Source organism: Massilia agrisoli (assembly GCF_020831365.1).
Taxonomy (GTDB): domain Bacteria; phylum Pseudomonadota; class Gammaproteobacteria; order Burkholderiales; family Burkholderiaceae_D; genus Telluria_A; species Telluria_A agrisoli.
Genome location: NZ_JAJHPV010000014.1, coordinates 228,934 through 285,109, shown reverse-complemented (window position 1 = coordinate 285,109; position 56,176 = coordinate 228,934). Strand labels below are relative to the sequence as shown.

Sequence of the window (56,176 nt, the reverse complement as noted above, 5' to 3'; positions counted from 1 at the left end):
CCTGGGGCGCTGTGTGGACGAAACCATTCGGCAATACGAATTGCGGTTTGGCTGTGCCCACGCCATCGGTGAATGCCGTAGCGGGCGCTTTGGTATCGCTCAGGCCCGCCTTGGGCGCCCCGCCCGCGCCGGCCACCGACGAAAGTTTTACCTCTTTCGCAAAAATACCCTGGTAGTTTTTCGTCTGCGCCCCCGATTTGCTGCGCGCTGTGATGGTGACCGTGAACGGCTGCCTTGAATAAGCAGCGCTTCCGACATCGCTGGGACAGTTCATACGGCTGAGGCAGCCCAGCGCTCCCACGACGGTGGTCTCAAAATGGTGAGGAATGAATCGGCCCGCTTTGGCAGCGGTCGCGAGCATGCCGGTGACTGGTACGTTCAGGTATGCATTTCCCTCAATGCCGGGGGTGAGCGAAATAACCCCCACCTCTTGCCACGCAAAGGTGCCGTTCGCATAGCCGTTTTCAAGCGTAAAAGGTCCCCCTTCCAGCGCCGGCATGCTGGTGCCCAGGGTCATGGAGACAAGCGGAACCGACAGCTTCGGCTTTGTGCCCTCCTCGTTTCCGAAGTTCGGCGTGACCGCGCCGGCGGCGGCCAATGAGGCTACTGTGACCGTGAAGTCTTCGCCGGAACGCATCACGAAGGCATCGGTGTCAGTCAGGCCCGCCGGGACGGCATCGCCATTTTTCCTTCGGACTTGCGTGATCTTCAGCTCATAGGGAATGGACACGAATTCCGACGACGTCGCCACCGACGAACTGCCAGCCGGGCGAAGGGCAAGCACGAGCTTGCCGACATCGGCATACGTCAATTCGACTTCGGCTGAGTAATTTTCAAAGGTGATCTTTGTCGACGATTGCGAATCCTGCCACGCACCATCCTTATCGGCACACGGCTTGAGCGAAACCGCCCCTACCTTCGCGATGACGCCCGCTGTTTTTGTCGGGTTAATGCACTTCAGTGCGAAAAACATGTCTTCGGTCGCGTTTGCAGGCAGGACAGGTACATCGTTACTGTCCACGCCCGTGATGTAGAGCTTTCGTGGAACACCTGCGAGCAAGGGCTGCAACTTCGTCGAGCACTGAGTCCCCTCACCCAACTTTACATCTTCGCTGCACGCTTTATCGGTGAAGACATAACGCGATTCCCCCGCAACGGCCGTACCTTCGTCGCTAGCCGCGTTGTTTGCGGGCTGCGGATCGTACATCTTGCCCGACACGCTGGCGCTGACCATAATCTTCCCTGACCCGGTCACTTTTGCGGTGATGGTCAGTACCGGAAGCGCCTGCCCTGCGGGCAAGGTGCCCTGGTGGCTGCACGTGACTTGTTGGGCAACTGCACTGCAAGTCCATCCGTCCCCGGATCCCGATACGAAGCTGAGTTCGGCCGGCAAGGTGCTGCTGACGACGGTAGGACCGGTCGCGGTGCTGGGGCCTTGGCTCGATACGACCACCGTCATCGCGGTGTCGCGCCCGGTGATCATCTTGTCTTCCAGGTCGAGCGAGATCGACAAATCGGACAAGGGCACGTTTGGCAGGGCGACCACTTCGGCACTGAGCAGCACCAGGTCCTGTCCGGATTCATAACGGGTCGATGCGGTCGTCTGGCCGGACTTGATGACTGGATACCCCACCGTGTAGGCGTCGAAGTCGATACCGAACGATTTGTCGTCGCCATTGATATTGCTCTTCGCATTAAACTGATTGCCGCTTGGATTGCGCGAATCCGTCATTTCGTAGCCGTTGAACTTGAGGTTTTCTCCGGAACCATCGAGCGTCACATCGCCTTCCCAGGTGATATGGCCAACGCGGCCGGTGGCTGCGCCGATCGGATCGGGTACCCGGAAGCCGCTCAGGTTCAGGGTGAAGCCGCTGTAGCGCATGTACTGGAAGCCTTCATACAGGTTCAGCATGCGGAACGGCTGACTCTTGTCCGCGTAAATCACCAATAGGGAGAAGCCGCCCAATACCCCTTCCACCGCGCAATAGGGCGAGTCGTAGTCGACAGTCAGCCCGCGGAATGCATAGACGGCATTACGCTTGAGCTTGACCTGCGCAGTCACGTCGGCCGCGCCAGAAAAATAGTTGTAGTTATTGCCGATCGTGGTCGAATAGTAGCGCCGGTCGGCCGGCGCGCTGATCGCGCCGCCATCCATGGTGACGTTGAAGTCCGGGTTGTAGCCCGATCCCGCCCAATACAGTTGCGCACTAAGAATTTCCGCCTCAGCGGGAATGCCTGTCAACGCGGCATAACGATCTACCGTCGGGCTATACACCCGGCACGGCTGGTTGTTGCCCTTATCCCGGATGGTCTCCTGGGTGCCAACAAAGTTGACGTTCCCCACGTGACTCTGGAGCAAGCGAATGGGAGTATCCGCGCGCGCCGCCTGGCAGGCCAGGACGAGCAGCAGCATGAAGACAAACTGAGCAGCGGCAAGGTTCAATCGCGCCATCAGAACGTTGCCTCCATCACGCGCTGGACATAGTCGCCGCTGTTGGTGGGGTTGGGGCAGGCGCCTGATTCGCCAGGCGCGTTGCATGCAACCGCAGTGACCTTGCGCTGGTCGAGCGCCTCGGTGTCACCGCCGGCGGTGTCCGGTCCGTCCATCAAGGTGCACGTGACGGTCACGGTGAAGCCATCGAGCGAGGTGCCCGCTCCAATGGCGAACGAGCTGGTGCTGTTGCACAAGTCCGGGCGGGCGTGCTTGAAAACGCCCCACTCCAGTCCCGCGCGCGCCGCCTGGTAGGCGCGCGATCCCTGCACATCCAGTGCGGAGCTGGCTTGTTGGGTGGTGAATACCGTGACCATGGCAACGGCCAGCGCGGCAATTACCACGAGCAGGAAGATCGCGGTAATCAGGCCGACGCCGCGGCTGCGCGCCGCGCGTGGCAGTGGAGAGCGTTGGTGGCGGGTCATGGCGTATTGTCCACGTGGACCTGATGCACCAGCTTGATGATGCCAGCGTCGCCTGGCGACTCCAGTTCAAGCGTGATGATGACCAGCGCGCCACGGCTGTTTGCGTCCGTTGAGTAATCGAACTTGCAGCTCTTTACACTGTTGGCGAGCGGGATGGCAGGCGGGTTCGTCGCAGGCTTGCCTTTGACGATATCGTAGTTCCACTGCCGGCCGAGGGTGCGGCTCCCAGCGGGACAGGAGTAAGTGACGGGCTGGCCGACAACATGGAAGCGTGCGCCGGGCGACGGCATTGGCGGGTCCTGCTTCGCAAACGGATTATCGGTGAGCTCGATTTGGTACAGCCCCTTGCCGGCATCGATGGCCGTGAACTTCTCCACTGTCGCCCTGTTGCCTCCAGTGTAAGCGTCGGCCGGTTCAATACCCAGGTTGTAGACCACGACGTAGTCTCCCTTGACGATAGCGTTCTTGTTATCGGGCGGGTGCCCGATCATCGTGAAGGTCCGGTTGGCAGGGTTGACGAAATCAAGCACTGGCTGGCCCGCCAGGTCGTCATCCGGCGTCAGGTAGCGGCCGCCCGCCTTGGTCATGAAAAACGATACCGCGGTGCCGTTCTCGCTCACAACGATGCTGTTTGGAAGCGCAAGACGCAGGTCGCGCGCCATGCGCCGCAGGGACAGGTCGGCCAGGTCGGTCAGTTCGGCGCGCGCCACACTGTCATGGTAGCCCTGGACCGGCATGCGGATGAACACCGCCACCACCGCGCCCAGCACGCCGATGATGACGATCACCATCACCGCCTCGATCAAGGTGAAGCCTGCCTGCCGTGCCTGGTGAACAGCGCGGGCGGTCATGGGAAGGTCGGCGCGTAGCGCGTACGGTAAGTATCAAGGGCCAGCGTCTGGTCGTCGTAGCTGACTTCGACGGTAATGCGCAGCACGGCGCTGTCATTTGCCGCGCTGCCGACGCCATTGAGGGCCACGGGCCGGATCGTTACCTGGGCCGAATAGCCTGAAACGTCCATTTCATTGCCGTTGATGTCGGCCAGCTTGCCGGCGGCGTTGTTGAAAGCCGCCTTGGCCACGCCCGGTTCATCGACATAATCATTGACGTTGTCGTAGGGCCGGCCGCCCACTGGCTCGCCATCAGTGCCCTGCCCGAACGATTCCTTGATGTCGCAATCGGCGGCGCTTGTGGCCTCGGCGGTCTTTGGGTCGGTCGGGTCGCAGTAGGTAAAGCCGGCCAGCCGGACCTCCTCGATCAGTCCTTCGGCGATCATCAGCGCCTGCTTCTGGCGCACCGGGTCGGCGCTGCCCTTCGTGGTGAAGTTCAGCACTTGAAGCAGCCCGGCCAGCGCGGCGCCGATGATCACGATGAACATGATCAGTTCGATCAGGGTGACGCCGCGCTGGCGCGAGGCCTTAATGGACATAGCCGGTCTCCGCCTCGACCGTCACGACGCGCAACTTCCCGTCGCCGCCAATCCTCACCAGGACCCGCTGGAAATTCGCCAGCTCGCCAGCAACGCTCGCCGCATGCGGTTTGCCCAGCGCATCAAACGCGAACAGGGCCGCCGGCCCGGACGTCGTTTGGGTAACCCCGTCCTGGGGCGCCTCGCACAGCCAGGTGGTGGAGTTGTCGCAATGCTTCAGGGTGGTGGCAGATCCGCTGTTGGCGCCTGCAGGCGCCGTGATGCGGGACGCGGCCTTGCAGTCAGCGTCGAAACATAACTGCGTTCGGTCAGTGCTGATCCGGACGAAAACAGGCCGGTTCTGAGCCACTGCCAGCTTCTGGCCGTAGCGCAGCATCGCGCGGGTCTGGTCGGTGAAGCTGTCCGCGTCGAAGCTCGTCCTGTCGAAGTAACGCGAAGCGGCAATCGCGCCGAGCACGCCGATGATGAACAGGACCGCAATCAGCTCGACCATCGTCACGCCGCGCTGGGAACGCCAGACGTGACTGTGGCCGGTCACGATCTTCGGTACGCGAGAATCGTCGCCAGCCACAGGCAGTGTTGCTTGAGAATAATTATTCGCAGTCGGTAGCGGTCGCGGTAACCGTGTACACAGGCGCGTCGGCCTTCGCTGCGGGCGCCTTGTACTTGACGAAGCACTTCAGGCCCGATGGGGAACCTTTCAGGCTCATTGGGATGATCATGATTTCGTCGGCGGCAGTCGATACATGGCTCGACGTGTTGGCCGAGCTAGGGCCGATGACCAGGTAGTCTTCGCTCAGGCCCGCGGCTTTCGCCAGTTCGGCGTTCGCTTGTGGATAGCCATTACCCACCGTGGTGTAGGTAATGGTCGCGCCCTCGACCGGCAGCGTGGTCAGCGCGGTTCCCGTGCTGTTGACCAGGTATTTACCCTTGGCCATTGCTGCCGTCGCGCTCAGCGCGCCCTTGGCTGCCTGCAGGCTCGCCAAGCGAGCATCGCCACCCAGGCTGGAGAATTTCGGCAGCGCCGTCGCGGCCAGGATACCGAGGATAACGATCACAACGATCAGTTCAATCAGCGTGAAACCTGCTTGGGCATTGTTCTTCATGTTCGACTTGTTCATTCAAACTCTCCAGTGCGTGCTTGAGGATGCTGTATGGCATCCATTTCTTGTTTAGTTAACGACGTTCTTTTCCGATACTTGATCCAGGACGACGCCTTTAGTCACAGCTGGCAGCCCAGGAGTCTTGCCCTGTTGCAAGGTCAAGTCGATGAATTTTACCTTGAATCTAAGCAATGTTAGTTCCCCGTACCCGAAACTTTTTTCTGGCGGTGCTATATAGACCAGCTCTTTTTTCCCGCGGTCGAAGTACCAGCTATCAGACGGAAGCAAATTTACCTCTGGGGAATAGTATTCCCCTAGATAATTGCTGGGCACCTCGACGAGCCAGGACATTGGGTTTTCTTCAATTATTGTCAGCAACTCGTGTTCCCTTTTCGCAACAGAAAATTGGGCACTTTTGACGCTCAACGCCGTATGCAGGGTACCGATGAGGCGCTGCACAGCAAGCTGCCGGGCATCTTGTTGATACGAATGCAAGCGAACCAATAGCAACGACATTAGCACTGCAACAATAATTGTCGCCACGGCCAGCTCGAACAAGGTAAAACCCTGGCCCCGCGCGAACGTCCTGGCCGGCCGCGCGAGCTTCCTCATTTCTTTAACGCCGCGCTGCCCAGGTCCCAGATCGGCAGGAAAATACCGAGCGCCAGCACCAGCACCATCACCCCCAGGAAGGTGATCAGGATCGGCTCGATTTGCGCGGACAGGGTCTTGAGCTCGTAGTCCACCTCGCGCTCGTACAGCTCCGCGATTTCGTCCATCAAATCGTCCAGCGAACCGGATTCCTCGCCCACCGCGATCATCTGCAGCACGATTGGCGTGAAGACCCCGGCCGTGACCGAGGTTCGCAAAATCGACTCCCCCCGCTCGACGCCATCGCGCATCTGCTCGATGCGCGCGCACAGGTAGGCGTTATCGACCGTTTGCGAGACTACGGTCAGCGCGTGCACGATCGGCACCCCGCTTTTGGACGACAGCGCGAAGCTGCGCGCGAATCGGGCCATCGTTCCTTTCATGATGATCTTGCCGGCGATGGGAATCTTCAGCTTGTGCCTGTCCCACGTGTAGCGGCCTGCCGGCGTGGCAATCCACGCGCGCACGCCAGCCACCGCACCGGCCACCACCACCAGCATCACCATCCAGTAATCGAGCATGAACTGCGAGGTGCCCATCAGGACACGGGTCATCAGAGGCAGTTCCGCGTGCATGCTGGCGAATACCTTGGCGAACTGCGGAATGACGAACACATTCACCACCACCATGGCGATGACCATCGCGATGATCACGAAGGTGGGATAGCGCGTGGCCGTCTTGACCCGGTTGCGCATGTCGCGGTCGAACTCAAGGTGGTCGAACAGGCGCAGGAACACGTCTTCCAGGCGGCCGGTCATCTCCCCCACCTTCACCATCGACAGGTAGAAGTTGTTGAATACCTCGGGGTGGCGGCGCATCGCGGCCGACAGCTCGCGGCCCGAATCGAGCGATTCGCGCAGGTCCTTGATCACGCGGGAGAAAGACCTGCTCGTTGCAGACTCCTGCAAGCCGGCTAGCCCGCGCATGATCGGCACGCCCGATTTGAGCAGGGTGTAGAGCTGGCGGCTGAACAGCTGCACGTCCATCGACGTGACCTTCTTTTCGGTCAGCTTGTCCCACAGTGTCTGGTCGGAGGCGCTGGCCGCGGTCTTGTTGGTCAGCGTGATCTCGATCGGCGTCACGCCGGTGCCGAACAGCTGGTCGGCCACCGAGCCGCTGTCTGCACCCTCCAGCACGCCCTGCATTAACTCGCCGCGCGCGTTGCGGCCCTTGTAGGCGAAGAACGGCATCAGTCCTCCAGCTGGTTACTGATGCGCATGGCTTCAGACACCGTGGTGCGGCCCTGCACCGCCAGCTGCACCGCGTGGCGGCGCAAGGTGGCGCCGGCCATTTCCTGGTGTGCGGCCTTCAGGAAGTGCGCCGGGTCCGGGTGATTGGACGCGTCGACCACCGCCTGCGTCATCTCCAGCAGTTCATAGACGCCGGTCCGGCCGCGGTAGCCCATGCCGTTGCAGTGCGAGCAGCCCTTGCCGTGGAAGAAGCGCGCCTTGTCGACGTGCTCGCGCAGTTCGTGGCGCAACCATTCATGTTCGGTCGGCGTCGGCTGGTGCGGCGCAGTGCAGCTTTCGCAGATCACCCGCACCAGGCGCTGGGCCAGCACCGCTTGCAGCGAGCTGCCGACCATATAGCGCGGCACCCCCATGTCCATCAGGCGCAGCGGCGTGCTAGCCGCATCGTTGGTGTGCAGCGTCGACAGCACCAGGTGGCCGGTCATCGCGGCGCGCAGGCCGATCTGGGCTGTCTCCTGGTCGCGCATCTCGCCGACCAGCACAATGTCCGGGTCCTGGCGCAGTGCGGAACGCAGCACGCGCGCGAAGGACAGCTCGATCTTCTCGTTCACCTGAACCTGGTTGATGCCCGGCAGCCGGTATTCGACCGGGTCTTCGACGGTGATCAGCTTCTTTTCCAGCGAATTGAGCTCGGCCAGCGCGCTATACAGGGTGGTGGTCTTGCCGCTACCGGTCGGGCCGGTGACCAGCACCAGGCCGTTCGGCCGCTGCACGATGGCGCGGAAGCGCTCCACCAGCTTTGGCGGCATGCCGATCGCGTCCAGGCGCAAGGTGGTGCCGCCCTGGTTCAGCAGGCGCATCACCACCGATTCGCCGTACTGGGTCGGCATCGTCGAAATACGCACGTCGATCCGCTGCTGCTTGACCTTGATGGCGAAGCGGCCGTCCTGCGGCAGGCGCTTTTCGGAGATGTCGAGGTCCGACATCAGCTTCAGGCGCAGCGCCAGCGGCGTGGCGATCTTGATATCGGCCTCGGTCTGCAGGTGCAGCACGCCGTCGATGCGGAAGCGGATCTGCAGGCGCGATTCCTGCGGCTCGATATGGATGTCGGAGGCACGCACCTGGGTGGCGTCGTCGAACACCGATTGCAGCAGCTTGACGATCGGTGCTTCTTCCAGCCCGGGGTTGGCGGCCAGTGCGCCAAAGTCGACGAAGCTGTCGCCCAGGTCCTGTTCCAGCTCGCGCGCAGCTTCCGTAATGTCGTCGGTGCGGCGGTAGATGCGGTCAATCGCCTGCAGCACCTCAGTCTCGTTGACGACAGCCAGTTCGATGTTTTGCTTGACCAGCCGCGCAATTTCGTCATACGCGAACAGGTCGGTCGGATCCGAAATACCGACCAGCAGGCTGCCATGGCGGTCTTCGAGCACCAGTGCGCGGAAGCGCCTGGCCTGGGTCTCCGGCAGCAGGCGCACCAGTTCGGCGTTGATATTGTAGAACTTGAGGTTGATATAGGGGATGGCCAGCTGGCGTGCCAGCGCGCCCGAGATCTGCTCTTCGGTGACGAAGCCATTCTCGACAAACACCCGGCCCAGCTTGCGCCCGGTGCGCTTCTGCTCGGCCAGCGCCATGCCCAACTGTTCTTCGGATAACAGCTTTTGCTGGACCAGGATTTCTCCCAGCCGGACTTTTTCTGGCCTTGCCATCGACTACCCCGTAAGTTGAACGAACCGCGCGGCCATTTTAGTCTAGAAATGCTGGACTTTTGACGTATGGAATGATTTCTCTAGCGCCATTTGTGAAAACCCGACAGGGTAAGCTACAGTGGTGTTTTCTGCTTGCCACCATTCCCATGCCAGATCGCGCTTCCCAACGCCGCCGTATCTTCCTGATGCGCCACGGCAGCGTCACCTACTTCGACGAATCCGGAAAGCCCATCCTTCCCGAGACCGTCTCCCTTAACGAGCTGGGCCGCGAGCAGGCCAGCGCCGCCGGCCGCGCCTTCGCCGCCGACCAGATCCGCTTCGACCGGGTGATCGTGTCGGGCTTGCCGCGCACGGTGGAAACCGCCAGGCGCGTGCTGATGGAGACCGGCCAGGACATCGAACCGGAAACCTGGCCCGAGCTGGAAGAAATCCGCGGCGGGCGCCTGTCGGCCATTCCCGAGCACGAACTGAAGAGCGCCTTCACCGGCGTGTTCGAAGGCCTGGTCGGCGAAGACCAGCGCTTCCTCGGCGGCGAGTCGGTCGGTGAACTGATGGACCGGATCCACCCCGCCATCGCACGCCTGCGCAGCGACAAGGAATGGGACACCGTGCTGCTGGTACTGCACGGCGGCGTCAACTGCGCGATCCTGTCGCTGGCACTGACCGGCCAGCGCATGTTCCTGGGCGGCCTGTCGCAGATGGCCGGCTGCATCAACGCGCTGGACGTCGGCGAAGACGACAACGACTGGGTGGTGCGCTTTGCGAACTATGCGCCGCCCGGCCCGCTGCAGGCGCAGGCGCGCAGCACGACCATGGAGCAGCTGTTTGAACAGTACAAAAAATGGCGCTGATTTTTTTGCGGCTAAAAAGTACGGTCGTTCTATTCATGAGCTAGAATGAATAGATAACAAGGAGACGCGATGTTCGAAGAAATGATGGGGACCAAACCGGTCTCGGAGCGCCAGAAATTCGATGTCGAGGCCCTCGACGCCTACATGCGCGAGCACGTCGAAGGCTACCAGGGCGGCCCGCTGGCGGTGGAACAGTTCAAGGGCGGGCAATCGAATCCGACCTTCAAGATCAGCAACGGCAGCCAGCAGTACGTGCTGCGCACCAAACCCGGCCCTGCCGCCAAGCTGCTGCCGTCGGCCCACGCCATCGACCGCGAGTACCGCGTGATGGACGCGCTGAACAAGGCAGGTTTCCCGGCCGCGCGCCAGTACGCGCTATGCCTGGACGAGTCGGTCATCGGCCGCGCCTTCTTCATCATGGAGTTTGTCGAGGGCCGCGTGCTGTGGGAGCAGTCCCTGCCCGGCATGACGCCGGCCGAACGCGGCGCAATCTACGACGAGATGAACCGTGTGATCGCCCGGCTGCACAGCATCGACTACACCGCCATCGGCCTGGCCGATTACGGCAAGCCGGGCAACTACTTCGCGCGCCAGATCGAACGCTGGACCCGCCAGTACCAGGCCTCCGCCACGGAAACCATCGAGGCGATGGACAAGCTGATCGAATGGCTGCCTAAAAATATCCCGCCCGGCGACGACACCGCGATCGTGCATGGCGACTACCGCCTCGACAACCTGATCTTCCATCCGACCGAACCGCGCATCCTGGCCGTGCTGGACTGGGAACTGTCGACGCTGGGCCATCCTGCCGCCGATTTCTCCTACCACTGCATGAGCTGGCACATCCCGCCCGGCAAGTTCCGCGGCATCGGCGGACTGGATTTGAAAGCGCTCGGCATACCGAGCCAGGAAGAATACATCGCCAGCTACTGCGCGCGCACCGGCAAGACCATCCGCGCCGAAGACTTCAATTTCTACCTCGCCTACAACATGTTCCGCCTCGCTGGCATCATGCAAGGCATCATGAAACGCTACGTGGACGGCACTGCATCGAGCGCGCAGGCGCTGGAAAACGGCAAGGCCGCGCGGCCGATGGCCGACATGGGCTGGCACTACGCGCAGCTGGCCATTGCCAAACAAGACTAGATAAGGACGACCATGGATTTCGACTACTCCGACCGTTGCAAGGAACTGCAAGCACGCCTGCTCGCCTTCATGGACGAGCATATCTACCCCAACGAAAAAGCCTTCAAGGAAGAAGTCGACCGCAATGGCCGCGACAAGGGCGACCGCTGGATTCCTACTGGACTGATCGAGCGCCTCAAGCCGCTGGCGCGTGAGCAGGGCCTATGGAACCTGTTCCTGCCGAAGTCGCCACGCGCGCCGGAAGGCTTGTCCAACCTCGATTACGCGCCGCTGTGCGAGATCATGGGCCGGGTCAGCTGGGCGCCGGAAGTGTTCAATTGCGCCGCGCCGGACACCGGCAACATGGAAACCATCGAGCGTTACGGCAGCGAGGAGCACAAACGCGACTGGCTCGAACCGCTGCTGCGCGGCGAAATCCGCTCCGCCTTCGCCATGACCGAGCCTGAAGTCGCCTCGTCCGACGCGACCAACATCCAGACCCGCATCGAGCGCGATGGCGGCGACTACGTCATCAACGGCCATAAATGGTGGATTTCAGGCGCAGGCGACCCGCGCTGCAAGATCTTCATCGTCATGGGCAAAACCGATCCGAACGCCGCGCGCCACGCGCAGCAGTCGATGCTGATGGTGCCGGCCGATACCCCGGGCATCACCATCGCGCGCCCGCTGCCGGTGTTCGGCTACGACGACGCGCCGCATGGCCACTGCGAAATCCTGTTCGATAACGTGCGCGTGCCGGCGTCGGCCATGCTGCTCGGCGAAGGCCGCGGCTTCGAGATCGCACAGGGCCGCCTTGGGCCTGGCCGCATCCACCACTGCATGCGCGCAATCGGCGTGGCCGAGCGCGCGCTGGAGCTGATGTGCAAGCGGCTCGACAGCCGGGTCGCGTTCGGCAAAAAGATCTCGGAACAAGGCGTCTGGCGCGAGCGGATCGCCGAGTCGCGCATCCGCATCGACATGGCGCGCTTGCTAACGCTGAAGGCCGCGTCGATGATGGATACGGTCGGGAACAAGAAGGCGCAGGCCGAAATCGCGATGATCAAGGTGGTGGCGCCAAACGTCGCGCAGCAGGTGCTCGACTGGGCAATCCAGGCGCATGGCGCGGCCGGGGTGTCGGACGACTTCCCGCTTGCCTACCAGTGGGCGGGGAACCGCACATTGCGCCTCGCGGATGGGCCGGACGAAGTGCACCGGAATGCGGTGGCCAAGCTGGAACTGGCCAAGTACGCGGGATGAGCCAATGAGTTTGCAATCCGTACGTGAGTTTTTCCGCGACCAGAACCTCGACATCCCGATCATTGAACTCGGCGTCAGCACCGCGACCGTGGCGCTGGCGGCCGAGGCGCACGGTGTCGAGCCGGGGCGCATTGCCAAGACCCTGTCGTTCCGCCTGGGGGATGACCGGGTGATCCTGGTGGTCGCGCGCGGGGATGCCCGCATCGAGAACAAAAAGTTCAAGCAGGCCTTCGGCAAGGGCAAGATGCTGCCGCCTGACGAAGTGGCCGAGTTGACCGGGCATCCGGTGGGCGGGGTGTGCCCGTTCGGGCTGGCGCAGGCGCTCCCTGTCTACCTCGATAAGAGGCTGCAGGACTTCGACGAGGTGCTGCCGGCCGCGGGATCGACCCATACCGCGGTACGAATCAGCCCGATGCAGCTGGCATCGGTGACGAATGGCCAGTGGGTGGACGTCTGCTGACAATATCGCTATTCGCCCCCCCCTAGACCGTAGGGCGGACAAGGACGAAGTCCGCCTCCGCCGAATTGGCAAGGACACCGCTATCGCTGATCGGGCCAATTCGGCGGAGGCGCGCTATCGCGCTTGTCCGCCCTACGTGTAACAGCGCATCAGGAATTCGGCGACGCATACCGGCTTCGCCTCGCCCTCTCGCTCCACCGTCACATCCCACACCAGCTGCGATCCGCCGTCGATTGCCTCGACCGCCTGCAGCACCAGCCTGGCCCGTACCCGGCTTCCCACCGGCACCGGCGCCGGAAAGCGCACCTTGTTCAGGCCGTAGTTGAGCACCATGCGGAAGCCGAGCATGGCGATGGCGCTTTCGAACATCGCCGGCAGCAGCGACAAGGTGAGGAAGCCATGCGCAACCGGCTTCCCGAATGGCGACTCGCGCGCGCACCGTTCAGGATCGACATGAATCCACTGGTGGTCGGAGGTCGCGTCGGCAAACGTGTTTACACGCTGCTGCGATATCTCCATCCAGGGCGATACCGCGACCTCCATGCCGGCCAAGGCCCCAAGCTGGGCTGCGCTGGTCACTTCAAGCACTGGCGACTTCCTGTGGCCGGCGCCCGTACATGCCCATGCCTTCGACCGTGCATACCAGTTCGCCATCCTGGTTGCGCGCTTCCCAGGTCGACCAGACCACGCCGCGGTCCGGCTTTGAAGACGATGCCTTCACCTGCGTGGTGATGTAGCGCACGCTCAGCGTGTCGTTCGGCCGCACCGGCAGTATCCAGCGCACCTTCTCCAGCCCCGGCGATCCCATGCTGGACGAATTGCCAAGCACGCTGTCGACCACGATGCGCATGATCATGCTGCAGGTGTGCCAGCCGCTGGCAATCACGCCGCCGAAGATCGAGTCCCTGGCAGCGTCGCGGTCGACGTGGAAGGGCTGGGGGTCGAAGTCGGTGGCGAACTCGATGATCTCCTGCTCGGTCACCGTGCGCGAACCCAGCTCGATCTCCTGGCCCGGGAAAAAGTCTTCGAAATACCAGCGCCGGGTGCTCATGCGAATTCCCCTTGCGCGAATCCTGGCTGGGCAATGAAGCGCGCCAGGTGGTGGTCGGAATCGCCGAGCGAGAGCTCGATCATCGTCAGGCGCTTGAAGTGGTGCGCGGCCGGCAGTTCGTCGGTCACGCCCATCCCGCCGTGCAGCTGCACTGCCTGCTGTCCGACGAACTTCGCCGCCTGCCCGACACGGAACTTGGCCGCCGAGACCACGCGGCGCCGCTCTGCCGCGTCGCCTGAGCCCAGCTTGACGGCGGCGAGCAGCGCCATCGAGCGGGCCTGCTCGAGGTGGATGTACATGTCGGCCATCCGGTGCTGCAGCGCCTGGAATTTGCCGATCGGCGCACCAAACTGGTTACGGGTTTTCAGGTACTCCAGCGTCGCCGCGAAGATGGCTTCCATCGCGCCAAGCGCTTCGGCGCACAGCAGGCCAGCGCCGTAGTCGGTAGCCGCATCGAGGATGTCCCAGCCCGCGCCAGCCGCGCCTAGCAGCGCGGACGCCGGCACCTGCACGTGGTCGAACACGATGTCGGCGGCGCGCAGGCCGTCGAGGGTGCGGTAATCCGTTACTTGCACGCCAGCGCTATCGGCTGGCACGACGAACAGGCTCACGCCTGATGCATCGCGTTGGCCACCCGAGGTGCGCGCCGACACGATCAGGCTTCCAGCCTGCCCGCCGTGCACGACGACGCTCTTGCGGCCGTTGATGACGTAGCCGTCGCCAGAAGCGGCGGCAGTGGTGGCGATGTCCGACAGGTCGTGGCGCGATTGCTTTTCGCCCAGCGCGCAGGCCAGCTTCAGGTCACCGCTGGCTACTTGTTCAAGCAAGCCGGCATGGCCGCCGCCAAGCTTGAGGAACTCTGCGCCCAGGACGGTGGCGAAATATGGCTCGACCACCAGGCCGCGTCCAAGCTCCTGCATGACGACGAACATGTCGACCGCGCTGCCGCTGAAGCCGCCCTGCTCTTCCGGCACCGGCAGCGCCGTCATGCCCAGTTCGGCGAGCGTGGACCACGCGGCATCGGACACGCCGCTGTCGGAGTGGATGATTTTTTTACGCGTCTCGAAGTTATAGTCCTTGGCGATCCAGCGCTTGAGGGCGTCCGCAAACTGCTGCTGTTCTTCCTTGAAGTTGAAATCCATGCTCAATCCCTCACAGGCCCAGGATCATCTGGGTGATGATGTTTCGTTGAATTTCGTTCGAGCCGCCGTAGATGGAGGTTTTGCGGAAATTGAAGTAGTGCGACGCCAGCGGAGCGGCATCGTCCTCGCCCGTGACCGCGTGTTCGGCCGATCCTTCGAGGTAGGCCGGGTCGAACGGCAGCGCCTGCGGGCCAACCGCTTCGACCATCAGTTCGGACAGGGTCTGCTGGATGTCGGTGCCCCTCACCTTGAGCACCGACGCTTCCGGCCCCGGCGCCTTGTTGGCTTGCGCCAGCACGCGCAGCACCGTCATCTCGAGCGCCATCAGTTCGATCTCCAGCGTGGCGACCTTGGCGGCGAACAGCGGGTCTTCGATCAGCGGCTTGCCGTTCTTCGACTGTGCGGCTGCCAGTTTCTTGAGCGAGGCCAGTTCGCGCTTGGAACGGCCAACGGCAGCGATGCCGGTGCGTTCGTGGCCAAGCAGGTATTTGGCGTAGGTCCAGCCTTTGTTCTCCTGGCCGATCAGGTTTTGCACCGGTACCTTGACGTTATCGAAGAATACCTCGTTCACCTCGTGGTCTTCGTCGAGCATGATGATCGGGCGGACCGTCACGCCAGGTGTGTGCATGTCAATCAGCAGGAAGGAAATGCCTTCCTGCTTGCGTACGCCGGTGTCGGTGCGCACCAGGCAGAAAATCATGTCGGCGTGCTGCGCCAGCGTGGTCCAGGTCTTCTGGCCGTTGACGATGTAATGGTCGCCTTCACGTACGGCGGTGGTCTTGAGCGACGCGAGGTCCGAGCCTGCGCCCGGCTCGGAGTATCCCTGGCACCACCAGTCCTCGCAGGACAGGATACGCGGCAGGTAATAAGCCTTTTGGGCATCGTTACCGAACGCCATGATGACGGGCGCCACCATGTTGACGCCGAACGGCAGGATCGGCGGGGTTCCAGCACGCGCGCATTCTTCTTCCCAGATGTGGCGCTGCACCGGCGTCCAGCCTGTGCCGCCATATTCGACCGGCCATGCCGGCGCCACCCAGCCCTGCCTGGCGAGAATCTTGTGCCAGCGCACATAGTCTTCCTTCGCCATGCGCAGGTGCTTGCGCACTTTCTGCTGCAGGTCCGCAGGCAGGTTGGCGTCGAGGAAGGCGCGCACATGGTCGCGAAACGCCAGGTCCTCGCTCGTATAGTTCAGGTCCATACAATCTCCTTGTTATTCGCCGCCAAAAAAGCACGGTCGTTCACAAGAATTGTACATGAAAAAAACGCCGCCAAGGCATGTACCCGGCGGCGTTGTTATTTCAGCTTTTCAGCTGAGGGAGGACAGCTCAGCGCGAACGGCGGCGCGACGCGAAGCCGACGCCTGCAAGGCCAGCCAGCAGCAGTGCGATCGAACCTGGCTCGGGGATTTCTGCTGCGCCGCCACCGCCACCGCCGTTGTCATTGCCGTTACCGACAGTGATGTCGAGGTCGACGCCAGCGCCGATGCCAGGAACGGTGAGGTCGGTGCCACCGCCGATGCCACCACCACCGCCGAGATCGATGCCGCCACCGATGCTGCCGCCAACGCCACCACCGGCGCCGCCACCAACGCCTGCGCCACCGCCGCTTGCGCCGCCACCGACTACAGGTGCTGCGCCGCCGGTTGCAGGTGCTGCGCCGCCGCCGAAGCCGGACATGCCGCCCATTGCGCTAGGCGAAAACAGAACAGCCGAACTGCCCGCCGCGCCCGCCGAGAGGCTGGTGTGCATGCTCCAGGCTTGCGAGAACGCAGCCCAGTTGCCGCTTGCGACGATTGCATCGATGCTGTTCAGGGCGCCGACGACACTGACGGAACCCGATTGCAGGGTCCAGCCACCGAGCATGCCAGCAGTGGACGAAGTTGGCGCTGCATGTGCAGAAGCTGCGCCAGCGAACATTGCTGCGATAACGAGTGAACGAATGACCATATGCCCCTCCCTTTTATTCTTGACAACTACGATATAAAAATTACAACGATGAGGCATCATAACATTTATGAAAATAAATGCAACTCATGATTGTTTTCAATCGTGCGCGAGTACATTTCAACAACAAAGTTCCCTTGGAAAAATAAAAAAATGGCCACATACTGCTATGTGGCCATTTTTGGGAGGGAAACTGGCAGGCGCTGATCAGGGCGAGCTGGCCTTGGTTGCTGGCATGTATGGCATGGCGCGCAAGGCCATCCGGGTGTCGGTTTTCAGCAGGCCAACCGCATCGGCCAACACATTGGCAGCTTCATGCAGCATGACATCCTTCGCGTCCTTGGCGGCCTTCTCTGCCGCCAGTTCCGCTGCCAGGTTGCGTTCGTCGGCCTGCAAGCCGTCATCCTGGCGCGACGAGCCCTTCACCGCAGCGACCGCCTTGACCGGCTTGGTCGGTTCCGGCACCTTGCTGCGCGCTTCCTTGCCCTGCGGCGAAGGCGCTGGCTCGGCTGCGGCCGGCGTTGCCGTGGCGGCCAGGCGTGCTTCGCGCAGCTTGCTGCGCGCATCCTGGGCGTCGCGCTCCTTGCGGCGCACTGCCTCGTTCAGCGAGATCGCGTTGTCCTTGCGCAGCTTGCGCACCTGGGCCAGGTCTTCTTGCAGGAACTTGAAGTCCTTGTCCTTGGCGATGCGCGCCTCATGGCGTTTCTGTAGCGGCGCCACCAGTTCCTTCATGTCGCCCAGCGGCACGAATGGCGCCGGTTTGATCGCAACCCATGGCAAGGCATTGTCGAAGCTCGACTCGCCGAAGTTGTCGATATCGGACGTGACCGGCAACTTGATGTCAGGCGTAACGCCGCGCAGCTGGGTGGTGCCGCCATTGATGCGGAAGAACTGCGCAATCGTCATCTTCAGCTCGCCATAGCGCGCCTTCTCGCCCTGCGCGAAGCGGTCGAGGTTGACCAGCGTCTGGACGGTGCCCTTGCCGAAGCTTGGCTCACCGATCACCAGGCCGCGGCCGTAGTCCTGGATCGCGGCGGCGAAAATCTCCGACGCCGACGCCGAACCGCGGTTGATCAGCACACCCACCGGGCCAGACCACGCGAGGCCGGCATTGGTATCGCTTTCGACGTCCACGCGGCCTTCTGCGCTGCGCTGCATGACGACCGGTCCCTTGTCGATGAACAGGCCAGTCAGTTCGACCGCTTCCATCAGCGAGCCGCCGCCGTTGTTGCGCAGGTCGATCAGGACGTTGTCGACTTTGTCCTTCTTCAGCTCGCCCAGGATGCGGGCGACGTCACGCGTTGCGCTCTTGAAATCCTTGTCGCCGCGGCGCTTGGCTTCGAAGTCCTGGTAGAAGGTCGGCAGCGAAATGATGCCAACCCGGCGGTTCACGCCGCCGTCCTTGACTTCGATGATCTGCTTTTTCGCGGCCTGCTCTTCCATGCTGATCTTCTTGCGCACCATCGAGACGGTGATGTGCTTGCCGTCAGGGCCAGCGTCAGCCGGCAGCACGTCGAGGCGCACCGTCGAGCCCTTGGCGCCGCGCACCAGCTGGACCACGTCGTCGATCCGCCAGCCGAGCACGTCGGTGAAGGCCGCGGCGTCGCCCTGGGCCACGCCGAGGATGCGGTCGCCAACCTTCAGCTTGCCCGACATCGCAGCCGGGCTGCCGGGCACGATCTCCCGGATGATGGTGTATTCGTCACGCGTCTGCAGTACCGCGCCGATACCTTCGAGCGACAGGCGCATCTGGATATCGAAGTTTTCGGCCGAACGCGGGCCGAGGTAGTTGGTGTGCGGCTCGATCGAGGTGGCGTAGGCGTTCATGAACATCTGGAACACGTCCTCGTTGTTCAGCTTGCGAACACGGCTCTGGTAATTTTCGTAACGCTTGTCCAGCGTTTCGCGGATGGCCTTGTCTTCCTTGCCGGCCAGCTTCAGGCGCAGCCAGTCGTTCTTGACGCGCTTGCGCCACAGGTCCTGGGCCTCGTCCTCGTTCTTCGGCCACGCCGCTTTTTCGCGGTCGAGCTGCATGGTCTCGTCCGCGGTGAAGTCCATCTTGGTTTTCAGCAACTCGCGCGCGTGCGCAATGCGCTCGCTGAAGCGCTGCTGGTAGACGCCGTAGATGGCGAACGGAATCGACAAGTTTTCATTGTTGATCGCGTCGTCCATCTTGGTGCGCGCCGCCGAGAACTGCTCGAGGTCGGCTTGCGTGAAGAACAGCTTTTCGCCGTCGAGCGACTCGAAGTACTTGTCGAAGATTTTTTCCGACATCGCATCGTCGAGCGGCATGGCCTTGTAGTGATAGCGGCCCAGCAGGCGCGACGCCCACAGCGCGGCCTGGGTCTGGGCTGGAATCGGTTTGAGCTGGGTCGCAGCGACGCGCTCAGGCTGGGTGGTTGCCGCTTGGGTCGACATGGCAAATGCCATCGCGACCATCAACATGTGCTTCTTCATTCGTGGTGTCTCCGAGCGTGGATCTGATGTAGTTGCGGGCGTTCCGGCGCAATGCAAGAGCGCAGAGCCTGTCAAATAAGGAGGTTGGGTAATTCTAACAGGACGGCGCGGCAGGCAGAGCCAGCTGATTCGATATTTTCCAATTCCAGCTTACTGCCAGTTGGACCCGCACAATCCGGTTTTTACAAATCGAAACAGAAGGCACCGCACGGCAATTGCCGGACTGCTCATCTCAGCGTGGAAAGATATGTCAGGCCGGCAATGATGATCAGGTAAGGCCAGGACCGTGCCGCCAGCTTCCAGTCGCCGCCGGATGGCCAGAATGACAGGAATTGCGGGGCCAGCGCGAAGGCGATGGCCAGGTCGACCGGCTGGAAAGTCCATCCGGGCCGGGTGCGCCACGAGGCAACCGCCAGCGGCAGCAATATGACCAGCAGCGGGGCCAGCGCGGCCGGGGCGGCGTTGTACCAGCGCACCCGGGTCAGCATCACCGACCCGAGCTCCCAGTGCTGCCCTACCCTGCGCGGTATCACGGTAAACGACGCCGGGCGCGCGCCTGTCAGCAGGCCGGCCAGGAAGTGCGCCAGCTCGTGGCAGATGGTGCCGAGTACGGTGAACAGGAAAAAGAATGGGTGGCTGCGCGCCAGCGCGCGGATCACCAGGGCCAGGGCGGCCGACGGCAGCAGGTAGAGGAAGATGTCGCCGTTACGGCAAAGGATGTCGGGTGCGAAGGCGCGGCAACTGTCGATAAGCGTCATCTGCCGCGCACCCGGTCAGGTGGAGTAGAAGCAGCGGCCGCAGGCCTGGCGGTAGCGCTCATTGCCGCCGATGGACACTTGCTCGCCCTCGCGGATACGCTTGCCGTCGTCGTCCACGCGGATATTCATGGTCGCCTTTTTGCCGCAGGTGCAGATGTTCTTGATTTCCTCGATATCGTCGGCCAGCGCCAGCAGGTAGGCCGAACCGGGGAACGGCTCGCCGCGGAAGTCGCTGCGCAGGCCGTAGCAGATCACCGGCACGCCTTTGACCTGGGCCAGCTGGTGCAGCTGCTGCACCTGGGTGGTGCTGAGGAACTGGGCTTCGTCGACCAGCACGCACGACACCTGTGGCGCCTCGGCCAGGAAGTCGGTTTCGGGACCGAAGGTGTCGACATGGCGCTGGGGGCCGAGGCGGGACGTTACCTGCCCGACGCCGTAGCGGCTGTCGATGACCGCCGTGTACAGCTTGACCTTCTGGCCCTGCTCTTCATAGTTGTGGGCCACCTGCAGCAGCGCCGTCGATTTACCGGCGTTCATCGCCGAATACCTGAAATAGAGTTTTGCCACTGCCAGACCTAGCTAAATTGAAGGGGCGGATTATAGCGCGCCACGTCGTTCCCGCGAAGGCGGGAACCCATGCTGATTTTGCTTCACCCGGTTATAGGTTCCCGCCTGCGCGGGAACGCCCCTATTGTCCCGGGTGATATTTGCGCTCGAGGTTCTTCTCGATGTCCTCTTTGTAGAACAGCACATCCTTGAACTGGCCCTTGCTGTACATCTCGGCCTGGTCGGCGAAGTGCTTCGACTTCGGATCGCTGCTCTGGCCACCGGCCAGGATGCTCTTGGCGCGGATGCGCGGCCCGAATTCGACCGCCGCCACGAAGCTGTTTCCGCGGTCGCCGTAGATGCGCTTGGTGGTCTGCGGCGCCACCATGCCGAACGACGCCAGCGAACCCCATACCGCCGACGGGAACGCCACCGGATAGCTTGGCTTGGCGTCGTCATATTTCTGGCTGACGTCGCCGCTGACGCGCTGGAAGCGGTTGATCTCGCCCCATGGCGTCTGCCAGCTGCCGAAGTCGGCCTCCAGTTTGGCCGACGCGCGCGCCAGCGCCTCCAGCCGTTCCTGCGCCGTGCCATTGGCCGTGATGTAGTCGAGCACCGGGACGCCTTTGGCGCGCGCCGCGGGCCCATTACGCTTGACCAGGTCCTGCGCCCAGTAGATCGCCAGCGAGGTGGGCACCGAATCAAGCGTGTAGCGCAAGTCCCAGTTGCGCAGGGCAGCCACCTGCGCTGCCAGCTGCGCCTTGAGCGGGTTGCCGGCGCCGGCTTCGTCATACGCCTTGACCAGTTGCGGCACCAGCGGCTCGAAGCCGGTCAGGTAGTTATCGTATGCGGCGGAGATCAGGCTCTCCAGCGTAAAGTCCTTCTTGTTTTCGAGGACGCGCAAGGCGTGCAGGCCGCGCGCATTCTCCGGCAGGGTCCACATGTACTTCGGATAGACCCCTTCCTTCGGGCTCGCGTAGCCGGCCGAGCGGAATGGCCAGTTGTTGGTGTTCTGGATCCAGCCGTTGGCGGGATTGAACAGCGTGATGGTTTCCTTGATGCCGTGCAGGCCCTTCCATTCGGTGGCGGCAGTGCTGCCATCGACCGGCTTGGTCCAGTCGAAGCGCGGGTCGCGTTTCGGCAGGAAGTTACCATGGAAGTAAGCGATGTTCCCGTCGGCGTCGGCGTAGACCGTATTGTTCGACGAGTTGGTGCGCAGCTCCATCGACTTGTAGAAGTCCTTGTAGCTCCTGGCCTTGGTGCGGGTGTACGACTGGGTGAGCGCCTTGAGCGGCTCGTCCATCATCTTCACCGCGACCCACTTGCCGTCAAGCTCGCGCACGACCGGGCCGTGATGGGTGAAGTAAGCGGTGATGGTTTTGCTGGCCATGCCGGAATCGGTCTTGTACGGCAGCGTAATCGGCACCGCCTTGACCGGCAGCTCCTTGCCGTCATACTTATAGAAGTACTTGCCATCCTTCTGGACCACGGTTTCGAGGTATTCGTCGATCACGTCGCCTCCGCCGGACGTATGCATCCACCCGGCCCGCTCGTTGAACCCCTGGTAGACGAAGAACTGGCCCCAGGTGACCGCGCCATACGCGTTCAGCCCTTCTTCGCTGACCACGTGGACTTCGGGGCGGAAGTAGAACGAGGTGTGCGGATTGATCAGCAGCAGCGCCATGCCGGAGGCGCTCAGCTTCGGTGCGATCGCAAAGCCGTTGGAGCCGCGCGGCTCCTCGTCGAAGCCTTTTCCGGCCACCTGCACCGGCTTTGGCAGCTTGCCGTACAGCTGTTCCAGCTGCTTCAGGTCGATTTCTTCGATGTCGCCGCCGATGCTGCCCTCGCTGAACGACAGCGCCATCCATGGCTCGAAATGCGTGATCAGCTTTGGCTTCACCTCGGCATGCGTATGCAGGTAGTAGTTCAGGCCATCGGCCCACGCGTTCATCAGCTTCTTCAGCCACGCCGGGCTGACCGCGTACTTCGCCTTCATGTCGGCCGGATTGATGTAAAGCTTCATGCGCAGGTCGCGCCAGACCTGGGCCTCGCCTTCGACCTCGGACAGCCGTCCCATCGAATTGATGAAGTTGAGCTCGACCCGGTTGAAATCATCCTCCGCCTGCGCGTACATCAGGCCGAACACGGCGTCGGCATCGGTTTTTCCGAATACGTGCGGGATGCCCCACTTGTCGCGCATGATGGTCACGCGCTGCGCCAGCTTGTTCCAGCGCGCGACGTCGGCCTCGTTGTGGGCCTTGACGACCATCGATGCATCGTAAGGCGCCGCATGCGCCGGGTGGAAGGCGGCTCCGGCGGCGCACGCGAACAAGGCGGTGAAGAGGAAGCGGTTGCTGGACATCGTGCGGTCTCCTGTTTTTCGTTCTTGGTTGTGCTGCTTATCCCTGCGAGCCTAGTTGTTCGCGCAGCGCCCTGTTCTCGGCGCTCAGTTCATCGACGCGGGCGCGCAGCACGGCCACTTGCGCGCGCAGCTGGTCTTCGGTGCTGGCCGGCTCGCCTGCTTCGGCATCGGTGTCTTCCTTTGGCTCCTTGCGCGGACGGGTGGCGGCCTTCTGCTCGCGCACCTGGCGCGCGGCCTGCTGGAGTTCCTTGCGCCCGCCGGCGACCGCGGCGACCTGCATCGCTTCGGGAAGCTGGGCGACATTGGCCGCCGCGTTGATGGAGATGGTGCCGGTGCGGACCGCCTCCACCAGTTCCGGTGTCGCGGCCTTCTGGATGCGCTCGATCTGGCTGATGGTATTGCTCGATACCCGCGCGGCCTTGGCGATGTCCTCGCGCGTGTTCCATGGCGGCGGCTCCGGCACCTTGGGCGCGTCGCCCTCCTCCGCTGCCGGTTGTTCGGCGCGCTGCATCATCCGGGTCGACACGATGTTCTTCTTGCGCAGCGCGAGCACGCCGCGCTGGTAGTCCGATACGCTGCGCCGCGCCAGGTGGTTATCGATCATCCACAGCATGACGTCTTCGAGCGAGGCGAAGGTGGTGTTCTGTACGGTTTTGAATTCGATGCCGTGCCGCTGGCAGATTTCGTAGCGGTTGTGGCCGTCGATGAGGGTATCGCCCCACAGCACCAGCGCGTCGCGGCAGCCTTCAGCCAGCAGGCTGCGTTCGAGGGCGGCGTATTCGATGGCGGTGAGCGGGTCGACAAAGGAACGCAGTTCCTCGTTGATCGTGATCTTCAATGCTTGTCCTTGATGGTTCCGGCACGCGAACCCGCACGCGTGCGCCACGCATCGTACACCATCTTGCGTCAAGGCTAAAGCGGCAGAAAGTGTCCTGCACTACTTGTCTGTTGTGCTAGAATCTTGGCCGCTGCCCGGATGGTGAAACTGGTAGACACCCGAGACTTAAAATCTCGTGCTCGTAAGGGCGTGCCGGTTCGATTCCGGCTCCGGGCACCAACTATTGCCACGAATACCCCGCGTATCTCGTGTTGCGGGCGTTTTTCATCAGCGCTCCCTCCCGGCCTCGTGCCATGCCTTCTGGATGGCGGCAGCAGGTGTTCGAACACCATGCGAGTGCCAGGCAGGATGCGGCGTCCCCCTGCGATGAGCGGAGGCTACCCCGACGACTTGCTGCTACGCATTCATAATTCATGCGCCAACGCGATGACGGTGGCCGTTTTACGCAATGTGCCCGAATCGTGTACCTTCCAGTGTCATACAGGACAAAGGAACCGTCATGCCCGATCCAGGCCGCGCCATAACGCATATACCGTTTTCTGAGCTATGCGCCTTACTGACCAGTATCTTCGAGAGGCACGGGGCATCGAAGGAGGTCGCGGCCGTCCTGGCCGACAACTGCGCCAGCGTCCAGCGCGACGGCGCCGAATCGCACGGCACCTTCCGCATCCCAGGCTACGTTTCCACCCTTGAAAGCGGCTGGGTCGACGGGCGCGCCGTGCCGGTAGTGACCGACGCCGCCCCCGGGTTTGTCAGCGTCGATGCGATGAATGGCTTTGCCCAGCCGGCGCTCGCCGCCGCGCGCACACTGGTTGCGGACAAGGCCCGGGCGAATGGCATTGCCCTGCTGGCGATCCACAATTCGCACCACTTCTCGGCGCTCTGGCCGGATGTCGAGCCGTTTGCCCGCGATGGCCTGGTGGCGCTGGCCTTTGTAAACAGCATGGCCTGCGTGGTGCCGCACGGCGGCCAGCATGCCCTGTTCGGCACCAACCCGATCGCTTTCGCGGCGCCGCGCGCCGGCGCCGACCCGCTGGTGTTCGACCTGGCTACCAGCGCCATGGCCCACGGCGATATCCAGATCGCCGCCCGCGAAGGGCAGGCGCTGCCCGACGGCGTCGGCGTTGACCGCGAGGGCCGGCCTACCCACTCCCCTGCCGCCATACTCGATGGCGGCGCGCTGTGCACCTTTGGCGGCCACAAGGGATCGGCGCTGTCGATGATGGTCGAAATCCTGGCGGCAGCGCTTACAGGCGGTAATTTCTCTTTCGAATTCGACTGGTCCGGTCATCCTGGCGCCCAAACGCCGCGTACAGGACAGCTACTGATCGTGATCGACCCGTCCCGCCAGGCGGGCAACACCTTTGCCGCGCGCATTGAAACCCTGGTGCACGAGATGAAGGGCGCCGGCCAGGCCCGCCAGCCCGGCGAGCGGCGCTACCTCCAGCGCGCCGCCTCGGCCCGCGATGGCGTGCCCATCCCTGCCGACGAGCTGGACCGCCTGCGCGCACCGGCCGAACCCCGCGCCGAGTGAACCCAGCCAGCGCGTGAGGGAAGCGCCCCCTCGCCGTTGCGTTCCCCTGCCGCGTTTCCTTTATTCGCCTAGAAAACTTGTATAAATCACATTTAATGTGAGGTGCAGCACAGTGAAGTCCGTAACAATTCGTAACCATACAAGTTTTTAATCAGATCGTATGAAATACCAGGACAACAGAACGAACTCGGCTACCGCAAACGTTGTCAATCAAGGTATCGAGTGGCGCGAGACCTATGGAGCGCGAAGCGCGGCCGCCTTCCTGGCGCACCGCCACATACCGCGGCCGGTCATCCAGCGTGTGATCAATAGCGAAGACATTCGCGGAGCCAGAACACCCAGGCAAAAAGAACGGGCCCCAGCCGGCTCAAACAGTTAATCAACCAGGCATATACATGAAAAAAAATATCGCAATCGTCGGAGCCGGATTTTCCGGAGCGGTTATCGCAAACCAGCTGGCGCATGCCGGCTACAAGGTCGACGTATTCGAATCGCGCCCCCACGTTGCCGGCAACTGCCACTCGGAACGGGATGCGGACACGGGCGTGATGCTGCACGTTTACGGCCCTCACATTTTCCACACAGACAACGAGCGCGCGTGGGAGTTTGTGAACCGTTTCAGCGAATTCAAACCCTACGTCAACCGGGTCAAGGCGATCACCAATGGCAAGGTCTTTACCCTGCCGATCAACCTGCTGACCATCAACCAGTTCTTCAACAAAACGTTCCGTCCGAAAGAGGCGCAGGAGTTCCTGGTGACGCTGGGCGACAAGTCGATCGAGAACCCGACCACCTTCGAGGAGCAGGCGCTGCGTTTCGTCGGCAAGGATTTATACGAGGCTTTCTTCAAGACCTACACGGTCAAGCAGTGGGGACTGCATCCGAGCGAACTGCCTGCCAGCATCCTGAAACGGCTGCCAGTCCGCTTCAATTATGACGACAACTATTTCAGCCACAAGTACCAGGGCATGCCGGCCGATGGCTACACGGCGCTGGTGGAAAAGATCCTCGAAGTCCCGGGCGTGAACGTCCACCTGAATACGCCATTCGACCCGGCGCTCAAAGGCGACTACGAGCACGTGTTCTATAGCGGCCCGATCGACGCGTGGTTCAAGCACGCCGAGGGACGCCTGCCCTACCGCACGCTCGATTTCGAGGTCTTCCGCGACACCGGCGATTACCAGGGGAATGCTGTCATCAACTATTGCGATAACGCCGAGGCCTATACGCGCATCACCGAGCACAAGCACTTCTCGCCTTGGGAAACGCATGAAAAGACGGTGTGCTACAAGGAATACAGCCGCCAGTGTGAAGAACGCGACATCCCTTATTACCCGATCCGGATGGCGCGCGACAAGGAGCAGCTCGAGCGTTATATCAACCTGGCGCGCGAAGAGGACAACGTGACCTTCGTCGGCCGGCTGGGCACCTACCGCTATCTGGACATGGATGTGACCATCAATGAAGCCTTGATGACCGCAGACAAGTTCCTCGACTGCGCGCGGGAAAAAGCGGCAATGCCGGCCTTCGTCATGAACCCGCTTGGCTAAGCACCCTCGCCCGTCGCACCCGTGAGACGCCCAGGAGCCGCGCCTGCGGTTCCCGTCTTGTTTAATGTAACAGTGGAAATGAAGGGCAGCGTTTTGTAGGATAATGCCTACTTTTCCCCTTACCAGTTCCCCCCTTGACGCTGCCCGCACCCTCCACGCTCCATCCCATCCTTGCCATTGCAGTCCGTTCAGAGCTCGATGTGATCGCCTCGCGCCAGCGCGCGCGTCAAATTGCTGCTATCTGTGGATTCTGTGCCCAGGACCAGGCGCGGATTGGTACAGCGGTGTCAGAGCTTGTGCGCGATGTGTACGAGGTCACCGAGGCCGGACAAGTCAGCTTCTCGCTGGACAATGCCGGGGCGGGCCAGGCGCTGATGATCGTTGTCGAAGATACAGGCCGGGACGGCGTCGACCTCCAGGCGATGCTTAGCGAACATGGCACGCATGCGCCGAACGACAAGCACGGGATGCACGCCGCGCGCCGTTTCATGGACCGGTGCGAGTCGGAAGCGAGCGGCAACGGTAGTAACATTGTCCTCACCAAGTTCCTTCCCCGAAGAAATTCGCACCTGACGCCGGACTGGGTAGCGTCGTCGGTTGCGCAACTCAGTTCCTTGCCTAGCAATGTGGCGTTGTCCGAGGCGACCCATCAGAACAAGGAATTGGCCGATGCGCTGGCCGCTTTGCAAGAAAAACAGGAAGAGCTGCTTGCATTGTCGAAGCAGCTTGGCGAAAGAAATGACGAAGTCGTCATCCTCAACGGGCGCCTGAAAGAAAAAGCGGCGTCACTGTTGTCCGCGGACCAGAGGAAAGACGAATTTTTGACGATGCTCAGCCATGAGCTGCGCGGCCCGCTTTCGGCCACCGCGATGGCGGTCGAAATCCTCAGGCGTCCGCCGTATTCCGCCGAGCAGACCGAGCGCATGAGCCAGTTGATCGGCCGCCAGGCTGGACACATGAGTCAACTGGTTGAAGACCTGCTCGACGTATCGCGCATCAGCCGTGGACTCGTGTCGATCGAGAAGGCGTCCACCGACCTGGGCGATGTGGTCAGCGCGGCGGTCGAGCAGGTATCGGCGGCCGTCGGCGCCAAGCGTCACGCATTGCGTTTGTCGCTACCGGAAGGCCCATGCATGGTGTACGGCGACAGGACCAGGTTGATCCAGGTGGTTTCCAACCTTCTGGGCAATGCAGTGAGATATACGCCAGCAGGCGGCCAAATTGCATTGTCGCTGCAAGCGGAGGGCCCCACTGTCACACTGGCGGTCTGCGACAATGGGATTGGCATTCTTCCGGAAATAATTCCAAGCCTGTTCGACCTGTACGTTCAAGCCGAAAGCGCCGCGAACAACAAATCCGGCGGACTGGGACTCGGATTGGCACTCGTAAAAAGCCTGGTCGAGATTCATGGCGGAACAGTTACCGCAACCAGCGCCGGGCTAGGCTACGGCAGCACCTTCCAGGTGATCCTGCCTGCCTCCCCGGCCGGCTGAACGGGGTCGCCAACGTTCAATGCGTGTGCAACAGGGCGCGCACCTTGCTCACCAGGTCCCTGGGCTCGAACGGCGCTGCCAGGTAAAAGTCCGCCCCGCTTTCCATGCCGCGCGCCGAGTCGTCATCGCTGATCAGGGCTGCGGAAATCTGCAGTACCAGCACGTGGCCGGTCAGGGGATTTGCCTTGATGCGGCGGCACACCTCGTGTCCGCTGATGTCGGGGAGCTTGACATCCAGCAGCACCAGGGATGGCATCAGTTGCTCAACCAGTGTAAGTGCTGCGCTGCCGTCGTCAGCCTCCTCCACGCGAAAACCGGCATTCTGGAGCACCCGCGTTTTCGCATAGCGCGCACTGAGGTTGTCGTCTACATTCAGAATTAATATTTTTTGCATCGCAACATTTCCGTTAAGGCTCGAGGGTATCATAATTGCCCCTCGAAGTCCTAATCCGTCTCAGCAGTCCGCGACCCGCGAGTATCGAAGCGGTCGCTGCGCTTGCCGGCGCGACGCTGCACGTGACCTGCTACAAGGTCGCGTCCTCGCCCCTGGCAGCGAGGTTCGTGCGGATGGTGGTGCTCGATACCGCGCTAGCGTAACGCAACTTGCGCGAAAAAGAACATGGCCGGCGCTCGAACCCGCTGCGCGCTTAAAACGCACAGGTCCCGCCGCCCCCGCCGTCCCGCCACTTTTGCTTGCCAAGAAAACTGCGATGGAATCCATCGTCATTTCCCGCCAGCGGCCAGCTTGACGCGTACTGCCGGATCACATTGCCTTGATGGATAAGCACCCCATTCATCCGGTGGAAGACGGCAATCTCCTGGTTATATTTCTCGAACGGGGTCATCACTTGCGGCAAATTCTGGATGGCGTAGCCCATATAGACCGCTCGGTACACGCAACGTGTGGCGGGCTGTTCGTTAATGGCGGCAATGACGAATTTCCCCACTGCCGTATGGTCGGGGTGATCCGTGTGGACCAGGTCCATGCGCGCCCGTTTCAGCAAATTGCCGTTTTCGTCGGGCATGAGTTGTTCGTTATAGCCCATTTCGGAAAAACCCGGGTCGTGCTCCGGAAGATTAACCAGCACTGTTTTTCTTCCAGCATTATTTCGCGTAATAATTTGCCTCAGTGTTTCTTTTAGGCTGGCAGCCGTATATGTATTGCGGCCGGTAATGTCTTGAAAGCTGGAATATGGTCCGCCGGGCAGGAATTGCGATAGCTTGCCATCTGCAAGATTCAGGTTATACACGGTGACGTTGCCAATCAAAACCTTCTCGACGGCAGGAATCTCTGCGCTGAACCGCTCTGCGGTTTTAAGGGGTGGTGGGGGCGCCCAGGCGCTGACCCAATAGCCCAGCGCCGCGTTATGCGCATCGTGGCGCACGCGGTAATAGGGTTTTCCCTGCTGGTTATGGTCGAAATTGCCAGTAATACCGCGCGCGTTCGGCAGCTCCGCGTTGCCCGCATCGCCAGCGCTGACAATGACGATGACCGTCGCATGCCCACCCCGGATGTCGCGGTAGGCGTTTTGGCCCATAAACAAGGTGACATCATCCTGATGGGCTGCGAAAAATACTGCGGCGGCGGCCTGGTGGCTAAGAAAGGAAATTAATACGATGGCGGATGCATGCAACAAGGGCTTCATGATGTATCTCTCTTTCGGCTGATCCCGGAGGAGTTCCGGCGCTGGATAAAACAGCTGAGTCCGAATTAAGATTACATATTTAGCAGCGCGTAAACCACGCGCATAATCACGTCAAGCATCAACCTTTATGTGAGGTCAAATAATCGATACGAGAAAATTGGAACCTTAATACAGCACAAATAGTCGATTGACCGCGGAACATATTTGCGAAGCTTACGGATGGAAAACTGGCGGAAATAAATTATTATCTTTGGCGATGTTTTCAAATAAAAAAAGCAGCCCCGAAGGGCTGCTTTTTCCATCATCGCGAAGCGATGCTTAGTGCTGGTATGCGCCGATGTCGAAACCGGTGGTGCTGTTACGCGGGCGGCCGACGATATCGGTCGGGTGCGCGTAGGTCGACGTGCCGCGGCCGACCGCCGGCGAGCTCGAGGTGATCTTCAGGTTCTGCGTACCGGTGCGGCTGTAGTACGTAAAGCCTGGCGCAGCGGCCACGGTGTTGTAGTGGCGCAGGCCGTTCTTCAGGGTCCACGGGTAGGTGTTCTTGTAGACCAGGTTGTTGCGGTAGGTGTTGCTGGTGCCGGTGCGGCCCTGCTCCGAGATGCCGTACTTGTTGTCGTACACGATATTGTTATACACGTGGACGTAGTTCGCGCCGCCGGTGGTGAAGTAGAAATCGCCGCCGCCGACGATGATGCCGGTACCCGACGAGGTCACGGTGTTGTTGGTGATGATCACATCACGGGCATCGTGCCACAGGTGGATCGCCGCTTCGGCAACGCGGTACACGGCGTTGTTCTTGATGACGCCCGAGGTGCTCATGTAGATACCCTGGACGAAGTGGCAGCCGGCCGGGCCGATGTCATGCACGACGTTGGAAATGATTTCCGCCTTCACGCCCTTGTAGTAGCTGTCCGCGCCGATGGCCGAGCCGCCGCCGCTGGTGCAGGCGATGTTCTTGGCGATGTGGTGGACATAGTTTTCACGGATCGAATCGTAGGAACCGCCGTTGTAGATACCGTAGCGCCATTTGGTGCCGTACTTGTAGCCCGAGCCGTCGACCTGGAAGCCGATGATGTCCACGTAGCTGCCGCGGTTGTCCCATGCCACATCGTTAGGCGAGGTGGTTGGCGGCACGATCTTCGCGCCCCACTTGGTGGTCGATACGAAGTAGATGCGGGCGCTCGCGGTACCCGACACGGTGTTGCGGAAACCACCCGAATACGTACCGGGCGCAACCCACACCGTGGTGCTTGGGCGCAGCGACTTGATCGCGCGGGCGATGGTGCGGAACGGGTATGCCTTGCTGCCCGATGCGCTGTCGCTGCCGGTCGGCGAAACGTACAGGTTGTAGGTCGTGACCGGGGTGGCTGCCTGCGCGAGGCCTGAGGCGGCCAGCAGGGCGACAGCGCCGCCTGCCAGCAATGCTTTGCGACGGATCTGGGTTGCGAGTGTGGTGCGAGTGGTCATTAAAACGTTCCTGCCTTAAAGAAGAATTGAGTAAGCTTTGATGTGTGGAAACTGCCTTAGTTCAACGTTTTTCCAAAAAAATTTATTCGCAGTATCAAAGAGATAAACCGGGCAAGGGGGTGTGCAGTGCGCATGGTCGATGCGCACCGCGCGAAAACGGCAGCGGTCCCCTCCGACGCCGCCGTCGATGGCTGGTTTTTTTAGTTAGTGCTGGTAAGCGCCGATGTCGAAGCCGGTGCTGCTGTTCCGCGGACGGCCGACGATGTCGGTCGGATGCGCGTAGGTCGAGGTGCCGCGGCCCACCGCTGCCGAGCCCGGGGTGATCTTCAGGTTCTGCGTGCCGGTGCGGCTGTACGCGGTGAAACCGGGCACGGCGGCAATGGTGTTGTAGTGCTTAAGGCCGTTTTTCAGCGTCCACGGGTAGGTGTTTTGGTACACCAGGTTGTTGCGGTAGGTGTTGCTGGTGCCGGTCCTGCCCTGCTCCGAAATGCCGTACTTGTTGTCGTACACAATGTTGCTGTACACGTGGACGTTGTTCGCGCCGCCGGTGGTGAAGTAGAAGTCGCCGCCGCCGACGATGATGCCGGTACCCGACGAGGTCACGGTGTTGTTGGTGATGATCACGTCGCGGGCGTCGTGCCACAGGTGGATGGCGGCTTCGGCAACACGGTAAGCCACGTTGTTCTTGATGACGCCCGAGGTGCTCATGTAGATCCCCTGGACGAAGTGGCAGCCGGCTGGGCCGATGTCATGCACGACGTTGGAAATGATTTCCGCCTTCACGCCCTTGTAGTAGCTGTCGGCGCCAATGGCCGAGCCGCCGCCGCTGGTGCAGGGAATGTTCTTGGCGATGTGGTGGACATAGTTTTCACGGATCGAGTCGTAGGAGCCGCCGTTGTAGATGCCGTAGCGCCATTTGGTGCCCGACTGCGAATTGCTGCCGTCAACCTGGAAGCCGATGATGTCCACGTAGCTGCCGCGGTTGTCGAAGGCCACGTCGCCGCTCGAATTTGCTGGCGGCACAATCTTTGCGCCCCACTTGGTGGTCGATACAAAGTAGATGCGGCCGCCCGAGGTGCCCGACACGGTGTTGCGGAAGCCACCCGAATAGGTACCTGGCGCAACCCACACCGTGCTGTTCGGGCGCACTGCCTTGACTGCGCGGGCGAGCGTGCGGAACGGTGCCGCCTTGGTGCCGGCGGCGCTGTCATTGCCGTTGGGGGAAACGTAGTAGTTGTAGCTTGTGGCCGGGGTAACGCTGACCGGCGCGGATGGGGCCGGGGCCGGAGCGACGGTCACCGGGGCGCTGCGCGCACCACGGCGGCTCAGCGTGGTGGACGCCGGCGCCACTTCAGCTTCGGTTGCGGAGACATCGCCTGCCGCTTCACCGTTGTAGCCACGGACATCGAATGCGTCGGGCGTCGCAGCAGCCGCAGTGGCGGGAACGACGACGGAAGCGGTGGCAGCGAGCAAAACAGCAGCGCTGCTGCACAGCAATGCATTGATACGGAGGTCCGAGGCGATAGTGGTGAGCTTGATCATCAAATGGTTCCTACCTTAAAAAAGAAATGAGTAACTTTGAGCGGTGGAAACTGCCTTAGTTCAACGTTTTTTAGGAAAAATTTCTGGGCAGTATCAAAGAATCACAAACTCATTCCAGGCGGAAAATGAACAGCAAGATGCAACTAGTCAGGCGCGCAATTGTCTGATTGCTAGGCCCACCAAACCCGGAGACCCCATTCATGAGCGACACCAGAGACATTCGCAGCACGCTTGGGGAGGGCGAGCACTACGCGGGATTAATACTGGGAAAGGAAGGCGAACCCGACTACCACCTGGTCCTGATGAACGGCGAAGTGGTGCAAGCAGGCTGGGCCGCAGCGACAGGCTGGGCCAGGGAATTGGGTGGAGCGTTACCGTCGCGCAGGGAGTTGTCGCTGCTGTTCGCCAACGTAAAGGAACAGTTCGAGCGCGAGTGGTACTGGTCGCGCGAGCCGCAGGCTGGCCACCCGCACCTGGTGTGGGGGCAGAATTTTGCGAGTGGAATCCAGACCGTCTACGGCCGGGCGTTCAGGGGGCACGCGCGCGCGGTGCGGCGCGTGCCGGTGGAGTGATTACAAGCGATGCCGGTAACGGCGCTTACCGGGCCGGCTCGATCCGCAACAGCTGGCCGTCGGCCGCGTCGGTCAGCAGGTACAGGTAGCCATCCGGCCCCTGCTTCACGTCGCGCACCCGCTTGCCGATCTCCAGCCTTTCCTGCGCCGTCACATTGCCATCCTTGTCGATCGCAACGCGGCGCACGTCCAGCGCCGCCAGCCCGCCACTGAACAGGCTGCCGCGCCATTGCGGGAAATGTTTGCCGGTGTAATACGCCAGCCCCGACGGCGCCGGCGATGGCACCCACGCCACCTTCGGCCCCGTCATGCCCGGCACGGCCTTGACGCCGACAGGCTCGGCGGTGCGGTAGTCGGCGCCGTAGCTTTGCAGCGGCCAGCCGTAATTGCCTCCGCCTTCGATCAGGTTGAGCTCGTCCCCGCCGCGCGGGCCATGCTCCGTCGCCCACACCCGTCCGGCCGCGTCGCGCGCCATCGCCTGGATGTTGCGGTGGCCGTAGCTCCAGATTTCCGGCAGCGCACCCGGTTTGGCCGCCAGCGGGTTACCCGCGGCGGCCTTGCCCTGGTCGGTCAGGCGCAGGATCGCGCCCTGGTGGCTGGCCAGGTTCTGCGCCTGCTCGCGCGCCAGCATCGAACCGATGCGCTGCGGCGGGTTGCCGCCGTCGCCAATACTCATCAACAGCGTGCCGTCCGCCAGCCACAGCAGGCGCGAACCGAAGTGCTGGCCGCCGCTCTTGTCGGGCTGTACCTGGAAAATCTTCTTGATCGAATGCACCCGTTTGCCGTCGAAGACGCCCTGCACCAGGGTCGTGCGGTTTGCCTCGCTGGTGCCGGTCGACAAGGTCATGTAGACGCGGGGATTGGTCTTGTCGGCCGGATGCAGCGCAATGTCGAGCAGGCCGCCCTGCCCGCCGGTGAACACCTCCGGCAAGCCTTCCATTGGCACCGGGTCGAAGCGCGATCCGTTCAGGATGTGCAAAGTTCCCTTTTTGCTGGTCACCAGCAGTTTGCCATTTGGCAGCCACGCCATGCCCCAGGGCTGGTTGACGCCCTCGGCCACGGTGACGGCGCGCCATCCCTTTACGGCCGGCGGTGCGTCGCTTGGCGCCAGTTGGGCCAGCGCACCAGCGCTCGCCAGCGCCGCGCACGCGGCGGCTACACACATCAGGGTCCTGCGGCCAGCTTGCATCATGGCGTCTCCTTGTTGAGAAATTTGTTAACAATCGTCATCGTACCGGATCGGTCCGGCGCCCGCTGGGCTGCTATGTGCTCCACCGTACAGTCGGACAGCCAGACTCGCGCTATTCTGGATTTGTCTTTTTGACACATATCGCTGTAGAACAAAAAAGGAAAATAATATGGATATCATCATCAACCTCATCGTCTACCTGGTCATCCTCGGACTGATCTGGTGGCTGGTCAGCCTGCTGCCCTTGCCGTCGCCAATCGCCGGCATCGTCCGCGTGCTGTTCATCATCCTGCTGATCATGGTCGTCCTGGCAGTGTTCGGCATCATTCCAGGCGGCTTCCTGCCGCGCCTGAACCTGTAGTCGTCATCACTGGGGCAGGCCTGCCGGCCTGCCCTTTCATTCCCTACCGCAGTTCACTCCAGCGTCCGATCGGCTCCTCCATGTTTGCGAGGAACCACGTGGTCGACGCCATCAGCGCCACATGCCGGCGCAGGTCTTCCTTGTCCACCTTGTCGAAAGTGTCCGCCGCCGTATGGTGATAGTGGAAGTAGGTGGACGTGTCGAGCAGCGGCGCAAAGCTTGGCACGCCAGCCTTCTCCAGTCCCGACAGGTCGCCCGTGCCCAGTACATCTTCGCGGCGGAAGGTGCCCGCCCCGATCGGCTGCAGCACCGCCTGCAAAGGCGCGAACAGCTTGACCGCCTGCGGCCCGACGCTCATGCGCATGCCGAACGGGCGTCCGGCGCCATTGTCGCTTTCGATGGCGGCGAAGTGAGTTTCGACCTTCGCCTTGTTCGACTCCAGGTAGGCGCGTGCGCCGCGCGTGCCGTTTTCTTCGTTAGCCCATGCGATCACCCGGATCGTTCGGCGCGGGCGCAAGTTCAGCTTCTTGAGCGTATCGACCACCGCCATCGCGCCAACCACGCCGGCCGCGTCGTCATGCGCGCCGGTGCCAAGGTCCCACGAGTCAAGGTGGCCGGAGACGATCACGATTTCGCCAGGCTTGTCGGTGCCCGGGAAGTCGGCGATCACGTTGAAGCTGTCGGCGTCGGGCTTGGTTTGCGGCGTCAGGGTCAGGCGCATCGTCAGCGGACCGCGCGCCGCCAGGCGCGACATCAGCATGGCGTCCTCCACCGAAACGGCGGCGGCCGGAATGCGCGCGTTGTCATCGAGGCGCGTGGCGCCGGTATGGGCGATGCGGTAATTGGCGCCGCCTACGGAACGCACCAGAGCCGCCACCGCGCCCAACTGCGCGGCCATGCGCGGCCCGTTGCTGCGGTAGTTGGAACCCTGGCCGTATGCCGGCCCGGCCAGGCCGCGGTCGGCCATGAACTGGTCGAACGGCACGTCGAACAGCACGATGCGGCCCTTGACCTCGGCCGCGCGCGCCTTCAGCTCGTCGAAATTGCGTACCACGATGACCTGGGCATTCAAGCCGCTTGCAGGCGTTGCGCCCGAACCGCCCAGCGCCGTCAGCACCACGCGCTGGCTGACGCCATCTGGACGCCCCTTGTATTCGACCAGCTCACCGGTTTCGACGCCGCGCACCCAGTGCGGTACCTTGACTGGCTCCAGCGTCACTGTCGCGCCAAGCTTGCGCATCGTGTCAGCTACCTGCCTGACCGCCGCAGCCTCGCCGGCGGAGCCGGACAGGCGCGGGCCGATCAGGTCCGTCATGTCGGCCAGGCGCTCATAGGCCCAGTCGCTTGCCAGCGCGGTGTCGCGGATCTTCACCAGCGCCGCCGGGTCGTTACCCGGCGCGGCTGCGAACGCGCTTGCTGCAAAAATGGAACTGGCGATTACGGTCAACAGCAGTGGCTTGCGTGTCATGCGGCGTATCCTTTGGATCGGTGTGGTCAAGACCCAAAACAATAGCGCATCCAGATGAAAATTGCTGTCTTTACGCTAACGTTGATAAAAAGCGTCAGGCGGCGACAAGGCGCAGCAGCGTAATTTCGGACGGCGCGCCGAAACGCTTTGGCGGTCCCCAGTACCCGGTGCCGCGGCTGGTGTAGACCCACATCGCGCCGGCCTGGTTCAGGCCCGCGGTAAAGGGCTGCTGCAGCGGCACGAACAGGTTCCATGGGTAGAACTGGCCGCCGTGGGTGTGGCCGGACAGCTGCAGGTCGAAGCCCGCGGCGGCGGCCGCCTCGGCGCTGCGCGGCTGGTGCGCCAGCAGCAAGCGCGCCTTGACGTTCGATGGCGCATGCGCAGCCGCGGCGCGCGGGTCGCTGCGGTGCGAGGGGTCGAAGTGGTGGGCGGTGTAGTCGGTGACGCCGGCGATCATCACGCCATCGCCGCCGCGTTCGCGCACGACGTGTTCATTGATCAAAACCGTCAGGCCGAGGCGGCGCAGCTCCGCGATCCATTCGCTCGCGCCTGAATAATATTCATGGTTGCCCGTGACGAAAAAGGCGCCATCGGGCGCAGACAGGCTTGCCAGCGGCGCGGTATGCGCAGCCAGGCGCTGGACGCTGCCATCGACCAGGTCGCCCGTGATCGCGATCGCATCGGGCTTGAGGCCATTGACCCGCGCAACGATCGCTTCGAGATAGCTGCGCTTGATGGTTGGCCCGATGTGGACATCGGATATCTGCGCGATCGAATAGCCGTGCAGCGACTTGGGCAGCCCGGGAATCGGCACGTCCACCTCGACCACCCGCGCCAGGCGGCGCGCGTTGAAAAAGCCAGCCAGGGTCGCCGCCAGCGCTAACAGCGGAACGGCAATCGCGCTGCCACGGTCAAAGGTCTCGCCGGCCCCGCCAATCAGCGCCAGGATCAACAGCGTCACGTCGCGCAGGACGGTGAGCACCAGCAGCGACGAGAACATGCCCATGGCAAGCATGCCCGCCCACGACAGCTGGTCCGACCAGCCAAGGCGCCGAAACCCGGAAGCCAGCAGGCCCGCAGGCACCAGCAGCGCCGACACCGCCAGCAGGCCATACACGGCGGCCAGCCACACGCCTTCCGGCTCGACCGCCGGCAGCAGGCGCATGCCCACGTAAAGGTGCAGCAGCGCCGACAGGGCGACCACCATGAAAATGACGCGGCTTGGGGGCATTGGACAATCCGGTAAATGAGGACAACCTACTTCAAATGGGGCGGCCACCGCCGTCCTGCAAGGGCACCAGCCTGTTGTTTCCGGGTGCTGCCATTTGTAAAATTCTGTATTAACAATAGCGCGTATTTTTGCGGTCGATATAGTAGCTTCATGCCCGGCGCTGTTTGAGATCATTCCGATCCAGTTGTGGCAGAAGGAACCGCCATGTTTACTACCATGAACAAAAAACTTATCGGTGCCGCCATGGTTGCTGCCACGGCCTTCTCGTCGAACGCGATGGCCAGCGACCGCGGCGTCAATACAGCCCTCGGCGCCGTGGTCGGCGCTGCGATCGGCCACTCGACCGGCAGCCGTAACGGCGCACTGGTAGGCGGCGTGATCGGCGCTGCAGTCGGCAACGCGGCCAGTTCGCGCAGCAATTCATACCAGGCAGGCTATTACAATGACGGCCGCTATTACGATGACCGCCGCTATGCGCCGGCGCCGGTCTATGTCCAGGAACGCGTCTACCACGAGCCGCGCCGCATGTACTACGAACCAGCGCCGCGCTATTACGCACAACCGACCGTGGTCTATGTCGAGAAGCGTCACGGACGCCGCGGCCATCATCACCGCCGTGGCCACGGCCGCTACCATGACCGCGGCTATGACAGTGGCTACGGCTACGGCTACCGTTAAGCATCGGCTTTCCCCCTCCCCCCGCTAGGCAGCGCTGACGGCATGTGCCGTTACGTGCTGCCGCAGGGGGAGCCATGCTCGAAGCAGGACAAGTCGTACCGCTCGGCGCAGGCGCCTACCGCCTGCGCAAACAGCTCGCCGGGTCGAGCTATGGCGTGGTCTGGCAGGCAGCCGGGCCATGCCTTGATGTCGCCCTCAAGCTGGTCAACCGTCCGCAAATGGCGCGCGCCCTGCCCGCCCATCGCGACCGCTGGATAGCCAGCGCCAAAACCGAAATCACATTCCTCCGCTCGCTGCGTCCATGGGACGAGCGCCACATCGTGCGCCTGCTCGACAGCGGCGACCACGACGGCCTGCCCGTGATGGCGCTCGAGCTGATGGACACCGACCTCGGACGCCACCTTGCCAGCGAGCGCACCGCCGGACGGCGAACCAGCCTCGCGGCCATCCTCGGCTGGATGGAGCAGATCAACCAGGCGCTCGCCAAGGTTCACCAATACGGGTGGAAGTACCTCGACCTCAAGCCCGGCAATGTGCTGCTTGGCGCATCGCGCGAGAACGTCAAGCTCGCGGACTTCGGCACCAGCCGCGCGCGCGCCGGCCTGCCTTGCCCCGGCTACGCGGGCACCGCCAACTGGCAGGCGCCCGAGCAGTTCTTCCCCTCTTCAAATAGCACCTACGACTCCGACTGGCGCAGCGACTACTTCGCGCTGGGTGCGATGTTCTACTACCTTGTCAGCGACGGCCTGCCGCTGCGCTTTTGCCGCGACTGCGGGCAGGCCTGGCGTGATCACCAGTCGCGCGCCGCGCAGCACCTGCTGGCCGCAAACCGGGGCAAGCAGCCTTTGACATTGAACGACGACGAGGCCGCGTTGTTCGTGCGCCGCATCCGCCAGCGCGCAGCAGGCGCACGCACGACCGGCGCTACCGCGTCGCTTGCGCTGTTGCGCGCCTTGCTGGCGGCCGACCGCAGCGAACGCCCTTCCCACGCAATGCAGGTCACCCGCATGATTACGGCGATCCGCCATCGGGCGGCGCCATGAAAGGGGCTATCGCCATCCCAGTGCTCGCCATCCTGTGCCTGCTGCAGCTGCTTGGCCTGCTGCGCGCTCCGGCCTTGTGGTCGCCGGCGAGCATTGCCGTCACTTTAGCGCCCGGCGCCACAGCCACCCTTGGCCAACGCGAGCTGGCAGCCCCGCTGGCCGATCCCGAACACATTCGCATTCGCCGCGGCGCCGATGGCGTCTGGTGGGTCCGGAACACCAGCGCCGGCAAGCCGTTAACGCTCGAACGCGGCGCACACAAATCGCGCACGGGAACCGCCAGGCCGGCAGCTGGCCAGCGCCTGCGGATCGGCCGGGACCAGTTCACCATCACCTCCGCCAGCGCGCGCGAGCTAAGCTTCACGGGTGCGGGCAGCACGTGGCGTTACGACGGCGCCGTACTGCTGCGCGACGGACATGTACAGCCATCGTGCCCGGGGCCGCTCCCGGCAAGCGCGCTGTGGAACCGTGTGGCGCCGCGCGCGCTGGCGTTTGCACGCCCGCTGTCCTTTGGCGGCAACCTCCATTGCGATAACAGGCTCGGGGCTGCATACGTCGCGCCCGCCAGCGCGCTGATCCAGCGCGTCGATGGCGCCTTGCAGGTCGTGGCCGGAACCGCTGATGGCCAGCGGGTGCCGCTGATGCTCGACGACGGCGGCGCCGCCATCGACCTGGGCCAACAGGAGGTGTCCCTCGCTGGTGTAGACGCCATCGTGGCCGGCCGCACGCGCTTGACGCTAAGCGCCGATGGCGCGCGACTGCTGCTCGAACCGCAACGCCATATCGGGATGTACACCGAGCCGCGCGTGCTCCTGCCTGCGGGCGTGCAGTGGGAATGGCGCCAGCGCCAACTCTGGCCGCTGCCCGCGCCGCGTGCCCTGGCCAGCGCCGCGGTGCTCCTGTTGATCGCCGCCGCAGTCGCATTCGCCAGCGGAAGCTGGCCGTTTGTTCGCGGCGTCAGCACGCACACCCGCGTGGCCGCAGGAGCCAACCTGATGGTTGCACTGTGCGGCGTGGCCTGCCTGCTGATGCTGCGTAGCGGCCAGCCGCCGGGGGCTGGCGTATCGGCGGTGCTCGGATGCGCGGCGCTGTGGTCCTGCCTGCTGTCGCCCGGCCGCCCCGGCATCGCCACCTTGGCGGGCCTAATGCTGGTCGGCGTGGGCCTGCTTGCCCAGCTCGAACTCGGACTCGCCGCGATGGAATCGTCCATGCTGCGGCACTTCCAGAAAACCGCCGCGCTGCTGGCAATCGGGCTGGGCGCCGGAACATTCATCCGACTGCGCCTGCGGGCGCGGGCCACGCTCGCGCCGCAGGCAAGCATTGAATACTGCTTCGCAGTGCTTGCCGCCGGCGCGCTTGTAGCCCTTGTACTGCAGGTGGTCTTTGGCGACGAGACCGGCGTATTCGACGTCCAGCCAGTTGAATTTGCCAAACTGGCGCTGACGGTGCTGACCGCGCACTGCCTCGCCATTGGCCTGGGCTGGCACGCGGGGCCGGCCGATGCCAGCCTGCCGCGGCGCTGGTTCAGGCTTGGCGCGCCCGTGCTACTGTTCCTCGCGCTGACCGGGTTCGCGCTGGTGCAGGTGGACGATTACTCGCCGCTTATCCTGCTTGGAGTCTGGGCTGTCGCAATGACCTTCGCATGGGCGCTGGCCACGCGCCGCCCAGCCTGCGCCGCGGCGCTCTCCTGCGCCATGCTGGCCATTGCGGGCGCCATTGCCCTGATGCGCGGCGCGGGACCGCAACAGCTTGCCGACCTGGGATTCTATGCGGACCGCTTCATGGTATGGCTGGACCCTGCCACCCATCCGCACACTGGCCAGCAGCTGCTGCTTGGCGCGCGCGCCATCGCCGAAGGCGCCTGGCTCGGCAGCGACAGCGTACTGGGAATCGCCAAGCTCGGCCTGCCCGGTTCAAGCGCCCTGCAGGTGCCGGCCGTGCAGGATGATTTCGCGCCGTCGTTTTTCCTCAACCGCCACGGCCTTGCCGCCGGCCTGGCGCTGTGGGCCTTGCAGGCGCTGTTTGTCATCGGGCTGCTGCACACGGCCGCCCGTGCGCACGTGGCCGCAAGCGCCACGCGCGATTTCCGCCAGGCCTGGCTTGGCCGCTTCCGCTGCTTTGCGCTGTGCGGCGGCGCCGCCTTCGTCCTCGGCCACTTCATTCTTTCTTGGGGAACCAACCTGGCGATCTTCCCCGTGATGGGCCAGCCCATGAGCTTCCTCTCGGCCGGTGGAAGCCACCTGCTGTTTTTCATCTGCCCCCTGCTTATATTCGGTGCGATCAGTACACAATCTTTGGAGGAGAGTCGAGATGCCGGTCTATGTCCAACATGAAGTGCTCGGCAAGGTGAACGATGTGTTCAACGCCGAAGCGATCTGGCAGGCTCCTGGCCTTGCCCTGTTCTCGCGCAGGCCGCTGCTGCGCGACCTGCTTGAGCGTTCGCCGCGCGAGCATCGCGGCCGCGCCGCAACGCGCTGCTTTTCGCATGTGACGCTGGCGCTCCCGCAAGACGAAGTCGACGACGACCGCCACCTGACGCGCGGCGCGCGCGTGCGCGACCTCGCGCAATCGCTCGCCGCCCTCCACCAGAAGGATTTCGGCGACCTGCTGGGCGACGACCAGGTGCGCTACGACGTGGTAGGGGCTGGCTCCCTGGAGCCCGGCCAGGTCGCGGTGCGCTTCGGCCATGCCGTCTACCTGCCGGCGCCGGATGAAAAAATCCTCTACTCGGTGAGCGCATCGACCGACAGCGCGATCTGGAAGCCGGTATGCCCCATCTATCCGGACCAGCGCCTGGCGCTGGTCGGCCTCGATGGCGCCAGTGCGAGCCACGCGGTGCCGGGCTGGCCGTTCGGGCCGGCCGGCGCGATCCTGTTGATCAACGACGGGCCGGATGCGCCGGTCGAAGTGCAGGTGCGCCCGAAGGATGCGCTGGACTGCAGCTTCGACCCGCTCAGCGGTTATTACGTGATCAAGGCGGCCAATGCGCGCCTGTTCCTGAAGGTGACCCGCGTGGGCGCTCCCGCGACAGTCGCGCCCATGGAGGCCAAACCGGCCAAGGCGGCGGCAGTATGGAAGGCGCGCGCCGGCGACGAAACCGTGTCCGCCAGCGTTCGCCCGCCAGAAAGCGACGCCACCTATGCCCCCGTTGCGCAGCAGCGCGTCAGCCTGGCCGCCCTGGCTTTGCCGCGCCTGAGCCGCTACCGCGAAACCGGGGCGCGCACACTGGAAGTAGGCTTTGACGCCGCACTGGGGGTCACCGCCAGCGAGAACGACTCGGTGATCCGGTTCGCGGTCGACGACGCCGACGAACTGCACGCCGTCACCGCAGCCGGGCGCCAGCGCATTGGCATACCAGCGAGTTTCACGCCGGTGGACGCGGCCCCGATTGCACTGCACGCCGCCCCGCCCGAGATGGCCGACCGCTACTGCGCCACGGTGCGCCTGGCAGCGCCCCTGAGCGTGCCGGTCGCCAGCGGCGTCCGGTTTGTATTCGGCCGCGGCGCGCCGATGCTGGCCAGCCTGCGCGTCCTCGACTCGGCGCGCTTCCTGCACCGCGCCGACGGCATCGATGTCGCCAGCGCAGACCGCATCGGCCTGTCGCGCACCGCCTTCAGCTTCGAGGCGGCCGGCGGCGGCTACAAAATCGGCAGGTTAAGCGCAACCCAGGCGCTGTACCACCTCGACGAGGAGATGCACTTCGTCGCCGCCATCGGCGAGGCAAGCGCGGACAAGCCCTACCTGCTGCCGGCCGGGCACCACCTCGTGGCCGGACACTACGTGCTGCGCTTCGACGCCTGAGCCATGGATACCGCGCTCACGGTCGCAGCGTATGCCATCGGACTGCTGCTTACGCTGGTGCTGGCGTCGGCGCTGACGCCGGCGCACTGGTGGCGCCGGCCGAATGCACGCGCGGCGACGCTGCTGGTGGCCGGTACCTGGGGCTTCGGGGCGCTGCTGGCTGGCGCCTTGCAAGCCGCGAACCCGCAGGCGGTGGCCGCGTATGAGCCGCCCGCAAGCCAGTACCAGGTGTTCCGGGCATTGAACCTGCGCGATGGCACCGGGACAAGCGCGAAGCGGCTGGCGGTGGTGCCGGCTGGCGCCGTCGTCGCCGCGACAGGGATGCGCGACGGCGACTGGTGGCAAGTAAGGGTCAAGGTCAACGGTTCGCAGCTGACCGGCTGGGCCAGCAGCCTGTGGCTACGCCGCGCTGACGAGGGACGCCGCTGACTGCCCGAACACCATCGGGTTGAACTCCAGGCCATTCTTGCATTGCATCGGCGCCGCACGTACGAATTTCAGGCTTTCGTACATCGGCACTGCATAGTTCGAGGCGTTGACAGTGAATACACCTTCGGCCCCGGCGGCCATCGCCGCCAATCGTGCGTGTTCCCACAGCGCGCGGCCGATACCGCGGCGGTGGAACTGCGCCGCCACGAACAGGTGGTAGACGTGGCGCCGTTCGCGCACGCCGATAAAACCGGCAAGCTGGCCATCCACTTCCGCCACATGGTAAACGTAGCCTTCGCCTACGAGCCTGCGCAGCGCGGCAGCGTCGTTGTCCCGTACGAAGGTCGAAGCCTGCTCGGGCGAGCAGGCGCCCAGGAAGTATTGACGCGCCAGCGCTTCAAGCAGGCGCGCAACCGCGCCGATATCGGCGTCGTTCATGTCACGCAAACGCATTCCATTTGTCCCAATGTTTTTGCCATGCTGGCATGAGCGAAAATACCATACCTGCACACTGCCGTGTGCATGTGTTGACGGTATACGGAGTCGTCCGTAGACTAGCCGGATGCCGAAATCGAGCCTGTCCTCACCGCTGCCTGCACAGAGCGCGCGCACGCGCGTGCCCTTGTCAAAACCGCTGCGGCACCCGCGCTACCGGCGCCTCTGGATGGCCAACCTCGGTTCCAACCTCGGCACCTGGACCCAGACCTTTGCCTCGGCATGGCTGATCGCCTCGATGTCGAAATCGGCCACGGTCACAACCCTGGTCCAGACCGCGACCTATGTCCCCATTTTTTTGTTCGCGCTGTTCGCCGGCGTGATCGCCGATGCGGTCGACCGTCCCAAGTTCCTGTTCTTCTGTAACCTGTACATGGCGCTGTGCGCCTGCGCGATGGCCGTGCTGGTCATGACCGGCAACGCCTCCGCACCGCCTGTACTTGCGCTGACCTTCGCCCTCGCCACCGGTTCGGCCTTTGTGTGGCCAGCATGGCAAGCCTCGGTCTCCGGGCTGGTCGAACCCGACGAACTGGAGGCGGCCGCCACGCTCAATAACCTGAGTTACAGCGTCGCCTCGATCGTCGGGCCTGCACTGGGCGGCATCCTGTTCAACTGGATCGGCGCGGGCGCCCTGTTCCTCGTCAACGCGATCTCGTTTGTCGGCCTGCTCGGCGTGTACTGGGCATGGTGGCAGGAGCGGCTTCCCAACACCGCCGCGCGCCACGGCTTCAGCCACAGCATGAAGACAGGGCTGTCGACGGCGTTCGGCTGCGGGCGCTACCGCCGCATCCTGGTCAACGTCTGCACTGTCTTCTTTGCCAGTATCGCGTTTGCGGCCTTGCTGCCGCTGTTCGTGCGCGACGTGCTGCGGCTTGATTCGAGCACCTTCGGCACCTTGATGGGCAGCCTTGGTGCGGGCGCCGTGCTGGCCGCCTTCCTGCTTCCAAGCCTGCGCGTGCGCTTCGATAAAACCACGCTGCTGTCCGGCGCACTGCTGGTGTATGGATTGATGCTGATGCTGATGCCCTTGATTACCTCGCTCTGGCTGTTGGTGCCGTTGATCGTCTGCGGCGGCATGGCATGGTCGGCCATCGTCTCGACGATGAATGCCGCGGCCCAGTCATCCTTCCCCCACAGCCTGCGGGCGCGCACCTTGTCGATCTACCTGTTTGTGATGGCCGGCGGCTACGCGCTTGGCAGCCTGGTATGGGGCCGCGTGGCCGATGGCGCCGGCGTCAAGGTGGCCTTCGCCATCGCCGGCGTATGCATGGTGATCAACGCCATTGCGCTGGCAACCCGCAAACACGACCACCCGATCTGACCCAATTGGGCTAAGCTGTCGATATGACCACAGCGCCAGGCAGCCCCGACTTCGGCCCCCGCTTCGACGTGGCTGCGCAAAGCAGCATCGGCGAAGGCGCGCGGCCGCGCACCGAGAACCAGGACAACTTCCTGCTCATCGACGTCAACGGCAATGCGGCCTTCCTCGACAAGCAGCAGCTTGCGGCGGCCAAGGTGGCCGGCTGGCCCCAGGGCCATTTGCGCCTCGCGGTACTCGATGGCATGGGCGGCCACGGCCATGGACGCGAAGCCGCGGAAGCGGCAGTGGCCGGCATGCTGGCGATGCCCGCCTGCGCCACGCCGGAGGAACTATCCGCCCGGCTGGAGGCCTTGCATACCCGCTTGCAAGCCGCATTCGGCGACGATACCGAGTTTGAGCGGCGCCCCGGCACTACCCTCACCCTGCTTGAATTGCCTGCCGGTGGCCCTGCCCTTCTGTTCCACGTCGGCGACTCGCGGCTGTACAAGGTAGTCCACGGCAAGGTGGAACCGCTGACCGTCGATCATGTGCCGGCCACCGCGTTTGCGATGGCCGGGCTGATCGGAGAACCGGAATGGTGGCAGCAGGTGCACGGTGAACACCGATCGCAGATCTCGCAAGCATTTATTCTTGGCAATGCGTTTGCCAATCCGGTACGGCTGGAAGACCCGCTGTTCCCGCTTGCCCCGCGCGACTTGCCGGACTTCCTGCGCCACCTTCCCGACCGCCGCGCCATCGAGCTCGAACCGGGCGCCGACTACCTCCTGGCCACCGACGGATTCTGGTCCTGCGCCAGCGCCCTAGCCTGGGTCGCCCGTTGGCCTGCGCTGCTTTCTGCTGAGCAAAGTGCCGAGTTGGCCTGCGCCGCCCTGTTCGATGAGATGCGCGCAAACCCGCCGCCGGATTTGCACAGCGATAACCTCACCGCGGTCCTGCTGCGCGTCCGGCCAGTTGCCGGCCCAGACGAAACCGCCCTGCCGGCCTCCTGAGCCTTGCGCCCCCGCGCCGCGAAAACAGGTAAGCTCAGCGGATGAATGAACGGCCGGGCTTGCCATGAAAAAATGCAGTAATCCAGAGCATCCGTACTGCACCCAGTGGGTACTGCCTGGGGAACGCGCATGCTCGGGTGGCCATCCGCAGCCCGCCGCCGCACTCGCCGCCGAAGAACTTCCGCCAGACCCGCCGCAGCGCCCGCACCTCCACATCAGCGGCTTCGACCCGCGCGCCGCGGGAGGCCGCCAGACCATCAAGGTCGAGCTGCGCGGCATGCCGGAGGACGCACCGGCCGCGATCACGATGGAACTGAAGTCCGCGCTGTTCGCCGGCGGCGCCTCGCGCCACGCTTTTGAACGCAACCTGCAAGGCCACTGGCGTCCACAGTTCGTCGAATTCAGCTCGCGCGATAAAGAACACGGCCAGTACCGGATCGAAGCGGAACTTCGCTGCAGCCACGGCACGCATGTGCGCCGGCGCTGGGTCTGCACGCTGGTCATCCTGGTGCCGCGGTCCGACGCCAGCCTGTCCGAGATCCACCAGACCTTCCTGGCCACGCACAAGAACGTCAGCGTGACGGCGGACGACGGATCGATCGCGCGGGTCAGCGCCCAGGCGGGCGGCGGCCGGCTGGATATCGGCGTCAATGCGCGTAACGCGTCGATCGCCCGGCTCGACCTCGACGCGCGCCACGGCAAGGTGGCGGTGGGCTTTTCCAGCATCGCCTGGGATGAAGACCTGATCGAGATCGAGGTCCCGGAACAACCCGAGAACCATCCGCATCCCTCTGGCGTGGCGACGTTCCCGAGCCCGGCCCCGAACGCTGAGCTGCCGCGCCACATCCGCATGTTCGCACTCGCCCAATGGGTACTGGGCCGCGACGATCCGCATGACGGCCCGGCCGACATCGCCCTCGCCCACTTCACTGGCAGCGGCAAGCGTGACACCGGCGGCCTGACCAGGCGGATGTCCGCGCGCCACGCCATCATCCGGCGCGCCGGGGCGGGATTCGAAATCGAGGATGTATCGCGCTACGGCCTGCTGGTGGACGGAACCTGGCCCGGCAAGCACCAGCCGGTGCCGCTGCGGCTCGGCACGCGCATCGAAATGACGGCGAGCGTGCGCGGCATCGTCCAGCTGGTGGTGTCCGCGCTGCTGCCGACAGGGCTTGTGATGCATCGGGAAGACGAAGGTGCCCAGGACGAGTGCTTCGTCCTCGTCGAGCCCGAACGCCACCCCGGACGCGAACCTGCAGGAGCCGCAACCCTGCCACGCGCAGCCAGGCTGCCGTTGCTGTTCCATCACAATGGCGGCTTCTGGCGTGTTGACCCGGCTACCGGCACGCAAGAGGCTGTCATTCCCGACCCGGCCTTCGCCTGATGCTACTCTATGGCGATGGCCGCCCGGCCACCACCGACAGGAGATCACCATGCAGTCAGCGGCCACCAGTGTCCGTGAATACCTCGACTCCCTGCCCGCGGAGCGCCGCGCCATTGTGGAAGCTGTGCGCGACGTTATCCTCGCGAACCTCGACAGCGGCTACAGCGAGGCGATGCAGTACGGGATGATCGGCTATGCGGTGCCGCACAGCGTGTTTCCGGCAGGCTACCATTGCGACCCAAAGCAGCCGCTGCCATTTGCCGCGCTGGCGTTGCAGAAAAATTATGTATCGCTGTACCTGATGGGCCTGTACTTCGGCTGCACCTGCGACAGCGAGACTGACGAGGCAAAGTGGTTCCGCGAAGCGTGGGCCAATGCGGGCAAGAAGAAACTGGACATGGGAAAAAGCTGTGTGCGCTTCAAGAAGCTCGACGAAGTGCCGCTGGACGTGATCGGCCAGGCTGTCCGGCGTATGCCGGCCCAGCTATATATAGAGCGATACCAGCTCGGCCTGGCGACCGCAAAGAGCGGCCGCCCCGGGCGAAAACCTAATCTGGAAGCATGACCAGGAAGATCAGCGCCAGTCCGGAAAGCAGCACGGCTTCAAGGGTGAAGACGATGGCCGGGATACGTAAGTCGTCAGGAATTCTGAAGTGCATGACGTCCTCCATACGGTTTAACCACGCACTGATAGTTTAGGATTTTTTCACCGTATTCGGCGCGCGTTTTGCCCCCCCCGGTGTCCTTGGTTCAGGATTGCCCTGCGATCCCCGCGACCGCGCCCGGGTCGACCAATGGAGGGACTGGCAGGCTAACGAACTCAACAACGCGTGGCGCTACGCCTTCATGCCCCTGGTGCAGGGCGATCCGGCGCACCGCGCTGACGTGTATATTGTCAGGAGATCATTCGCAAGGTATGCTGCGGCGACACCTGACTTCGCAACCAACACGAGAGATCAATTTGAAAAAGCTGCTTTCCTACTGCCTCCTGGGCCTGACGATGTCACTCGCCGTGACCGCTTGCAAGCGCGCCGAGGCGCCCCAATCAGCCGACGCGCCCGCTGTGGCTTTTCAAAAGATCGATACCGTACCCGGTACTGGCAAGGAAGTGACGGCGGGCGCCACCGCTGTTGTCAACTACACCGGCTGGCTGTACGAGCCAAATGCCCAGCAGCAGCGCGGCGCCGAGTTCGACTCATCGAAGGGGCGTTCGCCATTCAGCTTCCAGGTCGGCGGCGGACAGGTCATCAAGGGATGGGATGAAGGCGTCCAGGGCATGAAAGTCGGCGGCAAGCGCACGCTGATCATCCCTGCCAGCATGGGTTACGGCGCTTCCGGCGCAGGCCCCATTCCCCCGAACGCGACGCTGATCTTCGAGGTCGAGTTGCTGGACGTGCGGTAGGACGTACAAAGTGTTTTCGCACGTATTCATCGGCACTATCCACTTCGAACAGGCGCTCCAGTTCTATGCGCCTCCCGGATGGCAACAAGGTCTGCGTCGTCTGCCACGCTGCGCGGCCCGCCACCCAGGCTTGATGGCGCAGCGCGGCCCCGGTTGACGCCGTCACTTCAGCACCGCTGCCGCGTCCACAATATCCACGCCCTGCAGTTGGCCAAGCCAGCTGTCGAACCACGGCTTGTGCGAGACGCCGACGATGGAAACAAGCCGCGCGCCGGGGCGTTCGCGGAAGGTCTCGCGGATGTTGGCGACCATGCGCAGGTTGCGGATTTCCCATCCACCAACCCATATCTGCGGGTAGCCCTCCGCTGATTTTGCCCGCATCGCCGGGCTGACGTTGGCTTCAGCAAACACGCGCAAGCCTTCCGGCTGGTTGATGTAGCGGTACAGCGGCAACAGGTCCGGAGCCTGGCGCAGGACTTCCTGCTGTTTCTCGCGCTCCTTCAACGCCGCACCGCCTTCCGCCCAGGCCGCCTCGATCGCGCGCACGAATGCTTTCATGTCCGGCACATCGATGCGGTCGCCTGTATGGTTGTCGACGGCGTGAACCCGCGCCAGGCCCAGCCGCGCCGCCAGGCGCGCGGCAAGCTGGTAGCTCTCGTCGTTGCGCTGGCCAAGCTTGCCAAGCGCTTCCACCAACGCAGCGTCCAGGCCATCGCCGGCCCGGCGCTCGGAGACAGGCAGCTGCAGCCACTGCACATAGGCCGAGGCGCGCTCGTTCGCAGCCATGAACACGGCGGCAAGGCGCCGGCGCTGCGCCGGCGTGGGACGCGCGGGCCAGGCCTTGAGGGTCTTGTCCGCTTCGGCCAGCGCCGCGGGTACGTCCAGTCCGGTGGACGCCATCGCGACGGCCGTCGGGGCGCAATAATCGGCCCCGTACTTTGCCGGATGGCGCGCAGCGAGGTCGCATTCCTCGCCCGGCTCGGCCTCGATGGTAACGATGTCCGGCCTGAAGGCCGTAAGCCGGTCGAGCACGCCGTCGAGGGAAGCAGGATTGAAGCCTGCCGGCATGCTACCCAGGTGCACCGTGCCCAGCACCAGTACCTGCGCCCGCGGGCCTGCCATGCCGCGGTCGAGGCTGGAAAGATCGACCTGTGCCTGTGCTGCCAGGGGGAATGCCATCATCAGTGTCGTTAGCCAACGCGTTGCTGTCGCCATGTCGTCTCCATTTGGTTCAGTAACTGAACAATGTAAGGAGAACATGTCATGGGCACAAGACTGGACCGGACAGAACGCTTTATCCGCAGGCTAGGATGTAGAAAAGAAGGATTGCCTATTCACCGGCCGGGCGCACGAGGTCGCGCGCGACCCGGAATCCGACGATATCGTTGCTCAGCACCGCCGAGTATCCATTGCGCAGTGCCGAGCGCAGGTAGCGCGGGTTATACAGCCACGAGCCGCCGCGCAGGATGCGCCGGCCCTGGTCGCCGCCCTCTTCCCAGGCGCTGCCGTCGGCCGGGGCGCCGATGTAGTTGTCGTGCACGACATCCTGCACCCATTCCCACACATTGCCATGCATATCGTAGAGGCCCCAGCGGTTTGGCGCAAACGCACCGGCGGGCGTCGTCCCTTGCCGGAACACGCCCCTGGGACTGCCGCCGTAGCTGTAATTGCCATCGTAATTGGCCCGGCTGGTGTCGATGCTGTCGCCGAACGAGAAGGCCGTTTTGGCGCCGGCGCGGCATGCGTATTCCCACTCCGCTTCGCTCGGCAGGCGGTAGTGGTGGCCGGTCTGCTCGCTCAGCCAGCGCACGTATTTTTGCGCGTCTTCCCAGCTGACGCCCACCACCGGGTGGTCTTCGGCCTGCCGAAAACCCGGCGACGCCCAGTTGGTCTCGCCATGCGGACGCCACAGCGTGGCCATCGCAAAACGCCGCCACTCGCCTACCGTGACCGGATAGCGGCCCAGCGCGAACGCATGTTCGATGCCCACCCAATGCTGCGGCGTCTCGCGTTCCAGCCACGCCAGCTGCGCGCCCGCTTCAAGCGCCTTCTTGCGCTCGTGCTCCGGGGAGCCCATCTGGAAACGCCCTGCGGGAATTTCGACCATTGCCGGGCCATGGCCGCTGCCGTCCAGGAAAGCATCGCGCAGGATGCCTGGTTCAGGCACAGGCGCTTGCACTTCGATTGCCGCAGGCTCGGCCAGGACGACAGCGTTCTCGGCGCGCGTGCGTTGCTGCTCCGCGCGGTATGCCGCGGCGGCCTTGGCCTGGTGGATGCGGCGCTGCTCGTCTTCGGCTGCGCGCGCCTTTTCCACTTCGGCGGCGCGGCGCTCGCGCAACTGCTCGCGCAAGGCCTCGCGGCGCACGCGGCGCGCCGCATCGTGTTCGGCACGGGCGCGCTTCGCTTCTTCGCGCTGCAGCTTCTGGCGCGCCATTCTCGCCAGCGTGACGGCTTCGGCCCGCGCAGCATCCTGCGCCGGCTTTGCGTCGGGCGGTAGCGGAGCGCTGCGCAACGCTGCGACGAGCTCCATGACGGTGTGGGGGCGCGCAGCGGCATTGAAAGCAAACCCGCTCTGCAGCACCTCCCACTGTACCTCGCTCAGCGCCGCAGGCTTGGCAGCCTGGTCCGCCTCGCCGCGCGGCGCGCGAAATGGCAGGCGCCCTTCGAGCATCTGGTACAGCATGACGGCAACCGCATACACGTCCAGCAACTGGGAGGGCTCGCGCCGCGGCGTGCCTGCTTCCGGGGCGCGGTAGCCTGCGGTGCCCGAACTACCCGGCGCTTGCGTGCCGGCGTTACCTGCACCGGAACGGACGCGCGCCGCGATGCCGAAGTCGAGCAGCTTGACTTCGCCCTTCGCCGTGACAAACACGTTGCCGGGCTTGATGTCGCGGTGGACCAGCTTGCGCCTGTCCCACGCGTACTCCAGCGCTGCCGCAATCGGCGTTGTCAGTTCCAGCGCGCGCTCAAGCGTCAACTGGCCTTCGCGCGCCAGCAGGCTGTCGAGGTCTTCGCCTTCAAGGCACTCCATGATGATGAAGTAGCTGGTGGTTGCCGGGTCGCGCGCCCACTCGTAGACGCGGACGATATTTTCGTGCGCCAGCTTGCGCGCTTCGGTCGCTTCTTCCACCAGCAGGCGCGCGCGGGTCGCGCTTTGGGTGAGTTGAGGAGGAAGGATCTTCAGCGCGACCATCGCGCTGTGGCCTAGCTCGGCGTGCGTCGCGAGGTCGGTCGCCTGCCATACCTGGCCCATGCCGCCATGCGCGATCAGGCGTTCGAGGCGGTAGCGGCGGTCGGGCGGGCCGATCTCCATGCCGGCCATCAGCCCGATTTCGGTGCCGGGCCGGGTTGCGGCCGGCAGCGCGTATGCGGCGTCGAGGATGGCGTTCTTGCGGGTGTCGAACTCCTGCTGGCTTAGCAGGCCCTCCTCATGCAGCGACCGCAGCTCGCGGATCTTTTCGTGCGCGGTGTGCATGGCATGGCTCAGGGTGGCAGCGGCGCGCCGCACTGGGCGCAGAAGCGGTCAAGCGGCCCGGCCATGTGGCCATTCGGGCAGGTCCGCATCGCCGGCATCGCGCCGCGCACCTGGGCGACGCCGACGCCAAGCTGCGACTGGGTGGCCAGCGCCGCCTTGTTGACGTCGTTTTGCAGCTTCATCAGGTCGACCTGGTGGCGCCGGTCCTTGTCCATCTCAAGCTCGCGCCGCGCGCGGTCCTGCTGCACCCGTTCGTCGGCAAGCCGTGCCGCGTCGAGTGGGCTGACGCCCGCAAGCGCCTCCAGCTGGCCAGGGCTCATCGACGCATGCACCTGTGTCTTCATGACATCGGCAAGCAGCGCCGCGTTCTCAGCCGGCGCAAGGACCACCTTGGCGGTATCGTCCATGCCGCCGATGCGTTCCATGCGGTGAAGCTCGTGCTGCCATTGCGCTTCGTTCTCCCGGCGCTTGAGGGCGTGGCGGCGCTCCTCGGCGTCGAGCTGGATTTCCTGTTCCTGGCGGGTGTGCAGCGCGTCGGCCTCGATCGTGCGCATCAGCTTTTCGTGCTGCGCATCGGCGTCAAGGCGCCCTGACGCGCGCAACAGGTCGCGCTGGCGGTCCAGCGCCAGCTGGTCTTCCCATTCCTGTTCGCGCTGCGCTTCGCGCTGCCGCGCGGCGTTGGCAAGCGCCAGCGACTGCACGCTGGCGCGCTGTTGTTCGCGCTCGAGCGCCCGTTCATATTCCTGCGCTTCGCGCTCGCTGTCGTGCAGGCGCGCGAGTTCGGCGCGCTTGCGCGTTTCGTCCTCGATGGCCAGCGCTTGCGTGATCTTGTTCTGTATTTGCTGCTGCAGCAGCTGGTGCGAAAAGCGCTGGCGCGCCAGCAGCTGGGCGTTGCCTGCATCCTGGCGCGCCGCTTCCAGCTCGGTGTGCATGCGGATGCGTGCCAGCTGGCGCAGGTGCTCCCAGTCGGCCGCTTCGTCGGCGCGCGCCTTGCCTTTTTTGGCCAGTTCGTGCTCAAGCTCGGCCAGCATGTCGCCGGCGCCGCGCACGATCGCCTCCTTGCGGTTCTTCGACTCGACGATGCGGCTGTACAGGTCGATTTCGCGCGCGCGGATCGCGTGCACCCGCTCGGCGTTCTGCACCGACAGCTCGGCGCGCTCCACCGTTTCTTCCTGGCGGATCTCGGCGCGGCGGTAGCGCAGCCGCACATCCTGCTCTTCGCGCCGGATGCGCTGCCATTCCTCGTCGTTGTACAGCTGGTCGAGCTGCTTTTCGTGTTCAAGCTTGACGTGGCGCTCGTCGGTCACCATCCACAGGCTGCCGATGCGTTCGCGGTTGGCGTCGAATTTGTCGTGATGGAGCGACAGCGTATCGACCTGCACCACGGCCAGCCCGTACTCGGCCAGGCGCATTTTCAGGGCGCTTTGCAGGCGCTCGTCAAGCTGCAGGCGCAGTTCGCGGTTGGCCGCCATGTCGCGCAGCGACTGGGAGGCGACAAACTCCGCCGCCAGCTGGCGAACGGACGGCGCCAGCAGGTCGCGCAGGTGTTCCGCTGTGACGGTGCCGGGCGCCGTCATGAAGTGCTGGGCAAACATCGGCACCTGGTCGATCTTGAGGCTGACGCGGAAACGCGCCGATACCGCCAGGTGCTCGGCGGTGCGCAGGTCGCCAAAACTGAAGTCGACCGGCAAGGCAGCGCTGCGGGTGATCAGGATCTCGGCATGCTGGTCGCGCAGCAGGTTGTTCAGGCGTGAGAAAAAGCCTTCGATTTCGTACTCGCCCTGCGGGACCTCGGTTGCCTTGTCGCCTTGCAATATGTAGGCACGGGTTGTCGCTGGGACACGCAGGGTTTTGACAAACAGGCCCGACAGTTCGCGGACGCCGAAGAAGACGGCCAGCTCGCCGTCGCCTGGAATCCAGCGGTTTTCGCGTAGCAGCGGCTCGCTGCGCGGCGCGCCCAAGGTCAGGCCGCACCGGGAGCAGTAGCCGGAATCCCCTGCATTCTTGTGCTCGCAGCGCGGACATTTGACGCCGCCGAATCCGAACATCTGAAACATCTCGACTCCTGGTTGGTAATCCGCCGCTAGATTGCTCTCAATTTGTTGTACGCAAGTTAATTCTAGCAGGGACAGCCGCGCTTCACATTGCCGTGCTCAAGCGTGCGCGCCCCCGCCTCAGGGCATGCCGATGCGCGCGATGCAGGCCATGCTGGCGCCTTTGGCGCGCAAGGCCGCGGCGAAGCCTTCGGGCAGTTCGCCCTCCCAGGCGCGCGGCAGCAGCACGCGGTCGCCCGCGGCGGCCTGGGCCAGCACCAGCGCGCATTTCGGTGCGCAGCCCTGCACCGCGTCAACCCGGCCCGACTGCCACGCGGTCGAGCAGCCCGTTGCGATCACCCTGCCGCGCGCGAGGAATTCACGCCCGCGCGCCATGCGGTCGGCAAGCACCAGGGCCAGTTCAAAGGAGTTCCCCTGGAAGCGGGGCTCGGCAAAACGCACCGCCGAGCGCCAGCGGCCCTCGCCCCGCGCGTCGAAGCGGCGCGCGCCGCACAACGCCTGGCGCACAGCCAGCTGGCGGGTCAGGTCGACGCCTGGCGCGGCAATGCTGTCCTCTTCCTCGCCGGCCGGTTCCGCCAGGGGATAGACGCTGACTTCCACCCAGCTGAGGGTATCGTTGATGCCGCCGCTGTGCAGCGGGAACCATGCGCGCGCGCTCGATACGACGTCGCCCGCATCCGGCTGGCCGGCCAGCGCCCCAAGGTAGGCAAGCTGGCCCGGACCGCCCAGCAGCCCCGCAGCGGTGTTGACATCGTGGCCGTCGATCCTTCCGAGCTGCCAATGGTCGGACCAGCCGTTGGCGTGAAGCGGGGCGTCCGCAATGACGCCGCGCGCCATCCGGTCCGCCAGCACGACGGCAAGCTCCCAGTCGCGCTCCGCCGGTGCGGGGGCCCGATCCATCGTCAGCAGTACCTGGTCGCGGCTGTCGTGGCGCGCCTCCGTCAGCCGCGCCAGCCGCGCTACCTGCTGCATGCGCCCGGCCAGTGCAGGCCCGCCTGGCCCGCTGCATTTGACCTCGGCCCTGCCGCCGCGCGGACGGCGCACGGCGGTCACGGTCATCACGGCGCCATCGGCAAGGGTGCTGCGGCATTCGCTCATGCGCCCTCCCCTACGGTCAGGCGGCGGCCGGCGCTGTCGTGTTCGAGGTTGGCGACGATGCGGTCGGCGTCGTCCATCACCGCGGCCAACGGGCCGGCCTTGAGCCGTGCCAGCAGCGCCCACGCTTCGTCCAGTGCAGCCAAGGCGTGAACGGAGTGGCGTGCGC

At 63.8% G+C, this 56,176-nt stretch carries 51 protein-coding genes and 1 tRNA gene (2 of these 52 running past the window's edge); 20 read left to right on the top strand and 32 right to left on the bottom strand.

From position 1 onward, the window contains the following. The 9 genes in view from LMJ30_RS15595 to LMJ30_RS15555 are tightly spaced (at most 51 nt apart) and all read right to left on the bottom strand, a layout consistent with a single transcriptional unit that may run on beyond the window. Positions 1-2,452, bottom strand: the 5' portion of a protein-coding gene (locus tag LMJ30_RS15595; RefSeq protein ID WP_229433255.1) for a DUF6701 domain-containing protein. It extends 467 nt beyond the left edge of the window; the window shows 2,452 of its 2,919 coding nt (coding positions 1-2,452); its start codon is at positions 2,450-2,452; its stop codon lies off the left edge, out of view. Continuing rightward, a complete protein-coding gene (locus LMJ30_RS15590; protein ID WP_229433254.1) occupies positions 2,452-2,916 on the bottom strand; it encodes an agglutinin biogenesis protein MshP in 465 nt (154 codons plus the stop codon). Before LMJ30_RS15590 ends, LMJ30_RS15595 begins: the two co-directional genes overlap by 1 nt. After that, positions 2,913-3,767 carry a type II secretion system protein gene (locus tag LMJ30_RS15585; protein ID WP_229433253.1) on the bottom strand — a complete coding sequence of 285 codons (855 nt, stop codon included), beginning with the start codon at positions 3,765-3,767 and terminating at the stop codon, positions 2,913-2,915. Before LMJ30_RS15585 ends, LMJ30_RS15590 begins: the two co-directional genes overlap by 4 nt. After that, positions 3,764-4,345, bottom strand: a complete 582-nt coding sequence (locus LMJ30_RS15580; RefSeq protein ID WP_229433252.1) for a type II secretion system protein — start codon at positions 4,343-4,345, stop codon at positions 3,764-3,766. The genes LMJ30_RS15585 and LMJ30_RS15580 overlap by 4 nt, the downstream gene beginning before the upstream one ends. Further along, positions 4,335-4,916 (bottom strand): pilus assembly FimT family protein, encoded by a 582-nt coding sequence (locus LMJ30_RS15575; protein WP_229433251.1) that lies wholly within the window; start codon positions 4,914-4,916, stop codon positions 4,335-4,337. Before LMJ30_RS15575 ends, LMJ30_RS15580 begins: the two co-directional genes overlap by 11 nt. A gap of 22 nt (positions 4,917-4,938) precedes the next feature. Then, positions 4,939-5,466, bottom strand: coding sequence for a type II secretion system protein (locus tag LMJ30_RS21785; RefSeq protein ID WP_307729349.1), 528 nt, complete (start codon positions 5,464-5,466; stop codon positions 4,939-4,941). Positions 5,467-5,517: 51 nt separating this feature from the next. Next, positions 5,518-6,006 carry a hypothetical protein gene (locus LMJ30_RS15565; RefSeq protein WP_229433250.1) on the bottom strand — a complete coding sequence of 163 codons (489 nt, stop codon included), beginning with the start codon at positions 6,004-6,006 and terminating at the stop codon, positions 5,518-5,520. 50 nt (positions 6,007-6,056) lie between these two features. Continuing rightward, complete coding sequence (locus LMJ30_RS15560) at positions 6,057-7,289, bottom strand: type II secretion system F family protein (RefSeq protein ID WP_229433249.1); 1,233 nt, start codon at positions 7,287-7,289, stop codon at positions 6,057-6,059. Further along, positions 7,289-8,992, bottom strand: a complete 1,704-nt coding sequence (locus LMJ30_RS15555) for a GspE/PulE family protein (protein ID WP_229433248.1) — start codon at positions 8,990-8,992, stop codon at positions 7,289-7,291. The genes LMJ30_RS15560 and LMJ30_RS15555 overlap by 1 nt, the downstream gene beginning before the upstream one ends. Positions 8,993-9,138: 146 nt before the next feature. On the opposite strand from LMJ30_RS15555, the gene LMJ30_RS15550 reads away from it, so the two are divergent. The 4 genes from LMJ30_RS15550 (at position 9,139) to LMJ30_RS15535 (ending at position 12,685) form a co-directional block, all read left to right on the top strand. After that, positions 9,139-9,843 carry a histidine phosphatase family protein gene (locus LMJ30_RS15550; RefSeq protein WP_229433247.1) on the top strand — a complete coding sequence of 235 codons (705 nt, stop codon included), beginning with the start codon at positions 9,139-9,141 and terminating at the stop codon, positions 9,841-9,843. A 69-nt stretch (positions 9,844-9,912) separates the two neighbouring features. Then, on the top strand, positions 9,913-10,989 hold the full coding sequence (locus LMJ30_RS15545) for a phosphotransferase (protein WP_229433246.1): 1,077 nt from the start codon (positions 9,913-9,915) through the stop codon (positions 10,987-10,989). Positions 10,990-11,001: 12 nt separating this feature from the next. After that, positions 11,002-12,225 carry an acyl-CoA dehydrogenase family protein gene (locus tag LMJ30_RS15540; RefSeq protein ID WP_229433245.1) on the top strand — a complete coding sequence of 408 codons (1,224 nt, stop codon included), beginning with the start codon at positions 11,002-11,004 and terminating at the stop codon, positions 12,223-12,225. A 4-nt stretch (positions 12,226-12,229) separates the two neighbouring features. Further along, a complete protein-coding gene (locus LMJ30_RS15535; RefSeq protein WP_229433244.1) occupies positions 12,230-12,685 on the top strand; it encodes a YbaK/EbsC family protein in 456 nt (151 codons plus the stop codon). Between the two features lie 132 nt (positions 12,686-12,817). Here LMJ30_RS15535 and LMJ30_RS15530 read toward each other — a convergent pair whose 3' ends face one another. From LMJ30_RS15530 to LMJ30_RS15485, 10 genes are all read right to left on the bottom strand, one after another. After that, positions 12,818-13,228 (bottom strand): MaoC family dehydratase, encoded by a 411-nt coding sequence (locus LMJ30_RS15530; protein WP_229433438.1) that lies wholly within the window; start codon positions 13,226-13,228, stop codon positions 12,818-12,820. 37 nt (positions 13,229-13,265) lie between these two features. Continuing rightward, positions 13,266-13,736, bottom strand: a complete 471-nt coding sequence (locus LMJ30_RS15525; protein WP_229433243.1) for a MaoC family dehydratase — start codon at positions 13,734-13,736, stop codon at positions 13,266-13,268. Beyond that, positions 13,733-14,878, bottom strand: coding sequence for an acyl-CoA dehydrogenase family protein (locus LMJ30_RS15520; protein WP_229433242.1), 1,146 nt, complete (start codon positions 14,876-14,878; stop codon positions 13,733-13,735). Before LMJ30_RS15520 ends, LMJ30_RS15525 begins: the two co-directional genes overlap by 4 nt. A gap of 10 nt (positions 14,879-14,888) precedes the next feature. Continuing rightward, complete coding sequence (locus LMJ30_RS15515) at positions 14,889-16,079, bottom strand: acyl-CoA dehydrogenase family protein (protein WP_229433241.1); 1,191 nt, start codon at positions 16,077-16,079, stop codon at positions 14,889-14,891. A 127-nt stretch (positions 16,080-16,206) separates the two neighbouring features. Continuing rightward, positions 16,207-16,827, bottom strand: a complete 621-nt coding sequence (locus LMJ30_RS21685) for a PEP-CTERM sorting domain-containing protein (RefSeq protein ID WP_267869674.1) — start codon at positions 16,825-16,827, stop codon at positions 16,207-16,209. Between the two features lie 204 nt (positions 16,828-17,031). After that, on the bottom strand, positions 17,032-19,281 hold the full coding sequence (locus LMJ30_RS15505) for a carboxy terminal-processing peptidase (RefSeq protein WP_229433240.1): 2,250 nt from the start codon (positions 19,279-19,281) through the stop codon (positions 17,032-17,034). A gap of 227 nt (positions 19,282-19,508) precedes the next feature. After that, complete coding sequence (locus LMJ30_RS15500; protein WP_229433239.1) at positions 19,509-20,039, bottom strand: hypothetical protein; 531 nt, start codon at positions 20,037-20,039, stop codon at positions 19,509-19,511. A 15-nt stretch (positions 20,040-20,054) separates the two neighbouring features. Then, positions 20,055-20,606: a thymidine kinase gene (locus LMJ30_RS15495; protein ID WP_229433238.1), complete on the bottom strand. Its 552-nt coding sequence runs from the start codon at positions 20,604-20,606 to the stop codon at positions 20,055-20,057. Positions 20,607-20,727: 121 nt separating this feature from the next. Continuing rightward, positions 20,728-22,947, bottom strand: coding sequence for a penicillin acylase family protein (locus tag LMJ30_RS15490; protein WP_229433237.1), 2,220 nt, complete (start codon positions 22,945-22,947; stop codon positions 20,728-20,730). Positions 22,948-22,984: 37 nt separating this feature from the next. Continuing rightward, positions 22,985-23,785 carry a hypothetical protein gene (locus tag LMJ30_RS15485; protein ID WP_229433236.1) on the bottom strand — a complete coding sequence of 267 codons (801 nt, stop codon included), beginning with the start codon at positions 23,783-23,785 and terminating at the stop codon, positions 22,985-22,987. A gap of 132 nt (positions 23,786-23,917) precedes the next feature. Between LMJ30_RS15485 and LMJ30_RS15480 the strand changes: the two genes are divergently transcribed. The 4 genes from LMJ30_RS15480 to LMJ30_RS15465 all read left to right on the top strand — a co-directional run bounded on the left by LMJ30_RS15480 (position 23,918) and on the right by LMJ30_RS15465 (position 28,362). Further along, positions 23,918-24,004: transfer RNA gene (locus LMJ30_RS15480), tRNA-Leu, on the top strand. Positions 24,005-24,284: 280 nt separating this feature from the next. Next, positions 24,285-25,319, top strand: coding sequence for an Ldh family oxidoreductase (locus LMJ30_RS15475; RefSeq protein ID WP_229433235.1), 1,035 nt, complete (start codon positions 24,285-24,287; stop codon positions 25,317-25,319). 395 nt (positions 25,320-25,714) lie between these two features. Beyond that, a complete protein-coding gene (gene glf / locus LMJ30_RS15470; protein ID WP_229433234.1) occupies positions 25,715-26,869 on the top strand; it encodes a UDP-galactopyranose mutase in 1,155 nt (384 codons plus the stop codon). 134 nt (positions 26,870-27,003) lie between these two features. Further along, positions 27,004-28,362, top strand: a complete 1,359-nt coding sequence (locus tag LMJ30_RS15465) for an ATP-binding protein (RefSeq protein ID WP_229433233.1) — start codon at positions 27,004-27,006, stop codon at positions 28,360-28,362. A 16-nt stretch (positions 28,363-28,378) separates the two neighbouring features. On the opposite strand, the gene LMJ30_RS15460 is transcribed toward LMJ30_RS15465, so the two are convergent. From LMJ30_RS15460 to LMJ30_RS15445, 4 genes are all read right to left on the bottom strand, one after another. Then, a complete protein-coding gene (locus LMJ30_RS15460) occupies positions 28,379-28,756 on the bottom strand; it encodes a response regulator transcription factor (RefSeq protein ID WP_307729348.1) in 378 nt (125 codons plus the stop codon). Positions 28,757-29,009: 253 nt separating this feature from the next. Next, positions 29,010-30,008: a PIG-L family deacetylase gene (locus LMJ30_RS15455; RefSeq protein ID WP_229433232.1), complete on the bottom strand. Its 999-nt coding sequence runs from the start codon at positions 30,006-30,008 to the stop codon at positions 29,010-29,012. Between the two features lie 318 nt (positions 30,009-30,326). Further along, the gene (locus LMJ30_RS15450) at positions 30,327-31,478 is read right to left on the bottom strand and encodes a DUF1565 domain-containing protein (RefSeq protein WP_229433231.1); all 1,152 of its coding nucleotides are present in this window, start codon (positions 31,476-31,478) and stop codon (positions 30,327-30,329) included. 204 nt (positions 31,479-31,682) lie between these two features. Continuing rightward, positions 31,683-33,020 (bottom strand): DUF1565 domain-containing protein, encoded by a 1,338-nt coding sequence (locus tag LMJ30_RS15445; RefSeq protein ID WP_229433230.1) that lies wholly within the window; start codon positions 33,018-33,020, stop codon positions 31,683-31,685. Positions 33,021-33,220: 200 nt separating this feature from the next. Between LMJ30_RS15445 and LMJ30_RS15440 the strand changes: the two genes are divergently transcribed. Next, positions 33,221-33,592, top strand: a complete 372-nt coding sequence (locus tag LMJ30_RS15440) for an Lcl C-terminal domain-containing protein (protein ID WP_229433229.1) — start codon at positions 33,221-33,223, stop codon at positions 33,590-33,592. A gap of 25 nt (positions 33,593-33,617) precedes the next feature. On the opposite strand, the gene LMJ30_RS15435 is transcribed toward LMJ30_RS15440, so the two are convergent. Next, complete coding sequence (locus tag LMJ30_RS15435) at positions 33,618-34,784, bottom strand: PQQ-dependent sugar dehydrogenase (RefSeq protein WP_229433228.1); 1,167 nt, start codon at positions 34,782-34,784, stop codon at positions 33,618-33,620. A gap of 166 nt (positions 34,785-34,950) precedes the next feature. On the opposite strand from LMJ30_RS15435, the gene LMJ30_RS15430 reads away from it, so the two are divergent. Continuing rightward, entirely contained in the window at positions 34,951-35,142 is a 192-nt protein-coding gene (locus LMJ30_RS15430) for a Thivi_2564 family membrane protein (RefSeq protein WP_229433227.1), read from the top strand. 43 nt (positions 35,143-35,185) lie between these two features. Here the strand turns inward: LMJ30_RS15430 and LMJ30_RS15425 are convergent, their stop codons facing one another. After that, a complete protein-coding gene (locus LMJ30_RS15425; protein WP_229433226.1) occupies positions 35,186-36,610 on the bottom strand; it encodes a M20/M25/M40 family metallo-hydrolase in 1,425 nt (474 codons plus the stop codon). Positions 36,611-36,704: 94 nt separating this feature from the next. Further along, positions 36,705-37,841 (bottom strand): metallophosphoesterase, encoded by a 1,137-nt coding sequence (locus LMJ30_RS15420; protein ID WP_229433225.1) that lies wholly within the window; start codon positions 37,839-37,841, stop codon positions 36,705-36,707. Positions 37,842-38,045: 204 nt separating this feature from the next. Here LMJ30_RS15420 and LMJ30_RS15415 point away from each other — a divergent pair, with 204 nt between their 5' ends. The 5 genes from LMJ30_RS15415 to LMJ30_RS15395 all read left to right on the top strand — a co-directional run bounded on the left by LMJ30_RS15415 (position 38,046) and on the right by LMJ30_RS15395 (position 43,792). Next, positions 38,046-38,519: a YMGG-like glycine zipper-containing protein gene (locus LMJ30_RS15415; protein WP_229433224.1), complete on the top strand. Its 474-nt coding sequence runs from the start codon at positions 38,046-38,048 to the stop codon at positions 38,517-38,519. A gap of 74 nt (positions 38,520-38,593) precedes the next feature. After that, complete coding sequence (locus LMJ30_RS15410; RefSeq protein WP_229433223.1) at positions 38,594-39,562, top strand: protein kinase domain-containing protein; 969 nt, start codon at positions 38,594-38,596, stop codon at positions 39,560-39,562. Continuing rightward, positions 39,559-41,895, top strand: coding sequence for an FtsW/RodA/SpoVE family cell cycle protein (locus tag LMJ30_RS15405; protein WP_229433222.1), 2,337 nt, complete (start codon positions 39,559-39,561; stop codon positions 41,893-41,895). Before LMJ30_RS15410 ends, LMJ30_RS15405 begins: the two co-directional genes overlap by 4 nt. Next, complete coding sequence (locus tag LMJ30_RS15400; RefSeq protein ID WP_229433221.1) at positions 41,873-43,363, top strand: hypothetical protein; 1,491 nt, start codon at positions 41,873-41,875, stop codon at positions 43,361-43,363. Before LMJ30_RS15405 ends, LMJ30_RS15400 begins: the two co-directional genes overlap by 23 nt. A gap of 3 nt (positions 43,364-43,366) precedes the next feature. Further along, positions 43,367-43,792 (top strand): SH3 domain-containing protein, encoded by a 426-nt coding sequence (locus LMJ30_RS15395; protein ID WP_229433220.1) that lies wholly within the window; start codon positions 43,367-43,369, stop codon positions 43,790-43,792. Here the strand turns inward: LMJ30_RS15395 and LMJ30_RS15390 are convergent. Beyond that, on the bottom strand, positions 43,763-44,245 hold the full coding sequence (locus LMJ30_RS15390; RefSeq protein ID WP_229433219.1) for a GNAT family N-acetyltransferase: 483 nt from the start codon (positions 44,243-44,245) through the stop codon (positions 43,763-43,765). The genes LMJ30_RS15395 and LMJ30_RS15390 overlap by 30 nt on opposite strands. 109 nt (positions 44,246-44,354) lie before the next feature. On the opposite strand from LMJ30_RS15390, the gene LMJ30_RS15385 reads away from it, so the two are divergent. The 5 genes from LMJ30_RS15385 to LMJ30_RS15360 all read left to right on the top strand — a co-directional run bounded on the left by LMJ30_RS15385 (position 44,355) and on the right by LMJ30_RS15360 (position 49,383). Beyond that, on the top strand, positions 44,355-45,608 hold the full coding sequence (locus LMJ30_RS15385; protein ID WP_229433218.1) for an MFS transporter: 1,254 nt from the start codon (positions 44,355-44,357) through the stop codon (positions 45,606-45,608). Positions 45,609-45,631: 23 nt separating this feature from the next. After that, complete coding sequence (locus LMJ30_RS15380) at positions 45,632-46,597, top strand: PP2C family protein-serine/threonine phosphatase (protein WP_229433217.1); 966 nt, start codon at positions 45,632-45,634, stop codon at positions 46,595-46,597. A 64-nt stretch (positions 46,598-46,661) separates the two neighbouring features. Beyond that, entirely contained in the window at positions 46,662-47,981 is a 1,320-nt protein-coding gene (locus tag LMJ30_RS15375) for an FHA domain-containing protein (RefSeq protein ID WP_229433216.1), read from the top strand. Between the two features lie 49 nt (positions 47,982-48,030). Beyond that, positions 48,031-48,546: a DUF1801 domain-containing protein gene (locus tag LMJ30_RS15370; protein WP_229433215.1), complete on the top strand. Its 516-nt coding sequence runs from the start codon at positions 48,031-48,033 to the stop codon at positions 48,544-48,546. Positions 48,547-48,942: 396 nt separating this feature from the next. Next, positions 48,943-49,383 carry an FKBP-type peptidyl-prolyl cis-trans isomerase gene (locus LMJ30_RS15360; RefSeq protein ID WP_229433214.1) on the top strand — a complete coding sequence of 147 codons (441 nt, stop codon included), beginning with the start codon at positions 48,943-48,945 and terminating at the stop codon, positions 49,381-49,383. Positions 49,384-49,545: 162 nt separating this feature from the next. Here the strand turns inward: LMJ30_RS15360 and LMJ30_RS15355 are convergent, their stop codons facing one another. The 5 genes from LMJ30_RS15355 to LMJ30_RS15335 all read right to left on the bottom strand — a co-directional run. Beyond that, entirely contained in the window at positions 49,546-50,565 is a 1,020-nt protein-coding gene (locus LMJ30_RS15355; RefSeq protein ID WP_229433213.1) for a DUF5694 domain-containing protein, read from the bottom strand. Between the two features lie 148 nt (positions 50,566-50,713). Then, positions 50,714-52,858, bottom strand: a complete 2,145-nt coding sequence (locus LMJ30_RS15350; protein WP_229433212.1) for a bifunctional serine/threonine-protein kinase/formylglycine-generating enzyme family protein — start codon at positions 52,856-52,858, stop codon at positions 50,714-50,716. 8 nt (positions 52,859-52,866) lie between these two features. Next, positions 52,867-54,915 (bottom strand): SPFH domain-containing protein, encoded by a 2,049-nt coding sequence (locus LMJ30_RS15345; protein ID WP_229433211.1) that lies wholly within the window; start codon positions 54,913-54,915, stop codon positions 52,867-52,869. A gap of 117 nt (positions 54,916-55,032) precedes the next feature. Beyond that, positions 55,033-56,010 carry a hypothetical protein gene (locus tag LMJ30_RS15340; RefSeq protein ID WP_229433210.1) on the bottom strand — a complete coding sequence of 326 codons (978 nt, stop codon included), beginning with the start codon at positions 56,008-56,010 and terminating at the stop codon, positions 55,033-55,035. Then, a protein-coding gene (locus LMJ30_RS15335) for a hypothetical protein (RefSeq protein WP_229433209.1) crosses the window boundary here: on the bottom strand, positions 56,007-56,176 show its 3' end. Its footprint extends 685 nt past the window's final position; the window shows 170 of its 855 coding nt (coding positions 686-855); the start codon falls outside the window, past its right edge; its stop codon occupies positions 56,007-56,009. The genes LMJ30_RS15340 and LMJ30_RS15335 overlap by 4 nt, the downstream gene beginning before the upstream one ends.

What these genes read in the sequence shown, in the direction of transcription:
- LMJ30_RS15540 (WP_229433245.1), top strand. Translation starts at nt 11,002, where the DNA reads ATGGATTTCGACTACTCCGACCGTTGCAAGGAACTGCAAGCACGCCTG.
- LMJ30_RS15420 (WP_229433225.1), bottom strand. Translation starts at nt 37,841, where the DNA reads ATGCCCCCAAGCCGCGTCATTTTCATGGTGGTCGCCCTGTCGGCGCTG.
- LMJ30_RS15525 (WP_229433243.1), bottom strand. Translation starts at nt 13,736, where the DNA reads ATGAGCACCCGGCGCTGGTATTTCGAAGACTTTTTCCCGGGCCAGGAG.
- LMJ30_RS15555 (WP_229433248.1), bottom strand. Translation starts at nt 8,992, where the DNA reads ATGGCAAGGCCAGAAAAAGTCCGGCTGGGAGAAATCCTGGTCCAGCAA.
- LMJ30_RS15455 (WP_229433232.1), bottom strand. Translation starts at nt 30,008, where the DNA reads ATGAAGCCCTTGTTGCATGCATCCGCCATCGTATTAATTTCCTTTCTT.
- LMJ30_RS15560 (WP_229433249.1), bottom strand. Translation starts at nt 7,289, where the DNA reads ATGCCGTTCTTCGCCTACAAGGGCCGCAACGCGCGCGGCGAGTTAATG.
- LMJ30_RS15340 (WP_229433210.1), bottom strand. Translation starts at nt 56,010, where the DNA reads ATGAGCGAATGCCGCAGCACCCTTGCCGATGGCGCCGTGATGACCGTG.
- LMJ30_RS15395 (WP_229433220.1), top strand. Translation starts at nt 43,367, where the DNA reads ATGGATACCGCGCTCACGGTCGCAGCGTATGCCATCGGACTGCTGCTT.
- LMJ30_RS15410 (WP_229433223.1), top strand. Translation starts at nt 38,594, where the DNA reads ATGCTCGAAGCAGGACAAGTCGTACCGCTCGGCGCAGGCGCCTACCGC.
- LMJ30_RS15380 (WP_229433217.1), top strand. Translation starts at nt 45,632, where the DNA reads ATGACCACAGCGCCAGGCAGCCCCGACTTCGGCCCCCGCTTCGACGTG.
- LMJ30_RS21785 (WP_307729349.1), bottom strand. Translation starts at nt 5,466, where the DNA reads ATGAACAAGTCGAACATGAAGAACAATGCCCAAGCAGGTTTCACGCTG.
- LMJ30_RS15530 (WP_229433438.1), bottom strand. Translation starts at nt 13,228, where the DNA reads ATGGAGGTCGCGGTATCGCCCTGGATGGAGATATCGCAGCAGCGTGTA.
- LMJ30_RS15430 (WP_229433227.1), top strand. Translation starts at nt 34,951, where the DNA reads ATGGATATCATCATCAACCTCATCGTCTACCTGGTCATCCTCGGACTG.
- LMJ30_RS15515 (WP_229433241.1), bottom strand. Translation starts at nt 16,079, where the DNA reads ATGGACCTGAACTATACGAGCGAGGACCTGGCGTTTCGCGACCATGTG.
- LMJ30_RS15435 (WP_229433228.1), bottom strand. Translation starts at nt 34,784, where the DNA reads ATGATGCAAGCTGGCCGCAGGACCCTGATGTGTGTAGCCGCCGCGTGC.
- LMJ30_RS15460 (WP_307729348.1), bottom strand. Translation starts at nt 28,756, where the DNA reads ATGCAAAAAATATTAATTCTGAATGTAGACGACAACCTCAGTGCGCGC.
- LMJ30_RS15405 (WP_229433222.1), top strand. Translation starts at nt 39,559, where the DNA reads ATGAAAGGGGCTATCGCCATCCCAGTGCTCGCCATCCTGTGCCTGCTG.
- LMJ30_RS15415 (WP_229433224.1), top strand. Translation starts at nt 38,046, where the DNA reads ATGTTTACTACCATGAACAAAAAACTTATCGGTGCCGCCATGGTTGCT.
- LMJ30_RS15445 (WP_229433230.1), bottom strand. Translation starts at nt 33,020, where the DNA reads ATGATCAAGCTCACCACTATCGCCTCGGACCTCCGTATCAATGCATTG.
- LMJ30_RS15545 (WP_229433246.1), top strand. Translation starts at nt 9,913, where the DNA reads ATGTTCGAAGAAATGATGGGGACCAAACCGGTCTCGGAGCGCCAGAAA.
- LMJ30_RS15585 (WP_229433253.1), bottom strand. Translation starts at nt 3,767, where the DNA reads ATGACCGCCCGCGCTGTTCACCAGGCACGGCAGGCAGGCTTCACCTTG.
- LMJ30_RS15370 (WP_229433215.1), top strand. Translation starts at nt 48,031, where the DNA reads ATGCAGTCAGCGGCCACCAGTGTCCGTGAATACCTCGACTCCCTGCCC.
- LMJ30_RS15500 (WP_229433239.1), bottom strand. Translation starts at nt 20,039, where the DNA reads ATGACGCTTATCGACAGTTGCCGCGCCTTCGCACCCGACATCCTTTGC.
- LMJ30_RS15535 (WP_229433244.1), top strand. Translation starts at nt 12,230, where the DNA reads ATGAGTTTGCAATCCGTACGTGAGTTTTTCCGCGACCAGAACCTCGAC.
- LMJ30_RS15505 (WP_229433240.1), bottom strand. Translation starts at nt 19,281, where the DNA reads ATGAAGAAGCACATGTTGATGGTCGCGATGGCATTTGCCATGTCGACC.
- glf (WP_229433234.1), top strand. Translation starts at nt 25,715, where the DNA reads ATGAAAAAAAATATCGCAATCGTCGGAGCCGGATTTTCCGGAGCGGTT.
- LMJ30_RS15390 (WP_229433219.1), bottom strand. Translation starts at nt 44,245, where the DNA reads ATGCGTTTGCGTGACATGAACGACGCCGATATCGGCGCGGTTGCGCGC.
- LMJ30_RS15440 (WP_229433229.1), top strand. Translation starts at nt 33,221, where the DNA reads ATGAGCGACACCAGAGACATTCGCAGCACGCTTGGGGAGGGCGAGCAC.
- LMJ30_RS15580 (WP_229433252.1), bottom strand. Translation starts at nt 4,345, where the DNA reads ATGTCCATTAAGGCCTCGCGCCAGCGCGGCGTCACCCTGATCGAACTG.
- LMJ30_RS15400 (WP_229433221.1), top strand. Translation starts at nt 41,873, where the DNA reads ATGCCGGTCTATGTCCAACATGAAGTGCTCGGCAAGGTGAACGATGTG.
- LMJ30_RS15350 (WP_229433212.1), bottom strand. Translation starts at nt 52,858, where the DNA reads ATGCACACCGCGCACGAAAAGATCCGCGAGCTGCGGTCGCTGCATGAG.
- LMJ30_RS15355 (WP_229433213.1), bottom strand. Translation starts at nt 50,565, where the DNA reads ATGATGGCATTCCCCCTGGCAGCACAGGCACAGGTCGATCTTTCCAGC.
- LMJ30_RS15450 (WP_229433231.1), bottom strand. Translation starts at nt 31,478, where the DNA reads ATGACCACTCGCACCACACTCGCAACCCAGATCCGTCGCAAAGCATTG.
- LMJ30_RS15475 (WP_229433235.1), top strand. Translation starts at nt 24,285, where the DNA reads ATGCCCGATCCAGGCCGCGCCATAACGCATATACCGTTTTCTGAGCTA.
- LMJ30_RS15425 (WP_229433226.1), bottom strand. Translation starts at nt 36,610, where the DNA reads ATGACACGCAAGCCACTGCTGTTGACCGTAATCGCCAGTTCCATTTTT.
- LMJ30_RS15520 (WP_229433242.1), bottom strand. Translation starts at nt 14,878, where the DNA reads ATGGATTTCAACTTCAAGGAAGAACAGCAGCAGTTTGCGGACGCCCTC.
- LMJ30_RS15490 (WP_229433237.1), bottom strand. Translation starts at nt 22,947, where the DNA reads ATGTCCAGCAACCGCTTCCTCTTCACCGCCTTGTTCGCGTGCGCCGCC.
- LMJ30_RS15385 (WP_229433218.1), top strand. Translation starts at nt 44,355, where the DNA reads ATGCCGAAATCGAGCCTGTCCTCACCGCTGCCTGCACAGAGCGCGCGC.
- LMJ30_RS15375 (WP_229433216.1), top strand. Translation starts at nt 46,662, where the DNA reads ATGAAAAAATGCAGTAATCCAGAGCATCCGTACTGCACCCAGTGGGTA.
- LMJ30_RS21685 (WP_267869674.1), bottom strand. Translation starts at nt 16,827, where the DNA reads ATGGTCATTCGTTCACTCGTTATCGCAGCAATGTTCGCTGGCGCAGCT.
- LMJ30_RS15550 (WP_229433247.1), top strand. Translation starts at nt 9,139, where the DNA reads ATGCCAGATCGCGCTTCCCAACGCCGCCGTATCTTCCTGATGCGCCAC.
- LMJ30_RS15590 (WP_229433254.1), bottom strand. Translation starts at nt 2,916, where the DNA reads ATGACCCGCCACCAACGCTCTCCACTGCCACGCGCGGCGCGCAGCCGC.
- LMJ30_RS15345 (WP_229433211.1), bottom strand. Translation starts at nt 54,915, where the DNA reads ATGTTTCAGATGTTCGGATTCGGCGGCGTCAAATGTCCGCGCTGCGAG.